The 54429-nt window shown below is 69.2% G+C and carries 61 protein-coding genes (2 of these 61 running past the window's edge); 34 read left to right on the plus strand and 27 right to left on the minus strand.

From position 1 onward, the window contains the following. Together ACQEU1_RS36685 and ACQEU1_RS36690 are read left to right on the plus strand one after the other, a co-directional pair. Positions 1–489 carry the 3' portion of a SecDF P1 head subdomain-containing protein gene (locus ACQEU1_RS36685; RefSeq protein WP_433212486.1) on the plus strand. Its footprint begins 144 nt before the window's first position, so 489 of the gene's 633 nt are visible here — the last part of the coding sequence; its start codon lies beyond the left edge, outside the window; the stop codon is at positions 487–489. A gap of 41 nt (positions 490–530) precedes the next feature. After that, positions 531–1595 (plus strand): Hsp70 family protein, encoded by a 1065-nt coding sequence (locus ACQEU1_RS36690; protein WP_433212489.1) that lies wholly within the window; start codon positions 531–533, stop codon positions 1593–1595. On the opposite strand, the gene ACQEU1_RS36695 is transcribed toward ACQEU1_RS36690, so the two are convergent. Together ACQEU1_RS36695 and ACQEU1_RS36700 are read right to left on the minus strand one after the other, a co-directional pair. Then, positions 1576–2787 carry an aminotransferase class V-fold PLP-dependent enzyme gene (locus ACQEU1_RS36695; protein WP_433212492.1) on the minus strand — a complete coding sequence of 404 codons (1212 nt, stop codon included), beginning with the start codon at positions 2785–2787 and terminating at the stop codon, positions 1576–1578. The genes ACQEU1_RS36690 and ACQEU1_RS36695 overlap by 20 nt on opposite strands. After that, entirely contained in the window at positions 2774–3220 is a 447-nt protein-coding gene (locus ACQEU1_RS36700) for a DUF1453 domain-containing protein (protein WP_433212495.1), read from the minus strand. The genes ACQEU1_RS36695 and ACQEU1_RS36700 overlap by 14 nt, the downstream gene beginning before the upstream one ends. Positions 3221–3283: 63 nt before the next feature. On the opposite strand from ACQEU1_RS36700, the gene ACQEU1_RS36705 reads away from it, so the two are divergent. Beyond that, entirely contained in the window at positions 3284–3886 is a 603-nt protein-coding gene (locus ACQEU1_RS36705) for a TetR/AcrR family transcriptional regulator (protein WP_433212498.1), read from the plus strand. 72 nt (positions 3887–3958) lie between these two features. Here ACQEU1_RS36705 and ACQEU1_RS36710 read toward each other — a convergent pair whose 3' ends face one another. Together ACQEU1_RS36710 and ACQEU1_RS36715 are read right to left on the minus strand one after the other, a co-directional pair. Continuing rightward, on the minus strand, positions 3959–5419 hold the full coding sequence (locus ACQEU1_RS36710; protein ID WP_433212501.1) for an alkaline phosphatase family protein: 1461 nt from the start codon (positions 5417–5419) through the stop codon (positions 3959–3961). A gap of 86 nt (positions 5420–5505) precedes the next feature. Further along, on the minus strand, positions 5506–5952 hold the full coding sequence (locus ACQEU1_RS36715) for a winged helix-turn-helix transcriptional regulator (RefSeq protein WP_382440032.1): 447 nt from the start codon (positions 5950–5952) through the stop codon (positions 5506–5508). 77 nt (positions 5953–6029) lie between these two features. On the opposite strand from ACQEU1_RS36715, the gene ACQEU1_RS36720 reads away from it, so the two are divergent. The 3 genes from ACQEU1_RS36720 to ACQEU1_RS36730 all read left to right on the plus strand — a co-directional run bounded on the left by ACQEU1_RS36720 (position 6030) and on the right by ACQEU1_RS36730 (position 8586). After that, positions 6030–6542: an N-acetyltransferase family protein gene (locus ACQEU1_RS36720; protein WP_433212505.1), complete on the plus strand. Its 513-nt coding sequence runs from the start codon at positions 6030–6032 to the stop codon at positions 6540–6542. Positions 6543–6567: 25 nt separating this feature from the next. Next, a complete protein-coding gene (locus ACQEU1_RS36725) occupies positions 6568–7035 on the plus strand; it encodes a hypothetical protein (RefSeq protein WP_433212508.1) in 468 nt (155 codons plus the stop codon). An 84-nt stretch (positions 7036–7119) separates the two neighbouring features. After that, on the plus strand, positions 7120–8586 hold the full coding sequence (locus ACQEU1_RS36730; protein ID WP_433212511.1) for a hypothetical protein: 1467 nt from the start codon (positions 7120–7122) through the stop codon (positions 8584–8586). A gap of 54 nt (positions 8587–8640) precedes the next feature. Here the strand turns inward: ACQEU1_RS36730 and ACQEU1_RS36735 are convergent, their stop codons facing one another. Further along, on the minus strand, positions 8641–9546 hold the full coding sequence (locus ACQEU1_RS36735; protein WP_433212514.1) for a nucleoside hydrolase: 906 nt from the start codon (positions 9544–9546) through the stop codon (positions 8641–8643). Positions 9547–9654: 108 nt separating this feature from the next. Between ACQEU1_RS36735 and ACQEU1_RS36740 the strand changes: the two genes are divergently transcribed. The 10 genes from ACQEU1_RS36740 to ACQEU1_RS36785 all read left to right on the plus strand — a co-directional run bounded on the left by ACQEU1_RS36740 (position 9655) and on the right by ACQEU1_RS36785 (position 17428). Next, complete coding sequence (locus ACQEU1_RS36740; RefSeq protein WP_433212517.1) at positions 9655–10920, plus strand: Gfo/Idh/MocA family protein; 1266 nt, start codon at positions 9655–9657, stop codon at positions 10918–10920. Between the two features lie 9 nt (positions 10921–10929). Then, positions 10930–12183 (plus strand): ABC transporter substrate-binding protein, encoded by a 1254-nt coding sequence (locus tag ACQEU1_RS36745; RefSeq protein ID WP_433212520.1) that lies wholly within the window; start codon positions 10930–10932, stop codon positions 12181–12183. Then, on the plus strand, positions 12183–12995 hold the full coding sequence (locus ACQEU1_RS36750; RefSeq protein ID WP_433212523.1) for a carbohydrate ABC transporter permease: 813 nt from the start codon (positions 12183–12185) through the stop codon (positions 12993–12995). The genes ACQEU1_RS36745 and ACQEU1_RS36750 overlap by 1 nt, the downstream gene beginning before the upstream one ends. Continuing rightward, a complete protein-coding gene (locus ACQEU1_RS36755; RefSeq protein WP_433212526.1) occupies positions 12992–13819 on the plus strand; it encodes a carbohydrate ABC transporter permease in 828 nt (275 codons plus the stop codon). Before ACQEU1_RS36750 ends, ACQEU1_RS36755 begins: the two co-directional genes overlap by 4 nt. Then, positions 13816–14286 carry a hypothetical protein gene (locus ACQEU1_RS36760; protein WP_433212529.1) on the plus strand — a complete coding sequence of 157 codons (471 nt, stop codon included), beginning with the start codon at positions 13816–13818 and terminating at the stop codon, positions 14284–14286. The genes ACQEU1_RS36755 and ACQEU1_RS36760 overlap by 4 nt, the downstream gene beginning before the upstream one ends. A gap of 5 nt (positions 14287–14291) precedes the next feature. Continuing rightward, complete coding sequence (locus ACQEU1_RS36765; protein WP_433212532.1) at positions 14292–15338, plus strand: Gfo/Idh/MocA family protein; 1047 nt, start codon at positions 14292–14294, stop codon at positions 15336–15338. A gap of 36 nt (positions 15339–15374) precedes the next feature. Continuing rightward, the gene (locus ACQEU1_RS36770; RefSeq protein WP_433212535.1) at positions 15375–15890 is read left to right on the plus strand and encodes a hypothetical protein; all 516 of its coding nucleotides are present in this window, start codon (positions 15375–15377) and stop codon (positions 15888–15890) included. Between the two features lie 169 nt (positions 15891–16059). Next, positions 16060–16263, plus strand: a complete 204-nt coding sequence (locus ACQEU1_RS36775; RefSeq protein WP_285639201.1) for a cold-shock protein — start codon at positions 16060–16062, stop codon at positions 16261–16263. An 83-nt stretch (positions 16264–16346) separates the two neighbouring features. After that, positions 16347–16919 carry an AAA family ATPase gene (locus ACQEU1_RS36780; RefSeq protein WP_433212539.1) on the plus strand — a complete coding sequence of 191 codons (573 nt, stop codon included), beginning with the start codon at positions 16347–16349 and terminating at the stop codon, positions 16917–16919. Next, complete coding sequence (locus ACQEU1_RS36785; protein WP_433212542.1) at positions 16916–17428, plus strand: hypothetical protein; 513 nt, start codon at positions 16916–16918, stop codon at positions 17426–17428. The genes ACQEU1_RS36780 and ACQEU1_RS36785 overlap by 4 nt, the downstream gene beginning before the upstream one ends. A gap of 4 nt (positions 17429–17432) precedes the next feature. Here the strand turns inward: ACQEU1_RS36785 and ACQEU1_RS36790 are convergent, their stop codons facing one another. Beyond that, positions 17433–17897 carry a hypothetical protein gene (locus tag ACQEU1_RS36790; protein WP_433212545.1) on the minus strand — a complete coding sequence of 155 codons (465 nt, stop codon included), beginning with the start codon at positions 17895–17897 and terminating at the stop codon, positions 17433–17435. A gap of 122 nt (positions 17898–18019) precedes the next feature. Between ACQEU1_RS36790 and ACQEU1_RS36795 the strand changes: the two genes are divergently transcribed. After that, a complete protein-coding gene (locus ACQEU1_RS36795) occupies positions 18020–18637 on the plus strand; it encodes a DUF4328 domain-containing protein (protein ID WP_433212548.1) in 618 nt (205 codons plus the stop codon). Here the strand turns inward: ACQEU1_RS36795 and ACQEU1_RS36800 are convergent. The 5 genes from ACQEU1_RS36800 to ACQEU1_RS36820 form a co-directional block, all read right to left on the minus strand. Beyond that, entirely contained in the window at positions 18600–19175 is a 576-nt protein-coding gene (locus ACQEU1_RS36800; protein WP_433212551.1) for a TetR/AcrR family transcriptional regulator, read from the minus strand. The two genes, ACQEU1_RS36795 and ACQEU1_RS36800, sit on opposite strands and share 38 nt — an antisense overlap. Next, positions 19172–21046 carry a YhgE/Pip family protein gene (locus ACQEU1_RS36805; protein ID WP_433212554.1) on the minus strand — a complete coding sequence of 625 codons (1875 nt, stop codon included), beginning with the start codon at positions 21044–21046 and terminating at the stop codon, positions 19172–19174. Before ACQEU1_RS36805 ends, ACQEU1_RS36800 begins: the two co-directional genes overlap by 4 nt. Beyond that, positions 21043–21672: an ATP-binding cassette domain-containing protein gene (locus tag ACQEU1_RS36810; RefSeq protein WP_433212557.1), complete on the minus strand. Its 630-nt coding sequence runs from the start codon at positions 21670–21672 to the stop codon at positions 21043–21045. The genes ACQEU1_RS36805 and ACQEU1_RS36810 overlap by 4 nt, the downstream gene beginning before the upstream one ends. A gap of 79 nt (positions 21673–21751) precedes the next feature. Beyond that, positions 21752–22672 (minus strand): N-acetyltransferase family protein, encoded by a 921-nt coding sequence (locus ACQEU1_RS36815; protein ID WP_433212560.1) that lies wholly within the window; start codon positions 22670–22672, stop codon positions 21752–21754. An 11-nt stretch (positions 22673–22683) separates the two neighbouring features. Further along, positions 22684–23517, minus strand: coding sequence for a class I SAM-dependent methyltransferase (locus tag ACQEU1_RS36820; RefSeq protein ID WP_433212563.1), 834 nt, complete (start codon positions 23515–23517; stop codon positions 22684–22686). Positions 23518–23696: 179 nt separating this feature from the next. Between ACQEU1_RS36820 and rpsA the strand changes: the two genes are divergently transcribed. The 3 genes from rpsA (at position 23697) to coaE (ending at position 27179) form a co-directional block, all read left to right on the plus strand. Then, on the plus strand, positions 23697–25187 hold the full coding sequence (gene rpsA, locus ACQEU1_RS36825) for a 30S ribosomal protein S1 (RefSeq protein WP_285639404.1): 1491 nt from the start codon (positions 23697–23699) through the stop codon (positions 25185–25187). Positions 25188–25356: 169 nt separating this feature from the next. Then, the gene (locus ACQEU1_RS36830) at positions 25357–25974 is read left to right on the plus strand and encodes a hypothetical protein (protein WP_433212566.1); all 618 of its coding nucleotides are present in this window, start codon (positions 25357–25359) and stop codon (positions 25972–25974) included. 56 nt (positions 25975–26030) lie between these two features. Then, positions 26031–27179 carry a dephospho-CoA kinase gene (coaE, locus tag ACQEU1_RS36835; RefSeq protein ID WP_433212569.1) on the plus strand — a complete coding sequence of 383 codons (1149 nt, stop codon included), beginning with the start codon at positions 26031–26033 and terminating at the stop codon, positions 27177–27179. On the opposite strand, the gene ACQEU1_RS36840 is transcribed toward coaE, so the two are convergent. Both ACQEU1_RS36840 and ACQEU1_RS36845 read right to left on the minus strand, forming a co-directional pair. After that, positions 27155–27619: a DUF402 domain-containing protein gene (locus ACQEU1_RS36840; protein ID WP_433212572.1), complete on the minus strand. Its 465-nt coding sequence runs from the start codon at positions 27617–27619 to the stop codon at positions 27155–27157. The genes coaE and ACQEU1_RS36840 overlap by 25 nt on opposite strands. A 142-nt stretch (positions 27620–27761) precedes the next feature. Continuing rightward, positions 27762–28271, minus strand: coding sequence for a DUF402 domain-containing protein (locus ACQEU1_RS36845; RefSeq protein ID WP_433212575.1), 510 nt, complete (start codon positions 28269–28271; stop codon positions 27762–27764). 50 nt (positions 28272–28321) lie between these two features. Here ACQEU1_RS36845 and ACQEU1_RS36850 point away from each other — a divergent pair, with 50 nt between their 5' ends. The 4 genes from ACQEU1_RS36850 (at position 28322) to ACQEU1_RS36865 (ending at position 33006) form a co-directional block, all read left to right on the plus strand. Further along, positions 28322–29410, plus strand: coding sequence for a DUF5685 family protein (locus ACQEU1_RS36850; protein WP_433212578.1), 1089 nt, complete (start codon positions 28322–28324; stop codon positions 29408–29410). Between the two features lie 66 nt (positions 29411–29476). Continuing rightward, positions 29477–31639: an excinuclease ABC subunit UvrB gene (gene uvrB / locus ACQEU1_RS36855; protein WP_433212581.1), complete on the plus strand. Its 2163-nt coding sequence runs from the start codon at positions 29477–29479 to the stop codon at positions 31637–31639. Positions 31640–32221: 582 nt separating this feature from the next. After that, the gene (locus ACQEU1_RS36860) at positions 32222–32653 is read left to right on the plus strand and encodes a MarR family winged helix-turn-helix transcriptional regulator (RefSeq protein WP_433212584.1); all 432 of its coding nucleotides are present in this window, start codon (positions 32222–32224) and stop codon (positions 32651–32653) included. An 8-nt stretch (positions 32654–32661) separates the two neighbouring features. Beyond that, entirely contained in the window at positions 32662–33006 is a 345-nt protein-coding gene (locus ACQEU1_RS36865; RefSeq protein WP_433212587.1) for an MmcQ/YjbR family DNA-binding protein, read from the plus strand. Here ACQEU1_RS36865 and ACQEU1_RS36870 read toward each other — a convergent pair. Next, on the minus strand, positions 33003–33383 hold the full coding sequence (locus ACQEU1_RS36870) for a VOC family protein (RefSeq protein WP_433212590.1): 381 nt from the start codon (positions 33381–33383) through the stop codon (positions 33003–33005). The two genes, ACQEU1_RS36865 and ACQEU1_RS36870, sit on opposite strands and share 4 nt — an antisense overlap. A 55-nt stretch (positions 33384–33438) precedes the next feature. On the opposite strand from ACQEU1_RS36870, the gene ACQEU1_RS36875 reads away from it, so the two are divergent. Further along, positions 33439–33831, plus strand: coding sequence for a VOC family protein (locus ACQEU1_RS36875; RefSeq protein WP_433212593.1), 393 nt, complete (start codon positions 33439–33441; stop codon positions 33829–33831). A 3-nt stretch (positions 33832–33834) separates the two neighbouring features. Here ACQEU1_RS36875 and ACQEU1_RS36880 read toward each other — a convergent pair whose 3' ends face one another. From ACQEU1_RS36880 to ACQEU1_RS36890, 3 genes are read right to left on the minus strand one after another with little or no spacing between them, the layout of a single operon-like run. Next, positions 33835–34761: an ABC transporter permease gene (locus ACQEU1_RS36880; RefSeq protein ID WP_433212596.1), complete on the minus strand. Its 927-nt coding sequence runs from the start codon at positions 34759–34761 to the stop codon at positions 33835–33837. Next, positions 34758–34994: a hypothetical protein gene (locus ACQEU1_RS36885; RefSeq protein WP_433212599.1), complete on the minus strand. Its 237-nt coding sequence runs from the start codon at positions 34992–34994 to the stop codon at positions 34758–34760. The genes ACQEU1_RS36880 and ACQEU1_RS36885 overlap by 4 nt, the downstream gene beginning before the upstream one ends. Beyond that, positions 34987–37833, minus strand: coding sequence for an alpha/beta fold hydrolase (locus ACQEU1_RS36890; RefSeq protein WP_433212602.1), 2847 nt, complete (start codon positions 37831–37833; stop codon positions 34987–34989). The genes ACQEU1_RS36885 and ACQEU1_RS36890 overlap by 8 nt, the downstream gene beginning before the upstream one ends. A gap of 349 nt (positions 37834–38182) precedes the next feature. Between ACQEU1_RS36890 and ACQEU1_RS36895 the strand changes: the two genes are divergently transcribed. Then, positions 38183–39187, plus strand: coding sequence for a TerC family protein (locus tag ACQEU1_RS36895; RefSeq protein ID WP_433212605.1), 1005 nt, complete (start codon positions 38183–38185; stop codon positions 39185–39187). Between the two features lie 159 nt (positions 39188–39346). On the opposite strand, the gene ACQEU1_RS36900 is transcribed toward ACQEU1_RS36895, so the two are convergent. Continuing rightward, complete coding sequence (locus ACQEU1_RS36900; RefSeq protein WP_433212608.1) at positions 39347–40549, minus strand: amidohydrolase family protein; 1203 nt, start codon at positions 40547–40549, stop codon at positions 39347–39349. An 89-nt stretch (positions 40550–40638) separates the two neighbouring features. Here ACQEU1_RS36900 and ACQEU1_RS36905 point away from each other — a divergent pair, with 89 nt between their 5' ends. Beyond that, positions 40639–42498: an alpha/beta fold hydrolase gene (locus tag ACQEU1_RS36905; RefSeq protein ID WP_433212611.1), complete on the plus strand. Its 1860-nt coding sequence runs from the start codon at positions 40639–40641 to the stop codon at positions 42496–42498. 35 nt (positions 42499–42533) lie between these two features. Here ACQEU1_RS36905 and ACQEU1_RS36910 read toward each other — a convergent pair whose 3' ends face one another. After that, on the minus strand, positions 42534–43190 hold the full coding sequence (locus tag ACQEU1_RS36910; RefSeq protein ID WP_285639243.1) for an RES family NAD+ phosphorylase: 657 nt from the start codon (positions 43188–43190) through the stop codon (positions 42534–42536). Positions 43191–43218: 28 nt separating this feature from the next. After that, positions 43219–43803 (minus strand): DNA-binding protein, encoded by a 585-nt coding sequence (locus ACQEU1_RS36915; protein ID WP_433212614.1) that lies wholly within the window; start codon positions 43801–43803, stop codon positions 43219–43221. Between the two features lie 156 nt (positions 43804–43959). Here ACQEU1_RS36915 and ACQEU1_RS36920 point away from each other — a divergent pair, with 156 nt between their 5' ends. Then, positions 43960–45129, plus strand: a complete 1170-nt coding sequence (locus ACQEU1_RS36920; RefSeq protein ID WP_433212617.1) for a glycosyltransferase 87 family protein — start codon at positions 43960–43962, stop codon at positions 45127–45129. Here ACQEU1_RS36920 and ACQEU1_RS36925 read toward each other — a convergent pair. Further along, positions 45071–45616, minus strand: coding sequence for an HdeD family acid-resistance protein (locus tag ACQEU1_RS36925; protein ID WP_433212620.1), 546 nt, complete (start codon positions 45614–45616; stop codon positions 45071–45073). The two genes, ACQEU1_RS36920 and ACQEU1_RS36925, sit on opposite strands and share 59 nt — an antisense overlap. A 53-nt stretch (positions 45617–45669) precedes the next feature. On the opposite strand from ACQEU1_RS36925, the gene ACQEU1_RS36930 reads away from it, so the two are divergent. Further along, the gene (locus ACQEU1_RS36930; protein ID WP_433212623.1) at positions 45670–46191 is read left to right on the plus strand and encodes a hypothetical protein; all 522 of its coding nucleotides are present in this window, start codon (positions 45670–45672) and stop codon (positions 46189–46191) included. On the opposite strand, the gene ACQEU1_RS36935 is transcribed toward ACQEU1_RS36930, so the two are convergent. From ACQEU1_RS36935 to ACQEU1_RS36950, 4 genes are all read right to left on the minus strand, one after another. Beyond that, a complete protein-coding gene (locus tag ACQEU1_RS36935; RefSeq protein ID WP_433212626.1) occupies positions 46188–47072 on the minus strand; it encodes a hypothetical protein in 885 nt (294 codons plus the stop codon). The two genes, ACQEU1_RS36930 and ACQEU1_RS36935, sit on opposite strands and share 4 nt — an antisense overlap. 155 nt (positions 47073–47227) lie before the next feature. After that, positions 47228–47530, minus strand: a complete 303-nt coding sequence (locus ACQEU1_RS36940; RefSeq protein WP_433212629.1) for a type VII secretion target — start codon at positions 47528–47530, stop codon at positions 47228–47230. Positions 47531–47562: 32 nt separating this feature from the next. Beyond that, positions 47563–48099, minus strand: a complete 537-nt coding sequence (locus tag ACQEU1_RS36945) for a YbaB/EbfC family nucleoid-associated protein (protein WP_433212632.1) — start codon at positions 48097–48099, stop codon at positions 47563–47565. 143 nt (positions 48100–48242) lie between these two features. Next, complete coding sequence (locus ACQEU1_RS36950; RefSeq protein WP_355303708.1) at positions 48243–48617, minus strand: FKBP-type peptidyl-prolyl cis-trans isomerase; 375 nt, start codon at positions 48615–48617, stop codon at positions 48243–48245. 170 nt (positions 48618–48787) lie between these two features. On the opposite strand from ACQEU1_RS36950, the gene ACQEU1_RS36955 reads away from it, so the two are divergent. After that, positions 48788–49594 carry a S1 family peptidase gene (locus ACQEU1_RS36955; protein ID WP_433212636.1) on the plus strand — a complete coding sequence of 269 codons (807 nt, stop codon included), beginning with the start codon at positions 48788–48790 and terminating at the stop codon, positions 49592–49594. A gap of 57 nt (positions 49595–49651) precedes the next feature. Continuing rightward, positions 49652–51595, plus strand: coding sequence for a beta-propeller domain-containing protein (locus ACQEU1_RS36960; RefSeq protein WP_433212639.1), 1944 nt, complete (start codon positions 49652–49654; stop codon positions 51593–51595). Here the strand turns inward: ACQEU1_RS36960 and ACQEU1_RS36965 are convergent. Next, on the minus strand, positions 51585–52343 hold the full coding sequence (locus ACQEU1_RS36965; RefSeq protein ID WP_433212642.1) for an EI24 domain-containing protein: 759 nt from the start codon (positions 52341–52343) through the stop codon (positions 51585–51587). The two genes, ACQEU1_RS36960 and ACQEU1_RS36965, sit on opposite strands and share 11 nt — an antisense overlap. A 98-nt stretch (positions 52344–52441) precedes the next feature. On the opposite strand from ACQEU1_RS36965, the gene ACQEU1_RS36970 reads away from it, so the two are divergent. The 3 genes from ACQEU1_RS36970 (at position 52442) to ACQEU1_RS36980 (ending at position 54159) form a co-directional block, all read left to right on the plus strand. Then, a complete protein-coding gene (locus tag ACQEU1_RS36970; RefSeq protein ID WP_433212645.1) occupies positions 52442–53701 on the plus strand; it encodes a helix-turn-helix domain-containing protein in 1260 nt (419 codons plus the stop codon). 84 nt (positions 53702–53785) lie between these two features. Next, a complete protein-coding gene (locus tag ACQEU1_RS36975) occupies positions 53786–53947 on the plus strand; it encodes a hypothetical protein (protein ID WP_433212648.1) in 162 nt (53 codons plus the stop codon). After that, on the plus strand, positions 53944–54159 hold the full coding sequence (locus tag ACQEU1_RS36980) for a hypothetical protein (protein ID WP_433212651.1): 216 nt from the start codon (positions 53944–53946) through the stop codon (positions 54157–54159). Before ACQEU1_RS36975 ends, ACQEU1_RS36980 begins: the two co-directional genes overlap by 4 nt. On the opposite strand, the gene ACQEU1_RS36985 is transcribed toward ACQEU1_RS36980, so the two are convergent. Further along, on the minus strand, positions 54156–54429 hold the final stretch of the coding sequence (locus ACQEU1_RS36985) for a GNAT family N-acetyltransferase (protein ID WP_433212654.1). The gene runs 476 nt beyond the window's last position; the window shows 274 of its 750 coding nt (coding positions 477–750); its start codon lies beyond the right edge, outside the window — the gene reads right to left on this strand; the stop codon is at positions 54156–54158. The two genes, ACQEU1_RS36980 and ACQEU1_RS36985, sit on opposite strands and share 4 nt — an antisense overlap.

A 54429-nucleotide genomic window follows, 5' to 3' on the forward strand; every position in this document is an offset into this window, starting at 1 on the left:
TCCGGCTACCAGGTGCCGCAGAAGGACGCGGCCGACCCCGCGGTCCAGGCGGCGAAGAGCAAGCGGCAGAGCACGGACGACGCCGTCCGCAAAGAGGCGCTGGCGGCGCTCGACTGCGCTGCCCCGGATCCGCTGGTGGGCCACGACGACGCCGCCGCGCCGCTGGTGACGTGCGACGCCGGCGAGAACAGGTACGACCTGGGGCCGGTCGCCCTCGACGGTGAGCGGATCGCCAAGGCCACGTCCTCGTTCAGCCCGAACGGCAGCGGCCACGTGATCACGATCGAGTTCGACGCCGAGGGTGCGAGGACGTGGGGTGACTTCACCACCGCCAACGTGCAGAAGCAGGTCGCCATCCTGATCAACGGACGGGTGCTCAGCGCGCCCACGATCCAGTCGCCGATCACCGGTGGCTCGACGGAGATCTCCGGGAGGTTCACGGCCGCCGAGGCGAAGCAGCTCGCGGAGCAGTTGAACCAGACCAAGTGAGACGTACGTGTGGTGGGTGTCCGCAGTGAGGGGTGACCACCATGTCGTACCAGGTCGGGCTCGATCTCGGATCCGCAGGCACCACCGTCGCCACCGGCGGTGGTGTCACCACCAGCGGCCGGCGTCAGCAGGCGCCCGCCAGGGAGGTCGTGCACCTCCTCGACGACCTCACGCGCCGGCACGGGGAGCCGCCGAGCCGCGTGGCCATGACCCACCCGCTGTGCTGGCCGCACGAACACCTCGAACAGCTGCGCCAGGACCTCATCGACGCGGGGCGCGCGGACGTGCTGTTCGTGCCCGCACCGCACGCTGCCGCCATCGCGTTCGACGCCGACGCGCGGATGCCCGAGCACAGCACGGTGGTGGTGTTCGACTTCGGTGCCACCGGTTGCGACATCACGGTGCTGCGCAAGCAGGGCGTGCTGTTGCTCGCCGGTCAGCCCGAACGCGTCGAGATCGGCGGCTTCGACATCGACGGCCTCGTCGCCGAGCATGTCATCGCGAAGATCGGCACGCACAGCCGTGAGCTGGTACGCAGCTGCGCGGAGGCGAAGGAGCTCCTCGGCAGCTATCCGGAGGTCAGGATCCCTTACCTGGCAACGAACGGGGAGATGTGCGAGGTCAGGCTGAGCCGCCTGGAGTTCGAGTCGGTCGTCCGGCCGTCGGTCGAGCTCGCGGTCGACGCGCTGGAACGCGCCGTCGCGAACGCGGGATCGGACCGGCCCGACGTGGTGCTGCTCGTCGGCGGTTCGGCGCGGATTCCCCTGGTGGCGAGGGAGATCGCGGAACGGCTGGGCGTCCCGGTGCTGCGAGCCCCTGATGGCGCGGCCGCGATGGGCGCCTACCTCGAAGCCGTGCAACTGGAACCCGAACCCGGCGAGCAGCCCACCGCCGAGGTTCCCCTGCCGCGCAAGGAGGACGAGCCGAAACGACGCCTCCCCACGACGGCGTTCATCGCGGCCGGGCTGCTCGTGCTCGTTCTCGGAGGAGGGTGGTTCGCACACGACGCGATGAACCAGCCACAGGTGAAGACGGAGAACACCAGCGTGCAGCTCGAACCACCGGGGGTGGCCGAGCTGCCGAGCGTCATCGGGCCAGAGCGCTGATCTCCCGCACGGCCAGGTCGATCTCCTCCGGCGTGTTCAGGATCGACGTGCCGACCCGCGCGTACGGGATCCGGTACGACGCCGTCGTGATCTGGATGTTCTTGTCCGCCAGCCGTTGCACCACCTCGGGCCCGGCCGACCCCGGCACGTCGAAGCACACCAGACCGGCGGACAACGCTCGTGGCGTGTGCACGACGACACCGGGGATCTCCGCGAGACCCGCGGCGAACCGCCCGGACAGCTCGGCGATCCGGGCGGCCACCCGCGGGCGGCCGAGGCGCTGGTGGAACCGCACCGCCGCCGCGACCGCGAAGTACTGCTCGAACGCGTGGAAGCCGCCGGGCCCGAGCAACGCCGTGGTGCTGCGGTCGCTCAGGCTCGGCAGCATCGGCACGATCTCGCCGTTCACCTCGGGGTTCACCCACACCATGCCGGTGCCGCGCGGCCCGAACAGCCATTTGTGCGTTCCGGCGACGAACACGTCCGCGCCCAGCCGTGCCGCGTCGTCGTCAACGGCCGCCAGCCCGTGCACGCCGTCCACGACGAGGAGGCAACGATCCTCCGACTTGCGGCCACGGTTCGCTTCCGCCACAACGGCTGCACACGCCCGCACGGGCATCCGCAGGCCCGTGCTCGACTGCACCCACGTGATGCCGACGGCCCGGGTCTGCGGCGTGATGGAGTTCCGCAGCCGCGTCGCGATCTCGTCCTCGGTGGCCTTCGCCGGGTTCTCGTAGAGCGTGCCGACCCTGACCTTCGCCCCGACCCGTCCCGCCGCGAGCCGGGCAGCCTGCTGGTGCCACGCGTGGTCCTGGTCGTTGAGCAGCAACTCCTGGTCCGAACGCAGTTTCAGGCCGCCGTAGACGATCGAGAGCCCCATGGTCGTGTTCGGCACGAACGCGATGTCGTCCGCCGCGCCCCCGACGTACTGCCCGAGCGCCTCGGCGACCTTCTGCGCCTCCTCGGGCATCAGGTCGTGCGAGTTGGCGTCGAGCCTGCGCTGGAACTCCTCCACCGCGTCCCGGACCTCGCGCGGGTTCGACGCCAGGTAGAACAGCCCCAGGTTGGTCAGCGCCGGATCGAGCCGGAACTCGCGGCGGACGGCGCCCCAGTCCAGTCCTCGCGCGGCGGACGACGCGGTCGGCGCGACAGCGAGAAGCCCGGCCCCCACCAGGAAGTCACGACGTTCCATGCCTTCCATTGGACACCCGTTCCGGCGCGAACGGCAGGCCGGTGTTCAACGCCTTCGCGCCCACCACGCACAGCTCGCCGAGCATGCTCACGCCGATCGACAGCTGCGTCGGCGCGTGCCCGCCGACCAGCAGCCCCAGCCCGAGGCTCACCCCGATCGACGTCACCCACACGGCCACCGTCCACGGCGTGTACCGCTGCCACAGGTGCCCGTCGCGCTCGAACAGCCTGATCGTCATCCCCCGCAACGCCCCGAACGCGAACCCCGCCACCAGCGGCAGCAGGTAGAGCAGGTGGAACTCCTCGACCGCGCGGATGCCGAAGAACAGCAGGAACGCGGGCGGCGCCAGCAGGTCCCGGGCGTTCAGCGGCTCCCCCATGAACCGACGCACGAGCACGTACACCACACCGGCCGCTATCAGCAGATATGTCATCGCAACCCCCTTAGTAGCATGACCCTGCTACTTAAACTAGCAGGGTCATGCTACAAAAGGCAGGTGTCACCGAGAGTCGTCGATCCCGTCGCCCGCCGCCAAGCCGTCGCCGAGGCGGTGTTCCGCGTGGTCGTGCGCGACGGCGTCGAACAGGCCTCGCTGCGCAACGTCGCGGTGGAGGCGGGCCTGTCGATCGGGTCGATCCGCCACTACTTCGACAACCACGACGCCGTGGTCGTCTTCGCCGTGGAGTTCCTCATCGACTCCGTCGACCAGCGGGTCTTCGAGCACGTCAAGACGATGAGGGACCCGGCGGACCCGCGCCGCCCCGGCGAGCGCGTGCTGGCCGAGGTGCTCCCGCTCGACGACCGTCGGCGCGACGAAGCGGTGCTGTGGCTGGCCTTCGCGACCGCCGCGCGCACCCGGTCGTCCCTGCTGCCGCACGCGGAACGGCTCTACGACGGCCTGCGCAAGCTGTGCCGCCGCGCGCTGACGGTGATGTCCGAGGCGGGGACCATCGCCGCCACGCACGACCTCGCCCTGGAGACCGAACGGCTCGCGTCGCTGATCAACGGCCTGACCGTGGACGGCGTGCTGCACCCGGACCGGATGACGCCGGACCTCACGGTGTCGGTGCTGCGCGCCCACCTCGACTCGCTGCGGTAGCCGCCACGGCCCGGACCGGCAGGCCCGGCGACGAGGTTCACCAGGCCTGCCGTGCGCCCTGAAGCGCGCCACCTAGGACAGGCGAGGGGCGTCGACCGCCCAGTACCAGTTGTTGCCGGCGTCGAAGAGCCGCCACGAGACGCGAGCCGTGCGCGCGCCCGAGGGCACGGTCACGTTCAGCGACACCTGCTGCGCGATGCCGTCCGCGTTGTGCGTGCGGACGACCTGCGCGGGACCGCCGTCGAACGACACCGAGACCGTGCCGCGCTGCGTGCCCTCCTGCAGGTAGTGCGAGAAGTAGTCGAGCTTCACCGACAACCTGCCGGTCACGTCGTAGGCGGGCGAGGTGAGCGTCGAGTCGAACTTGCCGCGCGCGGACGGCGAGCCCTTGTCGTCCCACTCGTCCGGGTCGGCGACGGCGAAGACACCACGCGCGCGCACGTTCGCCTCACGCGACTGCGACGGCGCCGCACGGGTCCAGAAGTCGTCGGTGGTGAACGACCAGCCCTGCCACTCCGCCACGCCCTGCGGCATCGACGACGCCGTGGTGACCGTCCAGCCGGCCGGGCCCTGACGCGTCCAGCCCAGCACCGAGGCCGGCACGCCGGTCTCGTCCTGACGCGGCTTCAGCGTCACCGAGTCGAACGGGTCGACCGGCGCGCTGCCGAGCGCGTAGCCGTCCAGCGCCGCCGAGACACCCAGGTGCTTCAGCGCGGACGCGGCCACGTCCACCAGCTTCGGCGCCACGGCCGGGCGGGCGGCGCCGGTCGAGATCACGAACGTCATGCGCTCCTCGGGCGAGTCACCGCCGTGACCGCCGGACGCCGTGTGGCCGTGGTCGGTGGTGATCATGATCAGCCAGTCTTCTGACGCGTACGTCGACCGCGACTCGATGGCGCGGACCAGCCGGCCGATCTGCGCGTCGTTGGTGCGCATCGCCGCCGCGTACTGCGAGGAGTCGGCGCCGTAGTTGTGGCCCGCGATGTCGATCTGGCCGAGGTAGACGAACGACGCGTCGGCGGCGTCCGAACGCAGGTACTGCTCGGCGTCGACGGTGATCTTCTCGTCCGACCCGGTGTACCCGGCCGCGTCGCCGTCGAGGACGTACTTGCGGTCCTGGCCGGAGCGCAGGACCTGGTCGCTGATCGGCTTCCAGTCGACCGCCGCGTACGTCGACAGGCCCGGGTTCGCCGTGTTCGCGCGCTCCAGCCAGCTCGGGTACGACGTGAGGGCGTTGCCGGCGAAGGAGTTGTCCTTCACCTTGTGCTTGTCCGGCCACACGCCGGTGAGGATCGTCGACCAGCCGGGGCCGCTGGACGTCTGGGCCATGCCCGAGCCGTACAGCGCGCTGCGGGCGCCGTACCCGCGGTTCAGCAGCGCCTTCACGTTCGGGGTGTCGCCGCTGACGAGCTTGTCGTACCGGGCGCCGTCGAGCCCGATCACGAGCACCTTCGGGGTCTTCGCCGGTGCCGCGACGGCGGCCGGGGTCACCAGCAGGAGAGGCAGCAGTAACGCGAGAGCAGCTCTTGTCATGACAGGCAGACTTGCGGCCTGAAACCGTATTCGGCAATGAAGCACGCGCGAAGTTCACCCGGGCTTCGGCGGTTGTCAGTACAAGTTCACTGCCTGGTCGTCACCTGCACGTCGCGCGCGGTCAGCTCGGCCGCGCACTCGGTGCACTCGACCTTCGCGCGCACGCCGCCGCCGCAGTCGCGGTGGTGCAGCTGGAAGAACTCCTCCTCGTCGGGCGCCATCCACTTCGCGCCCCATGTGCGCAGCGCCATCAGCACGGGGTAGAGGTCGCGGCCTTTCTCCGTGAGGCGGTATTCGTGCCGTGTGCGGCCGTCTTCGTGATAGGGCACGCGCTTGAGCACGTCCTCCTGCAGCAGCACGTTCAGGCGGTCGGTCAGGACGCTGCGCGAGATGTCCATCGTCGCCTGGAAGTCCTCGAAGCGGCGGGTCCCCAGGAAGATCTGGCGGAGCAGCAGCAGTGTCCAGCGCTCGCCCAGCAACGCCGCGGGGCGGCTCAGCGTGCACGGCAGCGTCGAGAAGTCCGAGTACGACATGAACCCAGGATATCCCTTGCGTTCGATTTTCGAACCCAGCTACAGTTCGGATTCCGAACCCAGGAGGGCCGATCCTCATGCGCGTCACCGAGCTCGACCGCGACACCGCGCCGGAAGCCGTGGACGCGGTGTTCGCAGGACTGTCCGCCCGAAGTCGCTACCTGCGCTTTCACTCTCCGACGCCGAGGCTGACGGCCTCCGCGCGCCGAGTGCTCGTGGACGTCGACGGCGAACGGCACGCGGCTGTGTGCGCACGGGTCGGCGGTGACCCCGTCGGCATCGCCAGGGTCATCAGGACCGGCGAGTGCGGCGCGGAGATCGCGGTGGCCGTGATCGACCTGTGGCAGCGCAGGGGCGTGGGGCGGGCGCTGCTGGAGGAGCTCACCGCCGTCGCGGCCAGGATGGGGGTCGCCGAGCTGCACGGCGACGTCCTGCCCGACAACCACGCGATGCTCGCGCTCGTCCGCAAGGTGCTGCCCGGCGTGCGGCTCAAGAGAGAGGTCGACACCATCGAGCTGAGCTACCCGCTGGCCTGGGTGACCGCCGAGATCAGCGACGCGGACCTTGTAGAAAGCCTGCAGGAAATCTAGAGATCCCGGTCCGACCATGGCCGGCGTGACGACCGCACGGGCAGCCGGCCGCCTGATCCACCGCTCCGAGATCGTCGAGCGCGCGGGATCGTGGCTGCGCGACGAGGTGCCGTACAGCCAGACGAGCTTCCACGAGAACGAGCACGGCGTCTACCGCGCCGACTGCTCCGGGTTCGTGTCGATGGCGTGGGCGCTCCCAGGCAGACCCGAGCACCGGCACGGAGGCCTCGACACCCCTGGTCTCGCCGGGGTGAGCGCCCGGATCCCCGCGAGCGCGCTGACGGTGGGTGACGTCGTCATCCGCGCCGACGGCACCAACCTGACCCGGCACGTGGTGATCTTCGCGGGCTGGGCCGAAGAGCCGGGTCTCTACTGGTGCTACGAACAGGCCGGCGGTCATCGCACGCGGCTGCGCGCCGTTCACTACCCCTACGACAGCACTGCTGAGCTGTACGTACCGCGCCGGTACCTCAGCGTGAGCGATCATGGGTGATCATCGCCAACAAGCGGTGAACGGTCTAAAACCAAGACGTTCGACCGGACCAAAACTTCACATCGTCTTGCTACCGTGACCGGCATGAAACGGTGGGGGATGTTGGCGGTAGCCGCCGCGGCCATCACGTTCGGCTCGACGCTGGCGATGCCCGACGTGGCGGTCGCCGCCGAGGGCGGCGTGGTCTGCGGGACGTACCAGGCGAACACCAAGATCACGCGCAGCGAGGTCCTCGCCCGCTCGCGCACGTGGATCAGCGCCCGCGTGCCGTACAGCCAGAGCGACTGCTTCGGCAACAAGTACGGCGCCTACCGCACCGACTGCTCCGGCTTCGTCTCGATGGCCTGGGGCCTGCGCATCTCCTACACCACGCACATCCTCGAGCAGGTCGCGCACCGCATCGACTGGGCGGACCTCCGTCCCGGCGACGCGCTCAACGACCGCGAGAACCACGTCGCGCTGTTCATCGGCTGGGCCGACGCGGCCAAGACGCGCCCCATCGTGCGCGAGCAGGCCGGCCCGGACGGCGCCAGGACCGTCCAGCGCGTGTGGAGCGCGAGCACGGCCCGCATGTACGTGCCGTTGCGCTACAACGGCATCCTCGAAGCGGGCAGCGCCGGCACCGGCAGCGAGACCGCGCTCACGGACAAGGTCGTCGTCGCCTCCGGCCCGCAGATCTCCAACACCGGCCAGCAGCAGCTGGAGATCTTCGCGCGCGGCACCGACGGCAGCGTCATGACGAACTTCCACAAGACGAGCCGCTGGGCGGGCTGGCAGCAGCTCGGCCACGAGGTCTTCGCGGGCGACCCGGTCGCGCTGATGAACCCGGAGACGAAGATCGTCGAGGTGTTCGCGCGCGGCACCGACGGCAAGGTCTACCGGCGCACCGACGGCCAGTGGGTCGCGCTCGGCGACACCGCCGTCGCGGGCCAGCCGGTCCTCAGCTGGAACGACAAGACCAAGGCCGTCGAGGTCCTCGCCCGCGCCGAGGACGGCCTGCTGCTGCGCTTCACCGACAAGTGGGCGCCCCTGGGCGACCGCAAGATCGAGGGCAACCCGGCCGTCGCCGACAAGGACGTCTACGCCCGCTCCGCCGACGGCAAGCTCGTCAAGTGGGACGGCACCGCGTGGGCCGACCAGGGCGACAAGAAGATCGTCAGCGACCCGAGCGTCGCCATCGACCAGGTCTTCGTCCGCGGCGAGTCCGGCAGCGTCGAGCAGTACGCGGCGGGCACCTGGACGACGCTCGGCGGCAAGGGCACCGGCGCGCCGGCCGCGGTCTACAACTCCACCACGGGCTCCATCGACGTCGTGCAGCTCGGCGAGGGCGGCTACGTCGAGCACTCGCGGGCCGTCGACAAGGGCTGGACGCCGTGGGCGAAGCTCGGCACCACCAAGGTCACCGCGCCGCCGACCGCGATGTACCACGCGCAGACCAAGACGGTCGAGGTGTTCGCCCGCACCGACGACGGCAAGCTGATCCGCCGCTTCTACAAGGAGAAGGCCGGCTGGAGCCAGTGGGCCGTGCTGGGCGACAAGTCCGTCAGCTGACCTGAACGCAACGACGAAGGGCCGCGACCTCCTCGGGTCGCGGCCCTTTCTCGTTCACGTGAGGCGTCCGACGGAGTCGATCACCAGGTCGAAGAACCGGTCCACGTCGAGGCCCACGGCCACACGGGCGTTCGGCTCGCGGCCCAGCCGGCCGTGCAGGTCCACGACCGTCGCTCCGCGCGTGAACGTGCCCGTCGTCTCGATGCCCACGAACGCGTCGACGCACGTGACCAGCGACGGGTCGATCACCCGCGCCACAGCGACCGGGTCGTGCAGCGGTGGCGCGGCGAACCCGAACACCTCGCGGTAGGTGGCGGCGAAGAACGTCATCAGGTCGCCGCAGATCCGGCCGAGCGGGCCGAGGGCGTTCAACCGCGTCACGATCTCGGGCGTCACCAGCGCCTGGTGCGTCACGTTCAGCCCGACCATGGTGATCGGCACGCCGCTCGCGAACACGATCGCGGCCGCCTCCGGGTCGACGTAGATGTTGAACTCCGCGTACGGCGTGGTGTTGCCGCGGTCGGTCGAGCCGCCCATGAGCACGATCTCGCGCACGGCGGACGGTCCGTGGCGGCGCAGGTACAGGGCCACGTTCGTCAACGCGCCGGTCGCCACCAGGGTCGCCGGCATGTGCGCGTGCATCAGGTCGATCGCGTGGTCCGGCACCACGCCGACGGTCACCTCGCCGAACGCCGGACCGTCCATTCCGGACTCTCCGTGGATGTCCTGCGCCACGTGGAGGGGGCGCACCAGCGGTTGTGCGCTGCCACGCGCGATCGGCACCGAAATTCCGGCGGCCGTGCAGAGGCGCTGAGCGTTCGAGGTGACCTTGTCCAGGGTCTGGTTCGCGGCCACAGTGGTGATCGCGCGCAGGTCGATCTCGGGTGAGCCGGCCGCGAGCAGGATCGCGATCGCGTCGTCGTGGCCGGGGTCGCAGTCGAGCACCACAGGAGTCGGCATGGTCCCATCCTCGCCGATGAAACAACCGAAAACCTTTACGTCGAACCCTTGACGAGGTCAGGGCGGGTGCGACTAGCGTGGGGAAAACGTTTGCAGAGGAGGCTGGGGATGGTGCGCAGGCGGTACGCGGTGGTCGGGACGGGATCGCGGGCCGAGCGGCACGTCCACGCCATCGCGGTCGAACACTCCGCCACGTGCGAGCTCGTGGCGTTCGCCGATGTGAACCGCACCCGCATGAACGTCCACAACGACCGGCTCGCCGAACTGGGGGTCGAGCCGGTGCCCACCTACGACGCGGACGACTTCCTCAAGATGCTCGACGAGCAACGGGTCGACGTCGTCGTCGTGACCACGGTCGACCGCTACCACGACACGTACATCGTCGAGGCGTTGGACGCGGGCTGCGACGTCGTGACGGAGAAGCCGATGACGACGGACGTCCCATCGGCGCGCAAGATCCTCGATGCGGTGCAACGCAACGATGGCAACGTCACGGTCACCTTCAACTACCGCTACAACCCGATTCACGAGAAGGTGCGCGCGCTGCTCGCGGACGGCGCTGTCGGGGAGATCGGGTCCGTGCACTTCGAGTGGCTGCTCGACACCCGGCACGGCGCCGACTACTTCCGCCGCTGGCACCGCGACAAGGCCAACTCCGGCGGCCTCATGGTGCACAAGGCGACCCATCACTTCGACCTGCTCAACTGGTGGGTCGGCAGCGTTCCGGAGACGGTCTACGCGCACGGCCGGTTGTTCTTCTACGGCGACGAGAACGGCGAACGCCACGGATACGCGGGCGACGACCGTTTCGACATCAAGCTGGAACAGAACGACTGGCTCAAGAAGCTCTATGTGGACGCACGGCACGAAGACGGCTATCGGCGTGACCAGAACCCGTTCGAACCCGGTGTGTCCATTGAGGACGATATGTCGGTGCTCGTCCGGTACGCCAGCGGAGCGAACCTCACCTACCACCTCACGGCCTACTCGCCGTGGGAGGGCTACCGGCTGATGGTCAACGGCAGCAGGGGCCGCCTCGAACTCGAAGTCGTCGAGAACTCCTGGGTGTCCGGCCAGGACCCGTCCGTGCACGGCAAGAACGCCAACCCCGAGCAGGGCTGGGCCACGCTCTCGGTGCACCGGCTGTTCGAGGAACGCGAGGACATCCCGCTCGACTACGACCGGGACGGGCACGGAGGCGCCGACCAGCGCATGGTCGACGCGCTCTACGGCCCGTCCGGACAAGAAGACCCGTTGGGACGCAAGGCAACGCACTACGACGGCACGCTCTCGCTGCTGACCGGTTTCGCCGCCAACCGCAGCTTCGAGACCGGGGAACCGGTCCACGTCGTCGACGTGATCGATCTCAGATGAGGAGACAACGTGCGCAAGGCTCTGGCCTTGGTGCTCGGCGGCGCGTTCGTGGCGGCCGGGTGTGGCGGCGGCGGTTCGGCGAGCGGTCAGGCCGAGATCAGGTTCATCTGGTGGGGCAACGACGACCGTGCGAAGATCACGAACGAGGCGGTGCGGCTGTTCGAGAGCCGCAACCCCGGGATCAAGGTCGCGACCTCGTTCCAGAACTTCCAGAACTACTTCGAGAAGCTCTCCACCGAGATCGCCGGCGGCAACGCGCCTGACGTGATCCAGATGGACTACCGCTACCTCAACGAGTACGCGGGCCGCAACGTCCTGCTGGACCTGACCCCGTTCGTGGGCGGGGAGATCCGGACCCAGGACTGGAACCAGGGCTTCGTCGGCAGCGGCAAGCTCGACGACAAGCAGGTCGCGCTGCCGTTGGCGCAGAACGCCACCACGATCGTCTACGACCCGAAGCTGTTCGAGAAGGCCGGCGTGCCCGAACCGCGGCTCGGCTGGACCTGGGCCGACTACAAGGCGTCCGCGGCGAAGATCCAGGCGAGCACCGGGATCGCCGGCTCGACCGACTTCGGCGGCACGGAGGACGTCTTCGAGACCTGGCTGCGGCAGCGCGGCAAAGCGTTGTACGACAACGGGAAGCTCGGCTACGGCAAGGACGACCTCAAGGCGTTCTGGCAGCTCTCCAAGGATTTCCGCGACGGCAACGCGACCACCTCCGCCGAGCTGGTGACCACGCTGAACGCCGGCGCCGAGCAGACCCCGATGGGCAAGAGGCTGTCGGCGTCCGAACACAGCTACGACAGCCTGTACGGCGGCTACAACACCGTGCGACCCGATGAGCTGAAGCTAGGCCCGTACCCGAGTGACAGCAAGGAAACGCTCGGCTCGTACCGCAAACCGTCGCAGCTCATCAGCGCGTCCGCCCGCACCAAGCACAGGGACGCGGCGGTGAAGCTGATCGACTTCCTGCTGAACGACCCGGACGCGGGCAGGATCCTCGGCGCCAACCGCGGCCTGCCCGCGAACCTCAAGATCCGCGAGGCCGTCGCGCAGAACCTCAGCGGCGCCAACAAGGTCGTCTTCGACTACCAGAAGTCCGTCGACGCCGAACTGGGTGACGCGCCGCCCGCCCCGCCCAAGGGTGACGGCACGATCTACAAGCTGATGCAGCGCAAACACGAAGAGGTCGTGTTCGGCAAGAAGAGCATCGACCAGGCGCTGGACGAGTTCTGGCGCGACGCGGAAGAGGCACTGAGGTAGTGCCGTACCTGTTCCTGGCGCCGTGGCTGCTCGGCGCCATCGGACTCACCGTCGCACCCATGGTCGTGTCGCTGTACCTGTCGTTCACCGACTACGACCTGTTCAACGAACCGAGGTGGGTCGGCCTCGACAACTACGCCAGGCTGTTCGGCGACCCGCGCTACCTCGACTCGGTCGGAGTGACGCTCCGGTACGTCGCGTGGTCGGTGCCGTTGAAACTGCTCATCGCACTGGCCGTCGCGCTGCTGCTGAACTCGTTGCGCGGCAAGGGACAGGCGTTCTTCCGGTCGGCCTTCTACGCGCCCTCGCTGCTGGGCGCGTCGGTCGGGCTGGCGCTCGCGTGGCGGGCGATCTTCGACACCTGGGTCGACACACCGGACACCGCGCTGGTCACCGTCGTGCTGCTGTCCGCGTGGCAGTTCGGCGCCCCGATGGTGATCTTCCTGGCCGGGTTGCAGCAGATCCCGCGCGATCTCTTCGACGCGGCGGCGGTCGACGGGGCCGGGTGGTGGCGCCGGCTCGCGTCGATCACGCTGCCGATGCTGTCGCCGGTGCTGTTCTTCAACCTGGTGCTGGAGACGATCCACGCGTTCCAGGCGTTCACGCAGGCGTTCGTGGTGAGCGGCGGCCGCGGGGGACCGGCGGACTCGACCCTGTTCTACACGCTCTACCTGTACGAACGCGGGTTCACGGAGTTCCGCATGGGCTACGCGTCGGCGATGGCGTGGGTGCTGCTGGTGGCGGTCGCGCTGATCACCGCCGTGCTGTTCCGGACCTCGCGGTACTGGGTGTTCTACGGGGACGAGCGATGAAGCGGGCCGCGACCGTTCTCCTGTGCCTGGCAGCGCTGGCGTTGGTGCTGTATCCGATCGTGTGGCTGGTCTCGGCGTCGCTGACTCCCGTCGAGGACCTGGTGGCGAACCTGCGCGCGCTCTTCCCGGGGCGCGTGACGGCCGACGGCTACGCGGGGGCGCTCGAAGGCGCGGGCGGCGAGTCGTTCTGGACGTTCCTCGGCAACTCGACGGTCGTGGCGTCCGGAGCGGTGGCCGGCAACGTGGTGTCGTGCTCGCTCGCCGCCTACGCGTTCGCCCGGCTGCGGTTCCGGCTGTCCGGGCCGCTGTTCGCGTTCGCGCTGGTCACGATCATGCTGCCGGCGCACGTCACGCTCATCCCGCAGTACGTGGTGTTCCAGCAGCTGGGGATGGTCGACACGTTCGTGCCGCTGGTCCTGCCCAAGGTGCTCGCGACCGACGCGTTCTTCGTGTTTCTGATGGTGCAGTTCATGCGCGGCATCCCGGGCGAGCTGGACGACGCCGCGAAGATCGACGGCTGCGGGCCGGTCCGCGCCTTCCGGTACGTGGTCCTGCCGCTGTCGAGGCCCGCGCTGGTGACGACGGCGATCTTCACGTTCATCTGGACCTGGAACGACTTCTTCTCCCAGCTGATCTACCTGTCGTCGACGGAGAACTACACGATCCCGATGGGCCTGAGGCTCTACATCGACCAGACGTCGTCGTCCTCGTACGGGCCCATGTTCGCGATGTCGGTGCTGTCGCTGGTGCCGATCGGGCTGTTCTTCCTGGCGTTCCAGCGGTTCCTGGTCGCGGGCGTGGCGACGACGGGGCTGAAGGGATGAGACGGCTGGAGGAGTTCGCGGACGTCCTGCTGCTCGGGCTGTTCGTGTTCGTCGCCTCCCTGCCGCTCGTGACGGCGTTCTCGGCGTTCGGCGCGGCCCGCGAGGTGCTGCGCGGAGACCTCCCCGTCGGCCGGTTCTGGACGGTGCTGCGCGTCCAGTGGGTGCCGGGCGTGCTCTTCGGTCTCGGGTGGGCCGTGCTCGTGCTCGACGTCCTCCTAGTGGTCACGGTGCTGCCCGCGCCATTGCCCGTTCGGGTGGCCGTGTTGGCCGCTTCGGCCGTCGCCGGAGCCTGGATGTTGTCGCAAACGTGTCTAGGTTGGCGCGGCGCATTGAAATTCGAAGCACCTCGGCTGATGCTGATGGCCGCGTTGGTGGTCGCCGGTGTGCTGGTGTGGGCCCTGCCTCCGCTGGCGCTGGTGATCGGCGGACCCCTGGCGCTGGCGGCCGAGCCTGCCCGAGAAGGGTGAGAGCGATGCGTGTTGCGCTGGTCGGTGCTCGGGGACATGGTGCGCGGCACGTGGACAACCTCGTCCGGCTCGGGCACGACGGGCTGGCGACGTTCGTGGGCGTGGTCGACGTGGCGGACGTGGACGTGCCCGTGCCGTCCTATCCGGACCTGACGTCGCTCGCGGCCGAGCTGCACCCGGAGGTCGTCGTGATCTCCTCACCGCCCTGGACGCACCGCGACCTCGCGCTGGAGGCGTTCGACCTCGGCTGCGACGTGCTGGTCGAGAAACCGGCCGTGCTGTCGGTGCCGGACTTCGAGGAGATCTCGTCGGCCGCGAGCGAACGCGGCCTCGTGTGCCAGGTCGGGTTCCAGACCCAGGGCACCGGCTCGTACCGGCGCCTCTGCTCGTTGATCGGCTCCGGTGCGTTGGGCGACATCACCGGTATCGGTGCCGCGGGCCGTTGGGTGCGCACGGACTCCTACTACGAACGGTCCGAGTGGGCCGGACGGCAAGGCGACGACGGCACGCTCGTGAACCCGTTCGCGCACGCTTTGCAGAACGCGCTGCTGCTCGCCGATGTCGAGGAACGAGCCGACATCGCTGTCGAGCTGGAGCTCTACCGATGCCGCGACACGATCACCGCGGACGACACGGCCTGTGTCCGGATCACGGCCGATGACGCGCCTCCGGTCGTGGTCGCCACCACGCTGTGCGCCACGACATCGTTGCCACCGGTCGTGTTGGTGCACGGGACGCTCGGGCAGGCCGTGTGGTGGTACGACGACGACAGGCTGACGGTCAACGACCACCGCATGGCCACACCGCCGAACGTCGACCTCCTGGAGAACCTCATCCGGCACCGGCAGACCGGCGAGCCCCTGGTCGCGCCACTGGCGGCCGCACGGGCGTTCACGCTGGTCGCCGAGCAGTGCGGCAAGGCCGACGTGCCGCTGCTGCCCGCCCGCCGGGTGGGGGACCGGGTGGTGCTCGACGGCATCGACGAGGTGGTCGTGCGGGCCGCCGAGAAGCTCGCCACCTTCGAGGAACTGGGCTGCGGATTCGGACGGTAGGGTGCCGCGCAGAACGCCGCGTCGGGGAGACTTGCGTTGAGCACCTACATCGACCTGAAGGACGTCCGGATCACCGGTTACGTCGCCATGGGCCTGATCGCGCTGGTCGCCGCCGAGTCGGTGTGGGGCACGGTCAACGACTGGCAGGGCGGCTCGTCGTCGTGGAGCTTCCTCGCCATCATGCTGGTCATCCCGGCGGGCGTGGCGTTCTTCGTGTGGTTCCGCGGCGTGACGCACAACGCCGAGGCGATCGCGTTGCACGGCGTGCGGACGGTGCCGCAGGTGTGGAAGGCAAGTGACCCGGCGCAGCGCGACGTGCCGTTCGCCGAGCGCGTGGCGAGCCCGTTGATCAAGCCCTGGCAGTACGGGTTCCTCGCCATGGTGGCCTGCGACGTGCTGGAGTCGTTGCTCCTCGACACCCCCGCCTACGTGGTGTTCTCGACGCTGTCGACCCTCTGCGCGATCGGCGCGGCCGGGCTCGCCTGCTTCCTCGTTCTCCGCATCTCGGTCATGCAGCAGCGGTTCGCGGTACCCCAGAGCAAGCGCCGCTGAACTGGGGTATACTTCAGCGTTGGTTGCGGTTTTGTGTTCGTGTATTCCACGCTCGCCGAACTTCAGTTGCGAGCGCTTCTCCTCCTTCGCGGTTGGGGCAGGCTCATGACCAACCACGGAGCGGCCGCACAGTGCGGCTCGTTCTTCAGTACGCAAGGAGAAGCAGTACATGGCTAACGGCACCGTCAAGTGGTTCAACGCCGAAAAGGGCTTCGGCTTCATCGCCCCCGAGGACGGCGGCGCTGACGTCTTCGTCCACTACTCGGCTCTCAACGGCAGCGGCTACCGCAGCCTCGAGGAGAACCAGCGCGTCACGTTCGACATCACGCAGGGCCAGAAGGGCCCGCAGGCGACGAACGTCAACGCTCTCTGACGTTGGTTTCGAAAACGCGGGGCTCCCTCCTGGGGGCCCCGCGTTTTCTGTTGTGATCACTGCGTTTCCCCTAGCCTGGCCCGATGCCGTTGCTCGGACCAGCCGATCCGCTGCCGCACGTGCCCCGGCGCGTCCTGGTCGCCGGCAACGCCGGATCCGGCAAGTCGACGATGTGCCGGCGCATCGCCTCCGCGCGTGACCTGAGGTGCGTCGAGCTCGACTCCCTGCACTGGGGGCCGCGGTGGACGCCCCGGCCGGAGTTCCTCGACGAGGTCCTGGCGTTCGCCGGCGAGGACCACTGGGTCACCGAGTACCAGTACAAGGCCGCGCGCCCGGCGTTGCTGGCCCGCGCGGACACCGTCGTGTGGCTCGACCACCGCTTCCCCGTCGTGATGGGCCGGTTGGTGGCTCGCACGATCAGGCGGCGCGCGGGCAGGGTGGAGTTGTGGAACGGTAACCAGGAATCGCCGCTGCGGTCGGTGTTCACGGACTCCGGGCACATCCTGCGGTGGGGCTGGAAGAGCTACTGGCGCAACCGGGCACGGGCGCTCGCCCTGGTCGACGAGGTCGTGGTCGTGCGGTTGCGCGGACAGGGTCAGGTGGAGCGGTGGCTCGCGGGGCCGCTCGCCTCGGTCGGACGGGAGCGTGCGCGGTGAGAACGGCTCTGGTGCTCGGCGGGACAGGCATGCTGGCCGGGTGTGCCGCGCAGCTCGTGGCGCGCGAGTGGCGGGTGGTGCTGCCTTCCCGCACGCAGCCGCTGACAGCCGACGACGGTCCCGGACGTGCCGCGCGGGCGTCGCTCACCCGCGGCCACCGCCCGACCTGGGTGCGCGCCGACTGGGCCGAGCCGGCGAAGCTCGCCACCGAGGTCGGCTACGAGCTCGAAGGCCACCCGGTGAACCTGCTCGTGGCCTGGGTGCATGCGAACTACCGCGTGGGTGTTCTCAACGCCGTGCGGCACCTTCTGGCAGAAGGAGCGCCGGTGGTGGAGGTGCACACGTCGGCGCCGGTGCCAGATCCCGTGCTGCCGCATCCGACGCAGCAGGTCCTGCTCGCGCACTTCGCTCACGACGCCACGCAGCGCACGAACCGCGCCGTGCTGGAGGCCGTCGAGCGGGCGTTGGACGGACGGGCGCCCTCGCTGCACCACGAGGACGCCCGCTGAGGCACTAGGGCTTCTCGATCTTCGCCCGGCCGATCTCTGCCTGCACCTTGATGCCCGCCGCCACGTTCACGAGCTGACGCACGACCACGTCCTCGTTGCGGATGTCGGCGATCTTCTGCTTGGTCTTCGCGACGAACGTGAACTCGGCCACCTGGGGCGCCTCGATCTCGGCGACCTTCTGGAAGTCCTTGCTGAGGTCCAGCACCACCTCGGCGCCGTCGAGCACCACCAGCTGGTAGTCCGACGGCAGCTCGGACGCGAAGCCCTTCTGGAACGTGCCGGCGACCTTGATGCCCTCGGCCGTCTCCTCGAAGTCGATCACCCCGTCAACGGGCGTGAAGACCGCTTCCCGGAAGTCGGCGGTGGCCTTCGCGGGCGCGGGAGCGGGCTCCGGGTCGGCCAGCGCGGGGGAGGCCGTGAGGGCGGCGGTCGCGAGCAGGACGGTGGCGATGCTCAGCAGTTTCGGCATGCCTTCGTTCGTACCTGCGGGCATCTGCAGCCGCTCGGTCAACTGCATCGCTCGATCGGGCGTTGAGCCTGTACGCTCCGCGCCGACGTCGGGGGGACGTGTGTTGTCTGGGGGACAATTCGATGAGCTCATTTGTCAGGCCCGCGCATGCCCTGGGCGTGGCGGCGACGGCCGCGATCGCCATCGCGGTGGCCGCCGAGGCCGTCGAGGCCGCGCTGGCGTGGACCTCCGCCTCGGCGGAGGCCGCCGAGGCCGCCTACGGGCTCTCGTCGCTCGCGCACGTCGCGGCGGGCATCGCGTTCGTCGCCTGGATGCACCGGGCACGCCGCAACGCCGACGCCATCACGTCGACGCACCACGCCCGCTGGACGAATCCCTGGGTGTTCGTGGGGTGGATCATCCCGCTCGCGAACGTGTACATCCCGTACGCGGTCATGCAGGACATCTGGCGCGGTTCCGACCGCACGCAGCCGACGGTCGGGTTGTGGCAGCGGCCCCTGAGCGGCCTCGTCCGGGCCTGGTGGCTCACCTACCTCGGCTCGACCACGCTCTCGGCCGTCGCTGAGCTGAGCGTGCCGGAGGACTTCGCGGGAACGAGCCCGCTGCGGGACGTCGCGGTGATGCTCACGATCGCGACCCCGCTCTCGGTCGTGGCCGCCGTGCTGGCCGGCCGGATGATCTGGCTCGTCAACGAGATGCAGGTCAGCGTGCCGAGCGCATCCCCCGCACCAGCAGCATGACCGACTCGCGCACCTCCGCCCGCGACCGCTCCGGCTGGAACACCTGCCAGTCCAGCGCGATCACGAGCAGGGTGCCGAACAACGCCGCCGACGCGGTGCCGACCTCCACGCCCTCCGGCAGGCGGCCCGCGTCGGACAGGCGCTTCATCTGACCGCGCACGATCGACACGATGTCGTCGCGCAGCAACGAGAGAGTGCCGTGCCATTGGCCCGGTGTGCGCCACAGCTCCGACACGAGGAGCTGGCCGAACGCCGGGTACTCGGCCCAGAAGCCGAGCATCTCGTCGACCAGCGCCTCCAGCGAGTCCTCGGACGCCTCGGCGGACCGCAGCCTGCCCGCGAGGATCTCCACGCCGTGGTGCAGCAGCGCTTCGACCAGGGCGTCCTTCGACGCGAAGTTGTAGTAGATCGTGCCCTTGGCGACGCCCGCCTCCGCGGCGATCTCGTCGACCGTCACCGAGGCCGCGCCGCGTTCGCCGACCAGCTTCAGCGCCGCGTCGAAGAGCTTCTGCTTCGTCGCCGTCGTCCGCGCGCTCACAGCACGAGCTCCGGCTTCAGCTTGGACGCTGTCCACACGCGCTGCTTGTAGGCCGCCACGGACGTCAAGGCTAGGGCTCCGACCAGCCAGGCGAGAAGGATCAGCGCGTCCTTTCCGACGCTGCCGAGGTCACCGCCGTACATGAGGTGCCGCAGACCGTCGACCGCGTAGCCCATCGGCAGGCCGTAGTGCAGCGGGTACAGCGGCACCGGGATCGTCTGCCACGGGAACGTGCCGCCCGCGCTGACCAGCTGCAGGATCAGCAGGATCAGGCCGAGGAACTTGCCGACCGCGCCGAACGCGGCGTTCAGCGCGTGCAGGATCGCCACGAACGTGAGGGACATCAGCGCGAGGAACCCGAACGTGCCGAGGGGGTTCGACGGCTCGATGTCGACCACGAACCGTACGACGGTGAACATCACGAGCACCTGCACGATGCCGAGGAGTGCGCCGGGAAGCCAACCGCCCAACGCGACCCTCAGCGCGGACTGACCCGCGGCGAGCGCACGGCGTGAGAGCGGGCGCAGCAGCAGGAAGAGCACGAACGCGCCGATCCACGTCGCGAGGCCCAGGAAGAACGGGGCGAGGCCCGCGCCGTACGTGGCGGCCTTCGTCTGGGACAGGCCGCGCACCGCCACCGGGTCGCCGATGGCCTGCGCGATCGCGGCACGGGTCGGGTCGTCCTGGTTCGGGATCTTGTCGACGCCGCCGGACAGGCCGGTGCTCAGGTCTGCTGCACCGGTCGCGAGCTGGGCGGCACCGTCCTTGAGCTGCGGCGTTGCGGTCGCCAGCTTCTGCACCCCGCCATTGAGCGCGGTGCCGCCGTCGTCCAGCTTCGCGATGCCGGCGGTCAGCGCGGGTGTCTTCGCCGAGAGCTGCTCGGCGCCGTCGGCGACCTGGTCCGCGCCGGTCGCGAGCTTGCGCAGGTCACCGGCCGCGCCCTGGACCTTGGTGTTGGCGTCGTCCACAGGCTTGCGGACCTGGCCGAGCGTGGTCATGACGTTCTGCACCTGCTCCTCGGTGAAGCCGAGGGCGCGCAGGCGGGTGGCGACGTCGCCGTTGAACTTGTCGAGCCCGCCGACCAGTTCCTGGGCCTTCGCCGCGTACGTCTCCGCCTCGCGCGCGGCGGTCTCGTTGCCGGTCGCGACCTGGCGGGCGCCGTCGGCGAGCTTCTTCGTGGCGTCGGGCAGCTGCCCGGCCTGGGCGCGCAGGTCGTGCAGGCCGTTGCTCAGCTGGGTCGCGCCGGGTGCGAGCTGCTGGACGCCGGTGTCGAGCTCGGTGATCTTGTCGCGCAACGTCGCGCTGCCGTCCGCGAGCTTCTTGGCGCCGTCCGCGGCCTTGGTGGTCTCCTGGCGGATCGTGGAGAAGCCGAGCAGCAGCTTGTCGGCGGCCTCGGTGGAGATCTTCGCGGTGACGGCCCTGCGGACCTCGTTCACGACCTGGTTCGCGATCGTGGAGCCGAGGTAGTTGTTGGCGTCGTTGGTGGTCAGGGTCAGCACGCCCTGGCGCGGCTTGTTCTGCTCGGCGGACGTGAGCGCCTCGGAGAAGTCCTCCGGCAGCGTCAGCGCGAAGATGAACTCGCCCTTGCGCACGCCCTCGTCCGCGTCGTCGACGACCTTCCAGTTGAACTTCTTGCCGTTGAGCAGCTCGTCGGCGACGTCCTTGCCGGCGTTGAGGTCCTTGGCGCCCTTGTCCTTCACGACCAGCGCGGCGGGGACGTTGTCGAGGTTCGCGTACGGGTCCTTGTTCGCGTACAGGTACAGCGACGCGTACAGCAGAGGCACCAGCGCCAGAGCCAGGACGGCGAGCTTGGGGAGCTTGCCGGAGGTGATCCGGCGCAGTTCGTTGAAGGCCATGCGAAGGGCGCTCATGCGGTGATCTCCATCTTGGTGTCGTTGTCCTCACCAAGGCGCGCGTGCGGAATGTCGAGGATGTGGGCCGAGGAGTTCGAGCACAGGACGACGACGGACCGCTCGGGGGTCACGTGGTCGCTCGCCAGTGCGAACCACTCGCGCGGGTTCGGGTGGTAGCGGTCAGGGCAGTCGAGGATCAGTGCCGTGACGCCGGGGCGTGAGGCGGCCAGTTCGAGCATCACCGCGCACCGGGTCTGCGCCGGGACGTGCTCGAAGCGCTTGTCCGCGTGCTCGTCGGCGGCGTGCTCGACCAACCAGTCGTGCACCGCCTTCTTGCCGGACGGCATGCGGTTCATCGCGAGCTCCTCGCCGACGACGGCCGCGAGCGTCAGCGACTCCTCCGGCTCGTTCACCTCGGGGGCGTCGACCAGGACGACGCGCTTGCGCAGCGTCTTCGCGTCCGGTGACACCTCGCCCGTCGAAGGCTTCATACGGCCGGAGAGGAGGAGGGCCAGCGCCGTGTGGCCGCCGCCCGGTTCGCCCGCGACCAGCGTGAGCTCGCCGGGCTTCACGGTCAGCGAAGTCGGCCGGAGCAGGGGACCATGGCCCCCGTTGACGCCTGCGCGACTTGCGTGGATCTCCACGGCCTTTACCTTCCTTTTAAACTGACCGGTCAGTACAAATTCTCGCGCAGACCTCTGCCGCTGGCAACTCGGACATAGGTCACCTAAGGGCGGACGCGGGGCGTACTTCCCAGACGGTCCACAGCGGCCGGTAGCCCTGGCGCGGCCAGAAGACGCTGCTCAGCGGGTTCGGCGGGTTGTAGTAGAGGTACGTGCCGACCGTGCCCATGCGATGCAGCTCCTGGTGGGCGTAGGCGAGAAGCTGCTGGCCAACGCCCGTGCCGCGGGCGCCCGGCAGCACGGAGACGCAGTTCACATAGCCCCAGCGGCCGCGCGGGAGCCTCGCCGCCGCGGCGGTGCCCGGTTCGGAGGACACGATCGCGCACTCGGCCAGGGCGACCGCGATGCCGTCGCGTTCGGCGAGCCAGATCGGGCTGGCGTTCTTCAGACGTTCGACGAGGGCGCGGCGCTTCACGATCGCCGCGTTGGGACGCACGATCGTGGAGCCGACGTAGGAGGAGTACTCCAGTTCGGCGAGCGACAGCTCCAGGACCGTTTCGAGGTCGTGTGGGGTGGCCCGGCGGATCGTGAGCGTGCGCGAGACGTGCTGTGCGGGCGTGCGCAGCCGTACGGCGAGCACGGACAGCGGCACCAGGCCGTGGTCGAGGAACGCCCGCGCGGCCTGGGTGTCGCGGCTCGGCCAGTGCACGACGCACGCCGTGTCGTCGCCGATCTCCTGCGTGTCGAGGTGCCGGCGGAAGCGCGTGAGCAGCGCGTCAACGCCCTGGGCGGTGCCGACCAGCGGCAGCATCTCCCAGACCTCGGCCGCCGACCACAGCCGCGTGGTCGAGTGCGGCTCGAAGCTCTGGTGGCTGACGACCCCGGCCACGCGCGTGCCGTCCGCCAGCGCCGCCGTGATGACGTGGCCGTCGGACGGCAGGTCGGTGGCGGGCGGGAGCAACGGGTCCAGTGCGGCGAACCGGGCTGACTGGGCCGCCACCAGTCCGCGTGCCGAGGTCATGGCACGTGAGATTACGACGTCAGGCGCGTGCGGAAGATCGCGGTGCCGGGGAAGAGCCTGCCGCGCAGCGGGCTCCACTGGCCCCAGTTGCGGGTGTGCCCCTTCGGCCACTCCGGCTCGACGAGGTCCTCGACCACGAAACCGGTGTTCGTGAGCGCGCGGACGTAGTCACCGAGCGTGCGGTGGTGTTCCACGTACGTGGCCTTGCCGTCGTCGTCCACCTCTACATAGGGCGTGCGGTCGAAGTACGACTGCGTGACGGTGAGTCCCAGCGGGCCGGGGTCGTCCGGGAAGATCCACCTCATCGGGTGGTTCACCGAGAACACCCAGGGCGCGCCGGGCCTGAGCACGCGGGCCAGCTCGCCGAAGACGTCCTGGACGTCCGCGACGAACGGCACGGCGCCGAACGCGCTGCACGCGGCGTCGAAGGAGTCGGTGCGGAACGGCAACTGGTCGGCGCTGGCCTGCACGAGCGGGACGTCGATGCCGGTCTCCGTGTTGTACGCGCGCGCGTGGCGCAGCATGCCCTCGGAGATGTCGAACGCCGTGACGTCCGCCTTGTTGTCCTTGAGCCAACGTGCGCACGGCGCACTGCCGCAGCCCACTTCGAGGATGCGCTGACCTGCGACTTCGCCCAGGTACCTGACATCTTCTTCTTTGACGCCCTCCGGGCACCACACGAAGTCGGCCGCGCCGAGGAAGTCACCGTGGGTCTGGTGGTAGTCGTCGGCGTCCGCGTCCCACCAGATCCGGTTCGCCACGCGCGACTCCGCGGCGTCCGCCCCGCGCTTGACGATCCCGGCGGTGCCGAGCGCTCGTTCCGCGCTCGCGTGCTGGTTGGACACACTGCTCCTTCACATGGGGGCTGGTTTGCTTGCGCGTCTCGCGGCCGCGTACGATATCGCGTGCGTAGTGGGTTAGTGCTGCCCATGATCCAAGACCGCCGGATTCCAGGTCGCTGCGACGCTGCGCGCGCACCACTACCAAGCCATCAATGCCAATCCGTACCGGAGCCACCTACCTAATGTCCACCGACACCACCACCGCCCCCGTTGCCGCTGCGCCCAAGCAGGTCGCGATCAACGACATCGGGACGGAGGAGGACTTCCTCGCAGCTATCGACAAGACGATCAAGTACTTCAACGACGGCGACATCGTTGAGGGCACGATCGTCAAGGTCGACCGGGACGAGGTCCTGCTCGACATCGGCTACAAGACCGAGGGCGTCATCCCCTCGCGCGAACTGTCGATCAAGCACGACGTCGACCCCAACGAGGTTGTCTCCGTCGGTGACGAGGTCGAGGCACTTGTTCTCCAGAAGGAGGACAAGGAAGGCCGCCTGATCCTCTCCAAGAAGCGCGCCCAGTACGAGCGCGCGTGGGGCACCATCGAGGCCCTCAAGGAGAAGGACGAGCCGGTCAAGGGCACCGTCATCGAGGTCGTCAAGGGTGGCCTCATCCTCGACATCGGCCTGCGCGGCTTCCTCCCCGCCTCCCTCGTCGAGATGCGTCGCGTCCGCGACCTGCAGCCGTACGTCGGCCGCGAGCTCGAGGCCAAGATCATCGAGCTGGACAAGAACCGCAACAACGTGGTCCTGTCCCGCCGCGCGTGGCTCGAGCAGACCCAGTCCGAGGTCCGCAGCGAGTTCCTCAACCAGCTGCAGAAGGGCCAGGTCCGCAAGGGCGTCGTGTCCTCGATCGTCAACTTCGGTGCCTTCGTGGACCTGGGTGGCGTCGACGGTCTCGTCCACGTCTCGGAGCTGTCCTGGAAGCACATCGACCACCCGTCCGAGGTCGTCGAGGTCGGCCAGGAAGTCACCGTCGAGGTCCTCGACGTCGACATGGAGCGCGAGCGCGTCTCCCTGTCGCTGAAGGCCACGCAGGAAGACCCGTGGCGCCAGTTCGCCCGCACCCACGCGATCGGCCAGATCGTGCCGGGCAAGGTCACGAAGCTGGTTCCGTTCGGTGCGTTCGTCCGCGTGGACGAGGGCATCGAGGGCCTGGTCCACATCTCCGAGCTGGCCGAGCGCCACGTCGAGATCCCGGAGCAGGTCGTGCAGGTCGGCGACGACGTCATGGTCAAGGTCATCGACATCGACCTGGACCGCCGCCGCATCTCGCTGTCGCTCAAGCAGGCCAACGAGGGCTTCACGGTCGACACCGAGTTCGACCCGACCCAGTACGGCATGGCCGCCGAGTACGACGACCAGGGCAACTACATCTACCCCGAGGGCTTCGACCCGGAGACCCAGGAGTGGCAGGACGGCTTCGACAAGCAGCGTGAGGAGTGGGAGCGCCAGTACGCCGAGGCGCACACTCGTTACGAGGCCCACATGAAGCAGATCCGCAAGGCCGCCGAGGCCGAGGAAGAGGCTTCGGCCGAGGGTGCGGGCAACTACACCTCCGGTGGCGACGCCCCGTCCACGTCCGTCGGCGCGCCGGCCCAGTCCGGTGGCACGCTGGCCTCCGACGAGCAGCTCGCGGCTCTCCGCGAGAAGCTGTCGGGCGGCATGTGAGTCGCTAGCTAGACCGCTTCGCGAAGGCCCCCGCACCCCGGTGCGGGGGCCTTCCGCGTTCGAGCACCGCGCCGTCACCTCACCTTCGGGTGCTCTTCGGCAGTGCCCCCAGGTCCACCCCTTCACTCTGTGGTGGAGGGCCAACCTCGTTGTGTAGGTTGACAAACCTATGCGTGGGAACAAGTTCTTCGTGGCACTGGGCGCGGTGGCGCTGACCTTCAGCGCGGCCTGCTCCACCGCTGTGCCGCAGACCCAGGCGCCGCCGCCGCAGATTCCGAAGATCACGCCTCCCACCACGCCCTCGCGGGTGCCGTTGATGGTGGATCGGGCGCTGCCGGACGACTGCGAGCTGATCGTGCCCGTCGACGTCATGAACGCGACGCTGGGGCAGGAGATCGAAGGCGAGCCGCGGATCATCATCGGCATCAAGGAACCCGGGATCGGCAAGACCGGCAAGGTCGACTGCTACTACGGCATTCCCGAGAAGAAGGGGCTGCCGGACGCCAAGATCGTCATCGGCCTGTCGACCTACGTCGACGACCTGACGGCCCGCACGCGCGTCGCGGAGAGCGTCGAGGCCGAGCGGGGCGAAGGAGCGAAGATCACCGAGGTCGACGTCGGCAAGCAGAAGGGGACGTTGATCGAGGCCAAGGACGAGCAGCTGCTGATCGGGTCGCTCGGCAAGTCGACGTTCGTCGTGCGCAACCGCAACAACTTCGTCCCCAAGGAGAAGCTCGTCGCGGTGCTGCCGGTGCTGGCGCAGCAGGCCATGACGCCGCCGGTCTGACGGCGAGGACGCGTCCACAGCGGACACCGGTGACCGCCCCGGCTAACCTGATCGGCATGCTGAGGGTGGGGTTGACCGGGGGAATCGGGTCCGGCAAGTCGACGGTCGCACGGCTGCTCGCCGCGAACGGCGCCGTCGTCATCGACGCGGACAAGCTCGCGCGGGAGGTGCTGGAGCCGGGCAGCGAGGGGCTCGCGGAGGTCGTCGAGGCGTTCGGCGAGGACGTGCTGAACACCGACGGCACGCTCGACCGGGCGGCGCTGGCGGCCAAGGCGTTCGCGACGGAGGAGGCCCGGCAGACGCTCAACGGGATCACGCATCCCCGCATCGGCGCGCTCACCGGGCAGCGGATGGCCGAGGCACCCGCGGACGCCGTCGTCGTGCACGACATCCCGTTGCTCGTGGAACGCGACATCGCGGCCGTGTACCACCTGGTGATCGTCGTCTACGCGGACGAGGAGACCCGGCTGGAACGGCTGGTCGGCAGCCGCGGCATGGACCGGCAGGACGCCGGGAACCGCATCGCCGCGCAGGCCACCGACGAGCAGCGCAGGGCCGTCGCCGACGTGTGGCTGGACAACAGCGGCGAGGTCCCGGACGTCACGAACCTGTGGGACCGCCTGGTGGGCTTCGAGAAGAACGTGCGCACGCAGACGTACGCGTCGGGTTCGCCGATCGTGGTGCCCTACGACGAACGCTGGCCCGCGCAGGCCCGGCGCATCGCCCGCCGGATCGGTCTCGCCGCCGGCGGACGGCACGTGGAGCACATCGGGTCCACGTCCGTGCCGGGGCTCGCCGCCAAGGACGTGCTCGACTTCCAGCTCGCCGTCGAGGACATGGAGACGGCCGACGGGCTCAGGGAAGCGTTGGCGCAGGCCGGTTTCCCGTACGTGGGGCCGCTCGAGGACACCCCGCGCGGTGAGGGCGACTGGAGCAAGCGCGTGCACGCGAGCGCGGACCCGGGACGGCGGGTGAACCTGCACCTGCGCGTCCAGGACGGGCCCGGCTGGCGGTGGGCCGTCGACTTCCGCGACTGGCTGCGTGCGGACGCGCAGGCCCGCGAGGAGTACGCCGCGCTCAAGCTGGAGCTGTCCCAGCGGTTTGCGGCCGACTCCACCGGGTTCGCGTACGGCGACGCGAAGGAACCGTGGATGGAGCAGGCCACCAAGAGGGTCCTGGCCTACAGGGGCGGCCAGGAGTCGTAGATGCCGTGCCACGTCAGCCACGACGTCAGGTTGTGGTTGACGTTGCTCAGCTCTTCGAGGGTGCGGTGGACCGTGCGCAGGGCCTGGTCGGCGTCGCCGGGGCGCAGCACGCGGCCCGCGACGGCGGCGGCGAAGTCCTCGCTGCGGACGATGCGGGCCACCGTGCCGCCGGGGACGGCGAGACCCAGCAGCAGGTCCGTCGTCTGCCAGTGGCGGTGGTCGCGTTCGACGCGCACGGCGGACAGCACGCTCGGGGTGCTGCGGGCGTGCCGCGAACGCGGGCGGTAAGTGGTCAGCCGCAGGCCCAGTTCGGGCATCAGCCAGGTGACCTCGGAGTCCGAGAACGGGTCCTCCGGGGTGGGATGCTCGATGCGCAGACCCCACCGTTCGACGTTGCACGAACTGAGCGTTCGCGAGCCACCGGACGAATAAGCGCGCACGCCCGAAATGGTGTCGACGACATCGACCAACTGAGGTGTAGTGACCGCTCCCACGCCGCCGAGCGTAGTCAAATAAGTGCTCGCAGTTACACGCCGGGTCGATTCGTTACGTCACGGTCAGATGACGACCACACTCTGTGTATCAACGCCAGGCGGTAGGACAACCCGAAGAGGTGAGCCACCTGACCACATCGTGACCGTGCGCTGAAATACCGGACACCGCCGAGTAGGTGGTCTCCAACGCCCATTGCGCGCGTTGCGGCGACACCAGGTCGTGCTGAACAGCGGAGATCAACTCGTCCGTGTCCAGAACGGTCACGCTGCGGCCCGTCCTGACTATCAGGTCGAGGTACAGATCGGTTGTTTTCCAGACACTCCCGATCGCGTTGATCTCCACGACGTCGACGTAGAAGTCGAAGTCGAGCTGGTGGCCTGGGTGCCAGGACTGCCGCGTCACGCGCAGGTTCAGCTTGGGCAGGAACCAGCTCTCGAAGTGGCTGATCTTGGGGTGGCCGGCGAGGGGCCGGAACATGTAGAGGCCCGTCGGCGTGAGCCGGAACTCGTCGACGCTCCTCAGCTGCCCCTTGGGGTCGGTGTTGCTCTTGGCGTCCAGGTCGAAGTACTCGATCTTCGGCGGATGGATGTGTGCCACGTCAGCGATACTGCCATCGCGGAGCGCCGCGGCCACTTAGGATGCCGCGCATGTTCGGGATCATCCGCCCCTGTCGCAACAGGATGGGCGCTGAGCTGCGGTCCGCGTGGCTGTCTCACCTCTGTGGAATGTGCCTGTCGTTGCGCGACGAGCACGGCCACCTCTCGCGTCTCGTCACCAACTACGACGGGCTGATGATCTCCGCGGCGGTGGAGGCGCAGTCCGTCGTGTCGCGACGGACTGCGGGGCCGTGTGCGTTGCGGGGTATGAAGTCCGCGGACGTGGCCATCGGGGACGGGGCGCGGCTGGCGGCGTCGGTGTCGCTGGTGCTGGCGTCGCTGAAGATCCAGGACCACGTGGACGACGGCGACGGGCTCGCCGGGCGCGTGGGCTGGGCCGGGCGTGCGGTCGCGCAGCGGTGGGCGAACAAGGGGTTGCGCACGGCGTCCGACCTCGGGTTCGACGCGTCGGTGATGGTGGACGCGGTGCGGCGGCAGCCCCTCGTGGAGGAGGCGGCGGGGCTCGGCAGTTCCGTGCTCGCCGTGACCGAGCCGACGGAGAGTGCGACGGGGTTCGCCTTCGCGCAGACCGCGGTGATCGCCGGCCGGCCGCAGAACGCCGAGCCGTTGCGCGAGGTCGGGCGGTTGTTCGGGCGCGTGGCGCACCTGATCGACGCGACCGAGGACCTGATGGAGGACTGCGCGTCAGGTGCGTGGAACCCGTTGGTGGCCACCGGAACGCCGGTCTCCGAGGCCCACCGGTTGTGCCTGGACGCCCTCACGGGGATCAAACTCGCCCTCGACGAGGTCGAGTTCGCCGACGGGCGGCTCGTGCACAAGCTGATGGTGCACGAGCTGGAGGAGTCGGTGATCCGGGTCTTCGGCAAGCGCCGGGACCCCTCCAAGCGCACCTGGTCGGATCCGGGCAGCGGGCTGTGGGCGTACCCGGCGCTGAACTGGCAGCCGCAGCCGCGCGGGTGCTTCGAAGGCTGCGGGGCGTTCCTCTACATGTGCGGGACCTGCCAGTTCTGCTGCCGCGACCCGTTCCCGGGGCCGTGCAGCGACAAGCGGCGGGAGAACCACTGCGACTGCGACTGCAGCGGGTGCGACTGCGACTGCTGCTGTTGCCCCTGCGACTGAGGGCTTCCGGGGGCTCTGACCTGCCTCAATCGGAAATTGTCAGACCCCCGGCGTAACGTGCTTCCCGTGGCTTTCGCAACCGAGCTCCCGCCAGAGGAAAGCACCGTCAAGGCGCACTCCGAGCACCGTCCCGTCGGCGACATCGTCCGCACCGACGGGCAGTTCCGCGTGGTCAGCGAGTACCAGCCCGCGGGTGACCAGCCCGCGGCCATCGCCGACCTCGAACGGCGGGTGCGCGCCGGCGAGCGCGACGTCGTGCTGCTCGGCGCCACCGGTACCGGCAAGTCGGCGACGACGGCGTGGCTGGTCGAGAAGCTGCAACGCCCCACGCTGGTGATGGCGCCGAACAAGACGCTGGCGGCGCAGCTGGCGAACGAGCTGAAGGAGCTCTTCCCGCAGAACGCGGTGGAGTACTTCGTCAGCTACTACGACTACTACCAGCCAGAGGCGTACATCCCGCAGACGGACACGTACATCGAGAAGGACTCCTCGATCAACGAGGACGTCGAGCGGCTGCGCCACTCCGCCACGATGTCGCTGCTGACCCGGCGCGACGTCATCGTGGTCGCCTCGGTGTCGTGCATCTACGGCCTGGGCACGCCCCAGTCGTACCTCGACCGCTCGATCCCGCTGGAGACGGGTGTGGAGGTCGACCGGGACGCGTTCCTGCGCCTGCTGGTCGACGTGCAGTACACCCGCAACGACATGTCGTTCACCCGAGGCTCGTTCCGCGTGCGCGGCGACACGGTGGAGATCATCCCGTCGTACGAGGAGCTGGCCGTCCGCGTCGAGTTCTTCGGCGACGAGATCGACAAGCTCTACTACCTGCACCCGCTCACCGGTGACGTGGTGAAGGAGGTCGAGGACCTCCGCATCTTCCCGGCCACGCACTACGTGGCGGGCCCGGAGCGCATGGAGCGCGCCATCCGCGACATCGAGGCCGAGCTGGAGACGACGCTCGCCCAGATGGAACGCCAGGGCAAGCTGCTGGAGGCCCAGCGCCTGCGCATGCGCACCCAGTACGACCTGGAGATGATGAAGCAGGTCGGCTTCTGCAACGGCATCGAGAACTACTCGCGCCACATCGACGGCCGCGGCGCCGGCACCGCCCCCGCCACCCTGCTCGACTACTTCCCCGACGACTTCCTGATGGTCATCGACGAGTCGCACGTGACCGTCCCGCAGATCGGCGGCATGTACGAGGGCGACGCGTCCCGCAAGCGCAACCTCGTCGAGCACGGCTTCCGCCTCCCGTCGGCGCTCGACAACCGCCCGCTGACGTGGGAGGAGTTCGCCGACCGGATCGGCCAGGTCGTCTACCTCTCCGCCACCCCGGGCCCGTACGAGATGGGCCAGGCGGGCGGCGAGTTCGTCGAGCAGGTCATCCGCCCCACGGGCCTGATCGACCCCGAGGTGGTCGTGAAGCCGACCGAGGGCCAGATCGACGACCTGGTGCACTCCATCCGCGAGCGCGCCGAGCGGGACGAACGGGTCCTGGTCACCACCCTGACCAAGAAGATGGCCGAGGACCTCACCGACTACCTGCTCGAACTGGGCATCCGGGTCCGCTACCTCCACTCCGAGGTCGACACGCTCCGCCGGGTCGAGCTGCTCCGCCAGCTCCGCCTGGGCGAGTTCGACGTCCTGATCGGCATCAACCTCCTCCGCGAGGGCCTCGACCTCCCCGAGGTCTCCCTGGTGGCGATCCTCGACGCCGACAAGGAAGGCTTCCTCCGCTCCGGCACCTCCCTGGTCCAGACGATCGGCCGTGCGGCCCGCAACGTCTCCGGCGAGGTCCACATGTACGCCGACAAGATCACCGACTCGATGCGGCACGCCATCGACGAGACCAACCGCCGCCGCGCCAAGCAACAGGCCTACAACGCCGAACGGGGCATCGACCCGCAGCCGCTGCGCAAGAAGATCACCGACATCCTCGAAGCCGTCTACTCCGAGGCGGAGGACGAGGTCCCGGTGGGCGGCTCCGGCCGCAACGCCTCCCGCGGCAAGCGAGCCACCGGCGAGGGCGGCCGCTCGTCCGGCGTCGTGGCCTCGCACGAGCGGGCAGGCATGGCGCGGTCGGAACTGGCCGACCTGGTGCAGTCCCTGACCGACCAGATGATGAACGCGGCCCGAGACCTCCAGTTCGAGCTGGCGGCCAGGCTGAGGGACGAGATCCAGGACCTGAAGAAGGAACTGCGAGGCATGGACGCGGCCGGCGTCAAGTAACACCCGGGCCGCCGCTTTCCTTGGAACGCAACAACTTCAACGGGTGTGGCCCAACCATCGCCGCTTCGTGACGATGGAGATCGGGGCCTGACTTCGCACCGGAAGCCAGGCCCTGATCTCTTCGCGCACGCGGCCAAGTCACGCAGGCACGCCGCCACGCCTCACGCGGACACCCTCGCCCGATCTGCCCCTGCCGCTCTCGCCTCGACCTCGCAGCTCCTGCCTCCTCGCCCGCCCTCGCTCCGGCTTGCCCTGCCAGCTCTCGCCTCTGCCGCCGCCGCCCCGTCCTGCCCTTACGCCACTCCCGTTCTCACCCCGTCCCCAATACCCCTGCCCTAACCCCGCTCCGCAACGTGATCTTGTGCGTCCACTGTGGAGGCATCCGCACGGCTCGACCTGAAGCCTTCATCCCGCACCCGCAGAACGTCCGCCACTGCCCTCGGGTGCGGTGGGTTAGATCGGTGAACGCGGTGCGTAACCTTGGCGCCGCATAACGATTTGCGCCGCCGCCGTAAATCGCCCTCTGGGGTGAGATGTGCGCGGACTGCTTTCGTCAGGGCTCATTGCGGCCATGATCTCGGGGTGGATGTGGATTCCCACCTCGCTGCGGTGGAGCAGGCGTTGATCGCCGTGCGGCGCAGTCAGTCTCGTCGGGCCCTGGCGGAGTTGGCTGTTCCGGCGTTCGACGTGCTCGATGTCGTCGAGGCCGCTGAACGGGCCGGCGCGCAGGCGACCGTTTCCAGTGTGGCGCTGGCGTTGCACGTCGATCAGCCGCGGGCCAGCAAGCTCGTCACCAGTGCCGTCGAGGCCGGGTTGGTGTCGCGGGTGGCGGACAAGGCGGACGGGCGGCGGGTGTTGCTCGTGCGGACGGCGCGGGGGCGTGCCACGTCCGCTGAGCTGCACCGGGCTCGGCAGAGTGCCTGTGCGGTGGCGATGGCGGACTGGAGCGAGGAGGAGCGGGTGGAGTTCGCTCGGTTGTTCACTCGCTTCGTGGCCGTGTTCGGTGGGCGATAATCGTTGCTGTGACACTGGATGAGTTGATCGTCTACTGCGCGGCCAAGCCTGGCGCCGAGGAGACGTATCCGTGGGGCGAGGCCGAGTTGGTGTGCAAGGTCGGCGGGAAGGCGTTCGCCTTCATCGGGCTCGACGTGCACACGGTCGGGCTCAAGTGCGGCGCTGACGCCGAGGCCGCCGCCGTGTGGCGGGAGCGCTTCCCCGAGGACGTGACCATCAGCGGGTACGTCGGGCGGTACGGGTGGAACACCGTGGCGCTCAAAGGGGCTGTGCCGGACGACGACCTGTTGGAGCTCGTGGACGGCTCGTACGAGGCCGTCGTCGCGCGGCTGCCGAAGAGCAAACGGCCCTAGCTGTCTTCTGGCTGGAGGATGCCGAAGATGTTCTGCTCGGTGTCCTTGTAGTACGCGAGCACGCCCACGCCCGGCATCTTGTCCTTGGGCAGGGCCACTGTGCCGCCGTTGACCTCGATCGCGGCGATGGTGGCGTCGATGTCCACGACGCTGATCGTCATGACGTAGCCGTGGACGGGTGCGTCCGGCGCCGGGTCCGGGCCGCGCCGGGGGAGCAGGCCGCCGTTGACGCCCGCCTGTTCCTCGTCGCCGGTGACGACGGTCCAGTAGGGGATGTCGCCCCACTGTTCGATCTTCCAGCCGAAGACCGAGGTGTAGAAGTTCCGCGCCCGCTCGGGATCTGCGGCGTGGATCTCGAAGTGCACTGGACGTGACATGAGCGGCAGGCTACTCCGGACAGTGGTTGTCCGCATTGGGTCTTACCGTGCTGTCATGGCAATCGGAATCCAGGTCACGATGGACGCGGCGGACCCCGGGAAGCTCGCTGCTTTCTGGGCGGAGGCACTCGGTTACGTGGTGCAGCCGCCGCCTCCCGGGTTCGACTCGTGGGAGGACTTCGCCGTCAAGAACAACATCCCGTTCGAGTCGGTCAACGACTATTCGGCGATCATCGACCCCGAGGGCGGCGGCCCGCGGTTCTTCTTCCAGCGCGTGCCCGAGGGCAAGACCGCGAAAAACCGCCTCCACCTCGACGTGAACGCCGGGCTGGAGGCGGTTGACCGGCTCGTCGGCCTCGGGGCCACCAAGGTCCAGGAGTTCAACGACGCCAAGGGACATTGGGTGGTGATGCTCGACCCCGAGGGCAACGAGTTCTGCGTCCAGTGATGCCTAGCTGGTGATGTCCTTCGTCTTGAACTGGCGCGCGGCGAGCAGCGTGAAGACGCCGCCGTAGACGAGCGCGGAGAACGTGCCGCGGGTCATCTCCGACCAGTCGATGTCGGTCGAGAGCAGGTCCGCCCACGCCATCGCGTAGTGCGTCGGCAGGTAGTTGCGCAGGTCCCCGAGCGGCTCGATCTGGTCGAGGATCTGCGACACGATCGAGACGAGCACCGTGCCGCCGACCGCGCCGAGAGGTGCGTCGGTGGACACGGACAGGAACATCGCGAGGCCCGCGACCCAGAACAGGTTGATCGAGATGTAGACGACCGCGAACGCCATGGCGAGCACGCCGTCGCCGAACGGGGCCGCCTCGCCGGTCGGGCTCACCACCTCGCCCGTGCCGTACCAGACCACGCCGACGGCCAGGGCGACCGCGGGCAGCAGGGCCAGGGCGAAGACGCTCAGGATGCCGCTGCTGATCGCCTTCTGGCGCAGCAGGCGGTGCCTCGGGATCGGTGCGGCGAGCAGGTACTTGAGGCTCGACCACGACGCTTCGGACGCGATCGTGTCGCCGAAGAACAGCGCCACGATCATCGGCAGCAGGAAGCTGCTGCTCACGAACAGCGTGAGCACCACGAAGTTGATGCCGCTGGCGGTCGCGAGGTCCACGAACCCGCCGGAGCGGCGGTTCGGGTCGGACGACCCGATCTCGAAGCTGATCACGAGGATGAACGGCAGCAGCACCAGGAAGCCCAGCACGAGCTGGGTGCGGCGGCGGCGGATCTGGCGCTGCAGCTCCACGAAGATGCGCAGCGTGCGGCGCGCCTTGTAGCCGGCGGCGGAACCGTCCGGGGCCACCTCGGTGTGCTGCTTGGCGGCGGCGTCGGTGAGGTCGGTGAGCGCGCCTGGGTCGGTGTGGACGCCGTTGTCGTTCACGTCGTCACCTCCTTCGGGGCCGGAGCCTTCGTGCGGTTCGGGTTGGCTGTGAGGACCGTTCGCACCAGCGGCATGTCCTCGGCGGGCCCGAAGTTGTCGGTGTCGCCTGGGATAATTGAGTCAAGGGGTCCCCCTTCGCCGGCCAGCAACGTGCGCTCGCTCGACGAGGGGACCTCTGCCTCGGCGTGGGTCTCGGCGGTGGCGGAGGCCGCCGCCATCAGGAAGTCATTCACCGACCAGCTCCAAGAACGCGTCTTCCAGCCTGCGTCGCGGGCCCGCCTGGTCCACCGCGATCCCCGCCGCCACCAGGGCGGTGAGTGCCGCGGCGCGCGGGACGCCGTTCATCGACGCGTGCACGGCACCCTCGTCCTCGTGCACGTCGTGCACGCCTTCGAGGCCCCGCAGGACATCCGCCGCCTTCGAAGGGGAGTCGACGCGGAACGTCGCCTCGCCGCCTCCCGCCGCGATGTCGGACACCTCGCCCGCGGCGACGAGCTGGCCCTTGTGCATCACGACCACGTGCGAACAGGTCTGCTCCACCTCGGCCAGCAGGTGCGACGACACCACGACCGTGCGGCCCGCCGCGGCGTAGCGGCGCAGCACCTCGCGCATCTGGTGGATCTGGGGCGGGTCGAGACCGTTGGCAGGCTCGTCCAGGATCAGCAGGTCCGGCAACCCCAGCATCGCCTGCGCGATCGCGAGCCGCTGCCGCATGCCCTGGCTGTACGTGCGCACGCGCCGGTGCACCGCCTTGCCCAGGCCCGCGATCTCCAGCGCCTCGTCGAAGTGCGCCTCCTCCACCGGACGGCCCGTCGCCGCCCAGTACAGGCGCAGGTTCGCGGCACCCGAGAGGTGCGGCAGGAAGCCCGACCCCTCGACGAACGAACCGATGCGCGACAGCACCGGCGCACCAGGCGTCACCTTGTGGCCGAAGACCCGGATGTGGCCCTCGGACGGGTGGATCAGACCCATCACCATGCGCAGCGTCGTGGTCTTGCCGGCGCCGTTCGGGCCGAGCAGACCGAGCACCATGCCGTGCTCGACGCGGAACGACAGGTCCGTCACGGCCTTCACGCCGCCGGGATAGGCCTTCGTGAGGTTCGAGATGACCAGCGGCACGTCCGCGAGGTCCGGGTCCGAGTCCTGCGCCATGCGGCGGCGGAACATCGCGATGATGCCCGCGCCGATCAGCACCAGCAGCGCGACCACGATGCCCCACAAGGCTTCCATCGGGAAGCCCTCGGACACGTTGCGGCCCGGCACCACCGGCACCGAGATCTCGTCGGACGCCAGCGAGATGCGGTACGCGGCGGGCTGCTCGGCGTTCGCGAACGCCTGGTCCGTCGTCGAGACGACCAGCGCCAGCTTGTGCTCGGCCTCCACCGGGCGCACGGCACCCGGCAGAGTCACGGTCACCTCGGCCGCCGAGCCGTCCGGCGGCAGCGCCACCCGGAACGGCGCCACGATCGAACCCGGCAACGTGCGGGTGCCGTCCGCGGAGACGTCGTAGAGCTTCGCGTACAGGATCGCCTCGCCGGTGTTCTGGTCACCGCGCGCGACCTTCAGCCGCACCGTCGACGAACCCGTCAGCAGCACCTGCGAGGTCAGCTCCTCGGACGTGAACACCGCCGCCTGGCCCGGCATGTCGAGCGACAGCCGCGACGAGATCGCCGACGACCGCGACAACGCCGAACCGAGGCCCGGCAGGTTGCTGATCGACGCCGGGTTGCCGCCCGCCGGGTTCACCGCGACCTGCTCGCGCCCGGTGAGCTTCAACGTCTTGCGCTCGGTCGGGGAGCCGCCGGTGAGACCGGGATACGCCGGCGCGACGACCGTGCGCAGCGACGGCTGGCCGGACGAGCGGAACGCGCCCTGCACCGTGTACTCGAAGCCCGTGCCCGGGTCGGTTCCCTTGCCGCGCAGGTGGAAGTCCATCCAGTCGGCGATTTCGCCGCGCAGCGCGGTACCGGGGTTGCCGCCGTCGTGGCCGCCCGCGTACCAGACCATCTTCACCGGGCCGCCGGCCGCGGAGATCTGCCGCGCGGTCGCGTCGGACTGGTCGAGGCCGAACAGGGTGTCCTGCTCGCCCTGCACCAGCATCGTCGGCTGCTTGATCTGGTCCGTCACCGCGACGGGCGACGACTTGCGCAGCAGGTCGAGCGTCTGCTGCGACGCACGGCCGGTCGTGGCGACCTCGGTGTACGCGGCGCACACCTCGGGGGTGAAGCGGCCGCACGCGCCGTTCGACGGCGTCGGCGGCTGCTGGCCCTGGCCACCGGAGTTGCCGCCGGGCTGCTGCTGCGGTGCCTGCACGGAGTTCTGGTTCGACTCCCGCTGTCCCTGCTCCGGCGCGTCCCCCGTCGGCGACGACAGGTCGATCGACGTCATGCCCGCCGAGAAGAAGATGCCCGCCCACGACCGCTTGAAGACGCCGTCCTCACCGAACGCCGTGGCGGACGGGGTCGCGTCGTCCCGCGGTGTCGCGAGCGCGGAGTTGGGCAGCAGCGACTGCGCGAGGTCGTTGTACGTGATGACCGGCACGAGTGTGTCGACGCGCTTGTCGACGCCCGCGAGCAGCAGCGACAACGCACCGCCGTACGACGCGCCTGTCACGCCCACGCGCGGGTCGCCGCCGCTGTCCTTCTGGACCTCGTCACGTGTGCCGAGGAAGTCGAGGAGCTTCTGGGCGTCGCGGACCTCGCGGTCGATCGAGTTCAGCGCGATCTGGCCCGTGCTGCGGCCGAAACCGCGCGCGGACCACGTCAGCACGACGAAGCCGCGCCGGGCGAACTCCTCGGCCTGCGTGTGCACGCTGCGCAGACTGCCGCCGAAGCCGTGCGCGAGCATGATCGCGGGCGCGGGCGTCTGCTGGGGGAGGTAGAGGCGTGTCTCGATCGTCACCGTCTGAGCGCTGTCAGGGCTCTCAGGTGCGTCGATGTTCGCTTCTTTGAAGGAAACGGCTACGGGGTCGTCTCCGGATCGAGTGAAGTACACGCCGCCTGCGACGACGGCGAGTACCACGATCAATGCGGGGATCGTCCACCTGCCGCGAAGGCGGGAGAGGCGGGACACGTCGATGACGATATGCGAGTTTTGCTGAGAACCGCCTGTCGGGATGGCGTGCCGGTCTCAGGTTGAGTGGATCTTCAGCGCGGCTTCAGGTACGCGCACGGACGTCTCGGGCGTTATTCCCGTTGCGCCTGGTTGCGTGGGTCTGCTCACCCTGAGTGGCGCTAAGCGCCGTTCATGGAGCATCATATTCACGCAGCATGGAGGGGAGTACTCCCTAAGCGGCGGTGTCGTCAGTACGGATCTCAGTGTCGAGGTCCCGGTGCCGTCGGTCGTTCGAGAGATCATCTCGGCGGCGGAGGAGACCTCCGGGTGAATTTGGCGTGCGCTGAGAATCCCGGAGGTATGAGTTGTGAACGTCCCCGCATGGTTGTGGCTCGCGACGATCGGTGGTCTGCTCGTCCTGCTCGCTGTGGATCTCGTGATCGTCGATCGAAAGCCCCATGAGGTGACGATCGGTGAAGCCGCCCGCTGGGTGGTCTTCTACGTGGCGGTGGCCGCCCTCTTCGGTCTCGGCATCTGGTACTTCTCCGGTGGTCAGTACGCGACGGAGTTCTTCGCGGGGTACATCACCGAGTACTCGCTGAGCGTCGACAACCTGTTCATCTTCTTGATCATCATGACGACGTTCAAGGTGCCCGCGATCCACCAGCACAAGGTGCTGCTGGTCGGCATCGTGCTCGCGCTCATCATGCGCGGCATCTTCATCGCGGCCGGCGCGGCGCTCATCAGCCAGTTCAGCTGGGTCTTCTTCATCTTCGGCGCGTTCCTCATCTACACCGGCTGGCAGCTGGCGCGGGAGAACCACGACGAGGAAGAGGAGTACAAGGAGAACCTGATGCTCCGCATGGTGCGCAAGGTCTTCCCGGTGACCGACGACTTCCACGACTCCAAGTCGTTCATCAAGATCGACGGCAAGCGCTTCGTGACCCCGATGTTCATCGTGATGGTCGCGATCGGCTCCACCGACCTGCTCTTCGCGCTCGACTCGATCCCCGCGATCTTCGGCCTCACCAAGGAGCCGTTCCTGGTGTTCACGGCCAACGCGTTCGCGCTGATGGGCCTGCGCCAGCTGTACTTCCTGCTCGGCGGCCTGCTCGCGAAGCTCGTCTACCTGTCGATCGGCCTGTCGGTCATCCTCGGCTTCATCGGCGTCAAGCTGATCCTGGAAGCCCTGCACACCAACAACCTGCCGTTCCTCAACGGCGGCGAGCCGTTCCACGTGCCGACCATCGGCATCGAGGTCTCGCTGTCGGTGATCATCGGCGTGCTGGCGATCACGACGATCGCCAGCCTGTGGAAGGTGAAGCGCCACCCCGAGGCCGCGAAGCACGTCGGGGCGGACGCCGGCCACTAGTGGCGCGCCCCAGAACGTCGGCGAGGTGATCCACGCCCAGCAGGGCACCTCGCGGCACCGCCCCCACGCCCCCGTACAACCAGTACGAGGACGTGGGGGCGGTGCCGCGATGCACCCGTCTGACCGCGAATTCCCCCGGCAACGTTCTGGGGCGCGCCACTAACCGATCGCGACGCCGTTCTGGTAGACGGCGCGGACGGCCTGCCTGAGCGTTCCGGCCTTCACGTGCTGCTCGGCGTCGCCCTCCACGAGCACGAGATCGGCGAGCTTGCCACCGGCGAGCTCGCCGAGGTCGTTTCCGAGGCGCATCAGGTCGGCGGCGGACTGGGTGCTCGCGTAGAGCGCCTCCGCCGGGGTCATGCCGTACTCGACCATGAGCGTGAGCTCGGTGAGGTTGTCGCCGTGCGGGCCGACGCCGGAGTCGGTGCCCATCGCGATCTTCACCCCGGCCTGGTGCGCCTTCTGGAACGCCTGGAAGTGCTGCGCCACCACGGCTTTCGCCTTCTCCATGATGACGTCGGAGATCGCCACGCCCGCCTTGGCCTGGTCGATCACCATGCGCGGCGCCATCAGCGTCGGCACGAGCCACGTGCCGTTCTTGATCATCTCCTCGACGCCCTCGTCGGTGAGGAAGACGCCGTGCTCGATGGACCGCACGCCGTTGCGCACGGCCGTGAGGATGCCGTCGCCGCTCATGGCGTGCGACATGACCGCGATGCCGGCGGCGTTGGCCTCCTGCACGATCATCGCGATCTCCTCGTCGCGGAAGTGCGCGTGCCGGGGGTTGCTGCGCGGGGACATCACGCCGCCGCTGGACGCGATCTTGATGATGTCGGCGCCGTGCCGGACCAGCGTGCGGATGACCTTGCGCAGCTCCTCCGGGCCGTCGGCGACGGTGTCCGGCAGGCCGGGGTGCAGCGGCGGTGAGATGTGGGCGCCGCACTGCATCCAGTCGTCGTTGTGGCCGCCGGTCTGCGACACCATGTTGACCGCGATCTGCATGCGCGGCCCCTGGACCAGCCCGCGCCGCACCGCCTCGGCGACACCGAGGTCGGCGCCGAGCGCGTCGCGCACGGTCGTGATGCCGCACTGCAGCGTCGCCTTCATGTTGCCGATCGCCTCGTAGAACGGCAGCGAGAACGGCGTGTTCAGCGACCGCACCAGGTCGGCGCCGCTGAACATGAAGTGCACGTGGCAGTCGAACAGTCCCGGCAGGATCGAGTGACCGGTCGCGTCGACCTTGGTGTCGCCGTCGAGACCGATGCCGACGTCGACGATGCGGTCGCCTTCGACGACGACGTCGCCGGGCTCGAACGCCCGGCCGGTGAAGACCCTGCCCCCAGAGAACACGATGCGCGTCATACGCGGGAATCTATGCGGCGAGTCAATTTTTGTGATCGGTCAACAAACAACTCTGAGCTTTGCTAACAAGTTCTGTTAGCGTCCACGCCGTGCGCCCTGACGACCTGCAGCTGCTCACCACGCCCGGCACCGTCGCCGTGTCCGGAGACTTGGTGCTGGTCAGCATCACCACGCCCGACCTCGAGAAGAACACTTACCGGGGCGGTCTGCACCGGGTGTTCCCCGACGGAAAGACGACACCGTGGACGCACGGTGATCGTGACAACGCACAGCGCATTTCTCCGGACGGCCGACTCGTCGCGTTCCTGCGCGTCAGCGGAAAGTCGAAGCCGCAGATCTACGTCGTCCCCGTGGACGGCGGCGAACCGCGGCAGCTCACCGACCTGCCGCTCGGCGCCGGCGCCCCGGTGTGGTCGCCGGACTCGTCCCGGCTGGTGTTCGTCGCCCGCGTGCCCGAGGAAGGCCGCTACGGCACCACCGACGACGGCCCCGAGGCCGAGGCGCCGCGCCGCATCACGCGCCTCGACTACCGCGTCGACGACGTCGGCTTCCTGGGCGACCGCCGCCCGCGCCTGCACGTCGTGACGCTCGACGGCGACGTCTCGGTCGTGACCGACGGCTCGTACGACGTCTCCGACCCGGCCTGGCTCGACGCGTCGACGCTGGTGTTCGTGGCGCCGCGCGACCTCGGCGTCGTGGAGACGCTGCACTCCGACCTGTACTCGATCGCCGTCGCCGACGGTGCGCCGTCGCTGCTGGTGCGCGGCGCCGGCGAGGTCGCGATGCCGTTCGTCGCGGACGGCTCGTTGTTCTGGCTGGGCACGGAGTTCACCGGCATCGACGGCGTGGCCCGCAACCTCGGCCTGTGGAAGTCTGGCTTGGACGGTTCCGCGGCCCAGCGGCTGACCGACGTCGAAACCGTTGACGTGGAACGTCTTTCCGGCCCGCCCGTCGCCGACGCGTCCGGCGTTCTGCTGGTCGTGCGCAACCGCGGCGCCCTCGAACTGCGCCGCATCCCGTTCTCCGGCGGCGCGGGAGAGGTGCTCGCCGGCGAGAACGCGGTGATCCGCTCGTTCGCCTCCGACGGGTCCACTGTGGTCGCCGTGGTGTCCACTCCGGACAACGTCGGGCAGGTCGAGTTCGTCGGAACCGGTGTGCGCACGGCGTTCCCGTCCGTCGCCGCGCGCGAGGTCGTGGAGCTCACCGGCGCCGCCTCCGACGGCTACCCCGTCCACGGCTGGCTGGTCCTGCCCGAGGGCGAGGGCCCGCACCCGGTCGTGATGGCGGTGCACGGCGGCCCGTTCATGTACCACAGCTGGGGCTTCTTCGACGAGGCCCAGGTCTACGCCACCGCGGGCTACGCCGTGGTCCTCCCGAACCCGCGCGGCTCGGCGAGCTACGGCCAGGCCCACGGCCAGGCCGTCGTCGGCAAGTTCGGCACCGTCGACGTGGACGACGTCCTGTCCCTTTTGGACGTCGCGCTGGAGCGTTCCGACCTGGACGCCGACCGAGTGGGCATCATGGGCGGCTCCTACGGCGGCTTCATGACCTCCTGGCTCTCCGCCCACCACGGCGAGCGCTTCAAGGCGGCCTGGTCCGAACGCGCGGTCAACGCCTGGGACTCGTTCGGCGGCTCGTCCGACATCGGCTACTTCTTCGCCGACGCCTACTGCGGCCCCGACCCGGAAGCCCAGCGCGCGATGTCACCACTGACCTACGCCGAGAAGATCAACCTCCCGTTCGCCGTCGTCCACTCCGAGCAGGACTGGCGCTGCCCGCTGGAACAGGCGCAGCGGATGTTCGTGGCGCTGAAGCGGCGCGGCGTCGAGACGGAGATGCTGATCTTCCCGGGCGAGGGGCACGAGCTGACCCGCTCGGGGCAGCCGCGGCACCGCAAGCAGCGCTTCGACGCGGTGCTGGAGTGGTGGGGCCGCCACCTCAAGGCCTGACCCCGCTCGTCCTCCTGGGCTGACCGACGACCGGGTCAGCCCAGGAGCGTGTAGTTCAGCTCCTCGCACACCCGCGCCAACGGCAGGTCGAGCCCGGGATGGTCCAGCGGCAGCAGCACGTCCGGCGCCGCCGGCAGCCCGGAAGCCCCAGGCGGATCCCACAGGCAGATCGCAGGGTCACCGGAGTCCATCGACGACCGGTACCAAAGCCCGTCCAACTCCGGATAGGCCGCTCGGATCGCCCGCGACCATGCCTGCGTCACCAGCTTCGGCCCGGTCGAGATCTCCTGCGACGCACCGACCCGCGTAGGCCACAGCCCACCCAGGTCCAGCAGTCGAAGAGTGCGCCGGGGCCGCAGCACCACCAGAAAAGGCGAGCGGGTCCGGCGGTCCACGATCGAGGTGGCCTGGAAGACCTCGGCGATCGACGTGCGGACCGAGAGGCCGAAGTACAGGACGCCGTTCTCGTGGTCCTGGACCGGGGAGCCGTCCGGGGCCGGTTGTTGTGCGTCGAAGCGGGCGTGGGGGAGCGGGCCCGTGTAGCGGAACGTGTTCCAGCGCTGGGGGTGGGAGCCCTTGGCGGTGAAGACGCGGACCAGGCGGGTTGCGCGGTGGACTGCTACTACGTCCTCGGTGCGGCGCAGGTGTGCCTGGAGCACGGCAGGGGCAGGCGGCTGCGGAAGCCGTGACATTCGGGTCCTGTCGGGTGTTCGGGAACGCTCAGGCAGGTGTGCCGAGCGCGGAGGCCAGGGTGGCTACCCGCCCTGGGTCGCCGCCGGCCAGGAGCCAGTCGCGCGGGGTGGCGGGCTTGCCGTCCACGGGCAGGTCCTCCTGGGTGGTGGTCATGAAGGCGGCGACGACGAGGGCCGGCTGGTCCGCCGGTACCTCGGTCAGGACGGTCTCGAGGCCCGGGAGGACGCCGGTGCCCGCGAACTGCCACGCGGGCAGGCGCCAGCTGCCCCTGTCCTTCCAGCCGACCAGTCTGCCCACGCCCAGGCGGTGGCGGATGCGGCTGGTGTCGACCTGGAGCTGGCGCGCCGCCTCGTTCACGGTCAGCGCCGAGTCGCGCAGGACGGCGTGGGCGACGACGGTGCGGGTGCGCGGGCGGGCGTCCGCCGGGCCTGCCGGGGAGAGGTCGAGGCCCACGTCCTCCAGGGCCGCCTGCTGGTCCGGCGTGAAGTACGTGGCCGGTTCCGGGTGCGGCGGGGCGAGCCTGCGTGCCGCGTCGGTCACGAGGGCCAGGAACTCGTCTGGACTCACCTGCAGGCCGGCCTTGGCCAGCACCGTCTCCAGGGCAGGACTCATGCGCACAGAATATCCCGTGCGTGCGCATTTGTGCGCCCTACGAACGGCGCAAGCTGCGAGAATCGACGGTCTGCGGTCACGTGACGACGCTACGTGAGATTTCTGGTTACGCAGTGGTGACGTGGGCGACATCTGGCACATCGATACCATTCCCCGATGCAGCTCGACCGCACCGCCAAGCGGGTCGTGGTGGCGTGGGCCGCCGTCATGGTGGCCACGCTCGCCTACGTCATGTACCGCCCTCCTGGGTGGTCGCTCGACCTGCGCGTGTACCGCAACGGCGGGGCGGCGTTCCTGCAGGACCTGCCGCTCTACGTCGAGGGCTTCGCGAAGCCGCTCGGCGGGCCCGACCTGCCGTTCACGTACCCGCCGATCGCCGCCGTGCTGTTCAGCCTGCTGGCGCTGGTGCCGCTCTGGCTCGCGATCCTCGCGGTGGCGGCGGCGAACCTCGCCATGCTCACCGGGTTGTGCCTGATCGCGGCCCAGCGCGTGCTCGGCTGGGGTCCTGACGCGGTCAAGTGGGGGCTCGGCGCGGCCGCGGTGTCGTCGATCTTCGACCCGCTGCGCGAGACGTTGTGGTTCGGGCAGATCAACCTGCTGCTGGGCCTGCTGGTGATGGCCGACTGCCTGCTCGAACGCACGCGCTGGTGGCCCCGTGGCGCGCTCATCGGCCTTGCGGCGGCCATCAAGCTGACGCCGGCGTTCTTCGCGTTGTACTTCGTCGCGCGTCGGCAGTGGAAACCCGTGTTCGTGTCCATCGGCTCGTTCTTCGCCTTCGGCGCGTTGGGGTTCCTCATCTCGTTCGGCGACGCGAAGGAGTACTGGACGCACGCGCTGCTGGACCCAGGCCGCGTCGGACGACTCACCTACGCGTCGAACCAGGCCATCCGCGGCACGCTCGCCCGCTTCGGGCTGGAGAACGGCGCCCAGGTCGGCGTGTGGCTCGTGCTGGCGCTTCTGGTCGTGGCGACGGTGTGGTGGTTGGCGTCGCAACTCGGCGAGATCGAGGCCTTCTTCGTCGTGGCGATCGGCGGCCTGCTGATCTCGCCCGTGTCGTGGGGGCACCACTGGGTGTGGATCGCGCCCGCGCTCGTGCTGCTGTCACGGCCCGCACTGCGCCGCCACTGGGCGTCGTGGGCCGTCGTGGCGGTGTTCGCGATCGGGCCGCACTGGCTGTTCCCGCGCGACAACGACGTCGAACGGAACTGGGCGTGGTGGCAGCAGGTGATCGGCAACCTCTACGTGTTCGTCGGGGTCGCCGTGCTGGTCACGCTCGCGGTACGCGTGGTGCGAGCCCGCCGGCGAGCTGCTTCAACCGCAGGCTGAACAGGATCAGCACCACGCCCCACAGGATCGCGAACACGCCGATGGTGATCACGAACGCCAGCGCGCCCGCGGCCGGGTTCACGATCAGGATGATGCCGAGCAGCACCGTCAGCGCGCCCGTGACGACGTAGAACCACTCGTTCGTCATCACCTTGCGCAGGCGGATCGCGTCGACGATCTGCAGCACGCCGGTGACGAGCGCCCACACGGCGATCAGGAGCAGCAGCGCGGTCGCCGTGATGCCCGGCCAGAACAACGCGATCAAGCCCGTGACCAGGCCCAGCACGCCGACGAGACCGAGCGTCCAGCGGGCGGGCCACTCCTTGTGGGTGAGCGTCAGGTACAGCATCATCGCGCCGTCGAAGAGCGCGTAGGCGCCCCACAGGATGATCAACGCCAGCAGTGTGAGGCCGGGCCAGACCAGGGCCGCCAGGCCGAACAGGACAGCGAACACTCCGCGCACCGTGAAGAGCCACCACCGTTGCATGGCGTGGATCGTCTCGGCTGTCGCGGAGGTCGGCAACCTGAGACCCTCGTTCGGTGCTGATCCGAGTGGCTGACTGGGAACGGATCCGGTCCGGCGAGATCACGTTGCAGTTCCGGCGCTGGAAGCGGCCGACCGTGCGCGCGGGCGGGACGTTGCGGACGTCGCAGGGCGTGCTGGCCATCGACGCGGTGGACGTCGTGTCACGGGTGACGCGCGCGGAGGCGGTGGCGGCCGGGTTCCCGACCGTCGTCGCGCTGAAGTCCTCAGTGGACGGACGCGAGGGCGCGCTTTACCGCATCCGCCTGCGTTTCGTCGGTGAGGATCCGCGGATCGAGCTGCGGGAGTCGTCCGATGTGGACGGAGTCGTGCTCGAAGAAGACGGTCTCGCGCTGCTCAGGTTGATCGCCGCGAACCCCGGCGTGCGGGCCGCGGACCTGGCCGCCTCGGTCGGCCGCGAGAAGCTGCCGTTCAAGGCGGACGTCCGCAAGCTGAAGGCCAAGGGGCTCACCGAGTCCCTGGAGGTCGGGTACCGCCTCTCCCCGCGAGGAGAGGCGTACCTCAGAACCCTCGACTAGCCCTGGCCCGTGATGATCGAGACGGCCTTGTCCTGCGTCTGCTCGTTGACCTCGGCGACCTGGAAGTTGCGCGAGACGGCGTGCGCCACCAGCTCGGGCTCCGGCGGCAGCCCGTACTTGCGCAGGTAGTGCGGCACGGCGCCGGCCCAGATCCACGTGCCGTCCGTGCGGAAGTTGAGCGGCACGTCCTGCTCGCCGGTCTGCGAGAACTCGTCGGTGTCGTAGCTGCGCGCGGCCAGCACGACCGGCGCCGACTCCAGGTAGTTCAGCAGGCCGTCGACCACCTGCGGGTCGACCGGCTGGCGGTTCACCACGATCCGGCCGTCGTCGTTCTTGCCGTCGTACACGCGGGCCGTGCGCAGCTCGTCCGAAGAACCCTGCTGGGCCGCGGCGGGCGCGACCTGGTACTCCTGCTGCGGTTCCGGCTCGGGCGCGGGCAGCGGCGGCAGGCCGACGCGCTGACGCCACCAGTCCGGGATCATCCGGTCGGGCCGCGGGAACGTCTGCAGCTCGTCGCGGAACCCGATGGGCGGCGGCGCGTTGCGCCAGCGCGGCTCGTCCTCGGCGTTGAAGTCCGCCGTGAACGCCGCGGGCGCCTCGATCTCGTACGTCGCGCTCAGCCACGTGCCGCGGTCGGGGTGGTACATGCCCGAACGCAGGTGGCCGAACATCTGCACGACGTCCATCGGAGGCCGCACCGGGCGCAGCTGGCCGTCGGGCCCGGCGAACGCCAGGTCGACCTCGATGTGCCGCCCGGCCGCGCGGTACTCGGCCCGGATGCGCTGCCAGCCCTGCGGTACGGCCGGCAGCATGGCACGGCCGATCTGCCGCACCAGCTGCTGCTGGTCCTGCTCGCTCAGCGGTGTCGCCGGCTGGCTCATGTGGTCCTCGCCCCTCTCCCCGTGAAAGCCCGCTGATCTTATCGGGCTACCGCGACCGGCGCGGGACGGTCATGGGTCCCGCGCCGTTCACACAACTCTGAGTGGGTGCCGGGCCTGGTGGTTCCCCGTCGCGGCGGGCGCGAACGAGGGACGCGTCACGCGCCGCCCTTGAGCGCGCGCGTGATCTGCTCCTCGACCTGCTGGTAGCCCTTGGCGGTGTCGGCGACCTTCTTCGCGGTGGCGTCCATGGCCTCCGCGGCGCCCTTCAACGCGTCGAGACCCCACTGCTCCACGGGGTCGAGCATCATCCGGAACGGCTGGCAGATGATCCCGTACGCGTCGGTCGGCATCGACACGGTGTTCGCCGCGTCGACAGCGCCCTGCAACCGGCCCTGCAGGCCCTCCAACGCCTTGGCGTGCGCTTCCAGGACGTCGGACGTGACGTTGAACCCGGTCATCGGGAACTCCCCCTCGGGGCCGTGCGGACAGGTCAGGTGAGGACGGACTCGCCGCCGAAGTCGTCGTCATCGTCCCTCGGCGGGCGACGGCGCGGGGGAGGCGGAGGAGCCGGGCGCGACGGTGGCGGCGGCGGTGCGTCGTCCTCGACCCGGAAGTTGATCTCGTTGCGGTCGTACGGCGTGCGCGTCGGCTCCTCGGCGGGCGGCGCCGGGAAGTTCTTCTTGGCCTCGTTGAACAGCACGTTGGCCGTCTCGTCCTGCGTGCCGATGGTCTCGGCCATCGCCGACTGCAGCAGCTCGGGGATGCGGGACTGGGCGCGCTGCAACAGCTTCATGATCTCGCCGCTGACCTCGGCCATCCGCCTGGTGGAGGCGGACTCGTTGATCACGAGGTTCTGCAGGATGCCGTTGGACCCGACGAGGATCTCGATGGAACCGTCCTGGGAGCGCTCGGAGATCGTCATCCCCTGCACGCGGTTCGCCATCTCCTGATAGCGCGCGGCGCGTTCCTGGATGCTCTGGTTCCAGTTCGCGAGCATCTGCTCGGATCCGGCGATGTCCTCGGGCACCGGGTACTTCCCTCCCACGAAAGCGGCGGACTTCAAGGATGACGCAGCCGGGAGCGCTCCCGTTCCGGCACGGGTCCAAATCGGCCGGAAAGACCAGCGGCGTCCCACCCGATCGGACCAGTGGGACGCCGCTGTGACAAGTACTAGTTCACACCCAGCAGGTCGACGACGAAGATCAGCGTCTCGTTGGGCTTGATCACGCCACCGGCGCCGCGCGCGCCGTAGCCCAGGTGCGGCGGGATGACCAGCTTGCGGCGGCCACCGACCTTCATGCCCTGGACGCCCTGGTCCCAGCCCTGGATGACACGGCCGCCACCGAGGGGGAACTGGAACGCCTCGCCGCGGTCCCAGGACGCGTCGAACTGCTCACCGGTCGAGTGCGACACACCGACGTAGTGCACGGACACGAACTGACCGGCCGTGGCCTCCGCACCGTCGCCAACGGTGATGTCCTCGATCAGCAGGTCGGCGGGCGCCGGGCCGTCGTGCGGGTCGACCTCAGGCTTCGTGGGGGCCATCACAACTTCCTCTCGGAACGGGATTGTTCGCGCTCGATCCAATCACGCGAGGACGGGCACGGCTGAACGGCCTACGCGGACCAGCCCTACCCGGCTCACCCACGCTCATGTCTTTCTTTAACCACCAACGGCCCTGCAGCCGTTGGTCACAACAGAAGAAGGAGACGATCATGGCGGCAACCCTGCACCGCCTCCGGTCACTTCTCGGCGCGGCACTGGCGGCGGCAACGCTGTCCATGGCCTGCGTCAGCGTGGCCGAAGCAGCTCCTGTCCCCACCGCCGACGGCGAGTTCGGCACCCAGATCGTCGGTGGCACGCGCGCGAGCACGTCCACCTACCCCTGGGTCGTCTACCTCGCGACCAGCAGCGGTTTCCAGTACTGCGGCGGCACTCTCGTCGCACCGAACAAGGTCGTCACCGCGGCGCACTGCACCGTGGGCGACGCGGCGTCCGCCGTGCGGGTCGTGGCGGGCCGCGACGACAAGAACTCCACCGCGGGCACGGTCGCACGTGTCACGCGGATCTGGATCCACCCGAGCTACCGCGACGTGACCCGCGGCTACGACGTCTCGGTGCTCACGCTCGACCGCAACCTCTCGCAGACCCCGATCCCGTTCGCCACGTCCGCGGACAGCGCGCTCTACACCGCGGGCACCAGCTCGACGATCCTCGGCTGGGGCACCACGTCGTCCGGTGGCTCGGCGTCGCGCTACCTGTTGCGCGCCACCGTTCCGCTGACGAGCAACTCCAGCTGCGCGAGCTCGTACGGCAGCGACTTCAACGCGACGCACATGGTGTGCGCCGGCTACTCCCAGGGCGGCACGGACACCTGCCAGGGCGACTCCGGTGGCCCGCTGGTGGCAGGCGGCAAGCTGATCGGCATCACGTCGTGGGGCGAGGGCTGCGCGGCGGCCGGCTACCCCGGCGTCTACGCCCGCGTCTCCGCCTACGCGGCGCAGATCCAGGCACAGCTGTAGGAGAACCGGGCCGGAAAGGGCGGCAACCCTTTCCGGCCCCGCTTCCGTCCTGAGGACATGAACGGCAAGAAGCTGTTGGCCGGTGCCGCCGTGCTGGCCGTCGCCGGAGTGAGTGTGAGCTCCGCGGTGCGCGACGACACCCTCGCGCCACCACCGATCGTGGACTACGGGCCCGTGCGTCTCGTCGCGTTCGACTCGTGCGACAACGCGCTGACCGAACTACGCCGCGCCATGTCGCCGTACGTCAGCGCGTACGGGCTTGGCGGACGGCCGCAGATCTTCACCATGGGCGACGCCGCGACCAACTCCGCGGGCAGCGCGGAGAAGGCGATGCCGGCCACCCCGCCCGCGCAGCAGCAGGAACACTCGACGACGAACGTCCACGAGCAGGGCGTCGACGAGCCGGACATCGTGAAGACGGACGGAAAGCGCGTCGTCTCGATCGCGGACGGCAAGGTGCGCGTCATCGACGTCGCCACCAAGGCCGTGACGGGCGTGGTCGACCTCGGCGACCGGTACGCGAACCAGCTGCTGGTGCAGGGCGACCGCGCGCTGGTGGTCGCCAACAGCCCCATGCTGCTGGAGAAGCGCGTGGTGCCCCAGGACATGCCGCCGTTCGCGCCGGAGTCCGGCACCGAGCTGATCCTGGTGGACCTCAAGGCGCTCAAGGAGATCAGCAGTCTCAAGACCGACGGCCTCTACCTCGACGCCCGGCAGATCGGCGGCACGGCGCGGGTCGTCGTGCGCTCGCAGCCGCGCCTGCCGTGGGTCTACCCGAACGAGTCGACCAACGAAGCGGGATCGTTGCGCCGCAACAGGGAGATCCTGCAGAACGAGCCCATCGGCTCGTGGCTGCCGCGCTACGAGCTCAACGAGAACGGCGCGAAGTCGAGCGGAACCCTGGTCGACTGCGCGAACGTCAGCCGTCCCACGGCCCCGAGCGCGACGTCGATGCTGACCGTGCTGACGTTCGACCTGTCCGGCAAGCTCGGCACCGGCCAGCCCGTCTCGATCGTCGCGGACGGTGACACGGTGTACGGCACGGACCGCAGCCTCTACGTCGCCGACGACCACCGCCTGCTGCCCGAACTCCCCACCAGGCCACCGGTGCAGCGGCCGATCACGACGGCGATCCACCAGTTCGACATCAGCCAGGCAGGGCCGCCGAAGCACGTGGCGTCCGGTGACGTGAACGGCACGCTGCTCAACCAGTACTCGCTCTCCGAGCACGACGGCGTGCTGCGCGTCGCCACCACCACGGGCACGGAGGTCCGGTGCTGCTGGCGGATGCCGACGGACCAGGGGAACATCCAGCCTGCGCCGTCGGAGAGCTTCGTGACGACCCTGCGCCGTGACGGCAACCAGCTGACGAAGGTCGGCGAGGTCGGCGGTCTGGGCAAGGGTGAACGGATCTACAGCGTCCGGTTCATCGGCGAGATGGGCTACGTCGTCACGTTCCGCCAGACGGACCCGCTCTACACGCTGGACCTGAGCGATCCGAAGAAACCCAGGGTGACCGGCGAGCTGAAGATCACCGGCTTCTCCGCCTACCTGCACCCGGCGGGCGACGGCAGGCTGATCGGCGTCGGCCAGGAGGCGAACGAGCAGGGCCGCACGCTCGGCACCCAGGTGTCGCTGTTCGACGTGCGCGACCCCGGTTCACCGCGACGGCTCGCGCAGTACCACCTGCCGGACAGCAACTCCGAGGCCCAGTTCGACCCGCACGCGTTCCTGTTCTGGCCGCAGGACGGCACGCTGGTGATCCCCGTGACGGCGTACAGGACATACCAGGAGATGTCCTCGCTGGTGTTGCGCGTCGACGGCGACCAGCTGCGTGACGACGGCAAGATCGTCGAGCCGCAGACCGGCACGAACTACGGCGGTGGGCAGCGGCGCACGATCGTCATCGGCGACAAGCTGTGGTCGGTCTCCGCGTCGGGCGTGCAGGTCAACGCGCGCAGCGGCCTGGCGCAGCAGGCCTGGCTGCCGTTCACGCGATAGGAGCGCGGTCTCCGTTGAGCAGGCGGTGCGCGAGCACCGTGCCGCCTGCCATCGCGGCCGGGATGACGATCAGCGCGGCCAGCGGGATCAGGCAGAGCAGGTAGGTCGGCACGGCCAGGCCGAGCACCAGGCCGCGGCGCGTCTTGAGGATCTGCCTGCGCTGCTTGAACGAGCGGCCGCGGCGGGTGAACGGGATGCCGGTGAGCTCGATGCCGAGCAGGTAGCCGTTGATGCACACGGCGAGCACCGGCACGACCGTCTGGCCGATGACCGGGATGAAGCCGCAGAAGAACAACGGGATCGCGAACGCGATCGACGTCGCGACGAGCAGGATCGTGCTGCGCAGGCCGACGACGAACCCGCGCCACCAGCCGATCTGCTCCGCGTCCGGCACGCCGCCGAGCTCGTCCTCGACCTCTTCGGAGATGTACTCGTAGAACGGGCCGCCGATCATCAGCGTGATCGCGGTGAACAGCAGCACGCTCAGCCCGAGGACCGCGGCGACCACCGAAATTCCGACGACGACCTCGACGAAGCCCTTCCAGGTGTCGCTCCAGGAGTCCGCGAAACCGGTCAGCCAGCCCGCCACGGAGTCGATGTTGGTGAGCAGCACCGCCCACCCCGTGATCATGAGAACAGCCGTGATGACGGCGGGCAACGCGCCCATCAGCACGCGCTTGGGGGAGCTGAAAACCAGGCTGAACCCGCGCAGCAGAAGACCGACACCGGCACCGAAGTCCTTGATCACGGCCGCAGGATAGTCGGTTTCGTCCCGTGTTGAGACGAGGTGGAGGGAATTCGCGAGGAGCGTCATGATGGCGGACTGAGCGCTGGGAGGCGTCGAGCGTGAGCGATCCGGCCAAGAACGCCGTCGTGGTCCCGGACGGGCCGCTGCCGGTGCTGCCGCCGTCCATCTGGGAGTCGAGGGAGATCAGGGACGCGGTCGCGGCCGAGTCGCCGGGCGCGGTCGTCGCGATCGCCCGCAAGGCGCACGGCCTTCGCCAGGACGAGCTGGGCACGCTCGCCGGGTTCTCCCAGTCCGCGATCTCCCGGCTGGAGTCGGGCAGCAACATCGCCTACGACATGCGCGTGCTGCGGACCCTGCAGCGGTTGCTCGGCATTCCCGCGCACCTGCTCGGCCTCACCGACCGCACGGTGCCGGTGCGGTCCGGTGACGTCGTGGTCGGCCTGGAGGGCAAGGCGTTGATGGCGTTGTGCGCCTCCGCCGTGTTCAACGCGGACAGCGACGACGACGCGGTCAGCCAGTTGCTCGTGCTGCGGAGGATCATCAACGACGCGCACAACTGGCGTGCGACCGGTGCGTTGATGCCTGCCGTGCGCGGCATGTACGACGTCATCGACACGTTGCGCCGCAACGCGCGTGGGGACGTTCGTCGGCGGTTGCTCGGCACGGGTGCGATGTACGCGGAGTTCTACGGCTGGCTGTACGAAGAGGTCGGCGACATGCGCAGCGCCGGCGCGTGGACGTCCCGTGCGCTGGAGCAGGGGCAGGCCGCGGACGACAGGGACGTCGTCGCGTACTGCTACGTGCGGATGAGCCAGCTCGCGGAGGCGGACGGCGACGACGACCGGGTGATCGGCCTGGCGCGTGCGGCACAACGAGAGATGGGCGTGAGTCCGATCGTGCGCGCGATGGCGGTTCGTCAGGAGGCACGAGGACTTGCGCGCGCGGGCCTCGACGCGTGCATGACGCGGTTCGACCTCGCACAGTCGTTGGTGCAGGACGTCGAACGGGTGCGCACGGACGAATACTCGATCGGCTACTGCTTCACCGAACTGCACGTCGAGATGCAACGGGCCGCGTCGATGGTCGCCCTCGCTGACCACCGTCGTGCCATCGACGCCTACACGGCGCTCATGCCGCGTTGGGGCAGCGTCTGCCAATGGGAGCAGGGCGTGCACACGGCGACTCTCGCGTACGCGCACGCGTCCAGCGGGGACCTCGACCGAGCCGCCGAACTGGGGCTCGTGGCGCTGGACCTGGCGCGGGTGACGGGGTCGCAGCTGATCGTCACCGAGTTGGCGCGACTCGTGCCGTGGGCCGCGACACCGGCGATGACCGAGCTGACGGAGAGGCTGCGTTGAGTCCTGTATGCGAGTTCCGCATACGGCACCCGCAAATCGTATAGAACCCTCCCCATTTCGCTCGCGGGCCCGCACGATCTAGCTGTGATCGACCTAGCCGAACGAACGCCGCGCTCGGACGAGGTCAGCTCCGAGAGGTTCTGCGCGGCTGTGGCAGAGAGGAACGCGGGCCCTTACCGGCTCAAGTTCTACGCCACCACGCACGCTGTCGTGTGTGTGGTGGACGACGCCGAGGTGAAGGCATGAGCATGCCTGTGTTGCTGGTCCGCAAGCGTGCGGGTGTCGTAGGAGAGACACAACGCACGTGCCACCTCGTACCCGTGCCCGACGACGACACCCTGCTCGCGTTGACCGCCTACTGCGGTGAGCTCATCCAGGAGGGCGAGGCCGAACTGCTCGCCCAGCCTTCCGGCATGCCGTGCGTCGGCTGCCTGTTCCGCGTCCCGATGCCGCGCTAGCTGGCGGGGGAGGCGATGCAAGCCGTTCCGGCCCTGCGGAAGCCCACGCGTTCGTAGACGCGGGCGATCTCCAGGCTCCCCGCCGACAGGAACACCAGCTCGGCGCCGCGTTCCAGGGCGTCGCGCGCCAGTTCCGCCGTGACCGCACCACCGAGGCCACGTCGCCGTGCCGCCGGCAACGTGCCAATGCCCGCGATCTCCACGACGTCACCCGCCCGTTGCGCCGTGCCCACCGCCAGCACGCCCTCGCCTGGCAGGTCGGCCACCGCG

Source organism: Lentzea sp. CA-135723 (assembly GCF_050936595.1).
Taxonomy (GTDB): domain Bacteria; phylum Actinomycetota; class Actinomycetes; order Mycobacteriales; family Pseudonocardiaceae; genus Lentzea.

Bases quoted from the DNA above. Each gene is read 5' to 3' on its own strand.
- ACQEU1_RS36695 (WP_433212492.1), bottom strand. From the start codon at position 2,787: ATGGAACGTCGTGACTTCCTGGTGGGGGCCGGGCTTCTCGCTGTCGCG.
- ACQEU1_RS36700 (WP_433212495.1), bottom strand. From the start codon at position 3,220: ATGACATATCTGCTGATAGCGGCCGGTGTGGTGTACGTGCTCGTGCGT.
- ACQEU1_RS36830 (WP_433212566.1), top strand. From the start codon at position 25,357: ATGCGTGGGAACAAGTTCTTCGTGGCACTGGGCGCGGTGGCGCTGACC.
- ACQEU1_RS36935 (WP_433212626.1), bottom strand. From the start codon at position 47,072: ATGAGCCAGCCGGCGACACCGCTGAGCGAGCAGGACCAGCAGCAGCTG.
- ACQEU1_RS36740 (WP_433212517.1), top strand. From the start codon at position 9,655: ATGGTGCGCAGGCGGTACGCGGTGGTCGGGACGGGATCGCGGGCCGAG.
- ACQEU1_RS36950 (WP_355303708.1), bottom strand. From the start codon at position 48,617: ATGGCCCCCACGAAGCCTGAGGTCGACCCGCACGACGGCCCGGCGCCC.
- ACQEU1_RS36760 (WP_433212529.1), top strand. From the start codon at position 13,816: ATGAGACGGCTGGAGGAGTTCGCGGACGTCCTGCTGCTCGGGCTGTTC.
- ACQEU1_RS36720 (WP_433212505.1), top strand. From the start codon at position 6,030: ATGCGCGTCACCGAGCTCGACCGCGACACCGCGCCGGAAGCCGTGGAC.
- ACQEU1_RS36815 (WP_433212560.1), bottom strand. From the start codon at position 22,672: ATGACCTCGGCACGCGGACTGGTGGCGGCCCAGTCAGCCCGGTTCGCC.
- ACQEU1_RS36790 (WP_433212545.1), bottom strand. From the start codon at position 17,897: ATGCCGAAACTGCTGAGCATCGCCACCGTCCTGCTCGCGACCGCCGCC.
- ACQEU1_RS36775 (WP_285639201.1), top strand. From the start codon at position 16,060: ATGGCTAACGGCACCGTCAAGTGGTTCAACGCCGAAAAGGGCTTCGGC.
- ACQEU1_RS36870 (WP_433212590.1), bottom strand. From the start codon at position 33,383: ATGTCACGTCCAGTGCACTTCGAGATCCACGCCGCAGATCCCGAGCGG.
- ACQEU1_RS36690 (WP_433212489.1), top strand. From the start codon at position 531: ATGTCGTACCAGGTCGGGCTCGATCTCGGATCCGCAGGCACCACCGTC.
- ACQEU1_RS36710 (WP_433212501.1), bottom strand. From the start codon at position 5,419: ATGACAAGAGCTGCTCTCGCGTTACTGCTGCCTCTCCTGCTGGTGACC.
- ACQEU1_RS36730 (WP_433212511.1), top strand. From the start codon at position 7,120: ATGAAACGGTGGGGGATGTTGGCGGTAGCCGCCGCGGCCATCACGTTC.
- ACQEU1_RS36795 (WP_433212548.1), top strand. From the start codon at position 18,020: ATGAGCTCATTTGTCAGGCCCGCGCATGCCCTGGGCGTGGCGGCGACG.
- ACQEU1_RS36780 (WP_433212539.1), top strand. From the start codon at position 16,347: ATGCCGTTGCTCGGACCAGCCGATCCGCTGCCGCACGTGCCCCGGCGC.
- ACQEU1_RS36850 (WP_433212578.1), top strand. From the start codon at position 28,322: ATGTTCGGGATCATCCGCCCCTGTCGCAACAGGATGGGCGCTGAGCTG.
- ACQEU1_RS36915 (WP_433212614.1), bottom strand. From the start codon at position 43,803: ATGAGTCCTGCCCTGGAGACGGTGCTGGCCAAGGCCGGCCTGCAGGTG.
- ACQEU1_RS36735 (WP_433212514.1), bottom strand. From the start codon at position 9,546: ATGCCGACTCCTGTGGTGCTCGACTGCGACCCCGGCCACGACGACGCG.
- rpsA (WP_285639404.1), top strand. From the start codon at position 23,697: ATGTCCACCGACACCACCACCGCCCCCGTTGCCGCTGCGCCCAAGCAG.
- ACQEU1_RS36900 (WP_433212608.1), bottom strand. From the start codon at position 40,549: ATGACGCGCATCGTGTTCTCTGGGGGCAGGGTCTTCACCGGCCGGGCG.
- ACQEU1_RS36765 (WP_433212532.1), top strand. From the start codon at position 14,292: ATGCGTGTTGCGCTGGTCGGTGCTCGGGGACATGGTGCGCGGCACGTG.
- ACQEU1_RS36805 (WP_433212554.1), bottom strand. From the start codon at position 21,046: ATGAGCGCCCTTCGCATGGCCTTCAACGAACTGCGCCGGATCACCTCC.
- ACQEU1_RS36940 (WP_433212629.1), bottom strand. From the start codon at position 47,530: ATGACCGGGTTCAACGTCACGTCCGACGTCCTGGAAGCGCACGCCAAG.
- ACQEU1_RS36920 (WP_433212617.1), top strand. From the start codon at position 43,960: ATGCAGCTCGACCGCACCGCCAAGCGGGTCGTGGTGGCGTGGGCCGCC.
- coaE (WP_433212569.1), top strand. From the start codon at position 26,031: ATGCTGAGGGTGGGGTTGACCGGGGGAATCGGGTCCGGCAAGTCGACG.
- ACQEU1_RS36925 (WP_433212620.1), bottom strand. From the start codon at position 45,616: ATGCAACGGTGGTGGCTCTTCACGGTGCGCGGAGTGTTCGCTGTCCTG.
- ACQEU1_RS36755 (WP_433212526.1), top strand. From the start codon at position 12,992: ATGAAGCGGGCCGCGACCGTTCTCCTGTGCCTGGCAGCGCTGGCGTTG.
- ACQEU1_RS36910 (WP_285639243.1), bottom strand. From the start codon at position 43,190: ATGTCACGGCTTCCGCAGCCGCCTGCCCCTGCCGTGCTCCAGGCACAC.
- ACQEU1_RS36715 (WP_382440032.1), bottom strand. From the start codon at position 5,952: ATGTCGTACTCGGACTTCTCGACGCTGCCGTGCACGCTGAGCCGCCCC.
- ACQEU1_RS36955 (WP_433212636.1), top strand. From the start codon at position 48,788: ATGGCGGCAACCCTGCACCGCCTCCGGTCACTTCTCGGCGCGGCACTG.
- ACQEU1_RS36980 (WP_433212651.1), top strand. From the start codon at position 53,944: ATGAGCATGCCTGTGTTGCTGGTCCGCAAGCGTGCGGGTGTCGTAGGA.
- ACQEU1_RS36875 (WP_433212593.1), top strand. From the start codon at position 33,439: ATGGCAATCGGAATCCAGGTCACGATGGACGCGGCGGACCCCGGGAAG.
- ACQEU1_RS36960 (WP_433212639.1), top strand. From the start codon at position 49,652: ATGAACGGCAAGAAGCTGTTGGCCGGTGCCGCCGTGCTGGCCGTCGCC.